Genomic DNA, 57671 nt, shown 5'->3' on the forward strand with positions numbered 1-57671 from the left:
TGGAACCACCTGATCCCATCCCGAACTCAGAAGTGAAACGATGCATCGCCGATGGTAGTGTGGGGTTTCCCCATGTGAGAGTAGGTCATCGTCAAGATTAAATTCCGAAACCCCAATTGCGAAAGCAGTTGGGGTTTTGTTTTAGTAGAAGTTCCCATTTTTGCTGGTACGTTACCGTGTTGACGGGCCAGATACAGAATTTCTTGACGACCATAGAGCGTTGGAACCACCTGATCCCATCCCGAACTCAGCAGTGAAACGATGCATCGCCGATGGTAGTGTGGGGTTTCCCCATGTGAGAGTAGGTCATCGTCAAGATTAAATTCCAGAACCCCTGTCTGCTGACGCAGACAGGGGTTTTGTCGTTTCAGGGACTGGCAGAAATCCGGACGTCAGGCTGTTTTGCGAGCCTTGCTGATGCGCCGGGCCTGCCACTTGCGCCACCAGATGTAGACGCCCGTCGCTGACAGACCCGCAATCAGAACACCCAATACCGCGATGATCACCTGCCCCGTAAAACCAATGATCCGCCCGCCATGTATCGGTAACTGCAATCGATAAAACCGTTCCCCCAACGTCCCTTGTCCAGCGATCTCCTGCCCTAGTAATCGTCCGTCCGTGCCGTGAAAGAACAACCAGGATTTACCATGGGCCTCAGTGTCGTGCTGTCCAAACCCGGCACCGTAGAAGTTGTACTCAAAGCTGTAATACAACTCCCCGATCGCTGCCGTCAGCCCTAACCTTTTGCCCTCCTGTAATGCCCTCTCGTATGCCTGTTGATAACTCAACTGCGTCACGCCCAACTCGGAAGGAGGCATTCGCCCGCGGGCCTCATACAAGCTCGGCTCAATGGGCGAAAACAACGACACTGCCGGTTTGAATACCTGGCTCGGCAGATTCATCGCGACGCTGCTGACCGCAATCGGCAGGAGCAACAACCATAGCCATAATCCCCCCGCACGATGCAGATCGAAGTTGAGCCGGTAAGCATGCCCGCCCTTGATCTTCCAGGCCGTCGACCACTTCTTCCAGAACGGCTTGCCCCGCGGAAGCGTGAGCCACAGCGCAATAAAGCAATCGATCACCCAGGCGATGGCGACCAGGCCCATCAGCCACAAACCCCAGTTACCGGGGAGCGTCAGGTTGTAATGAAACTCGAGAATGAACGGAACAAAGTTTTCCCGCGCAAAGCAACACTCGCCCCAGTAACGCTGGCCTTTCTGCTTGGCACTCACTGGGTCCAGATAGAACACCTGATTGCGCTCATCAAACGGTTTGCCTGTCGCCGGATCATTGCGCGGGACAGCCGCCAATAACGCGGTATGCCCCAATTCGTCCGGATACTCCATGTACCAGACCTGCAACTTCGGATGCGTGTTTTGCACAGCATCTACCAACGTTCCGGGAGGCAAACGCTGCCCCTCGGCGGAGGCTGCATAAAACTGCGGATTCAGCCATTCATCCAGCTCGTGATTGAACGCCAGAATGCTGCCGGTGATGCCGGCCAGCAGCAAAAACACCGCCGTGGCCAAGCCGATATAACGATGTAACAACACTAACAATGCGCGCATGAAAGATTCCTCACAGAGACGACAAAGCCAGCCCCTGAACAATCAGGGACTGGCTTTTTTATGCACAAGGCAAAGCCTTAGAACTGGTAGCTGACCGTGGCGGCGACGTTGCGCTCTTCGCCCATGTAGCAAAAGTTCAGGCTCGCGCAGGAGGCCACGTAGGATTCGTTGGTCAGGTTGTTCGCGTTCAGGCGCACGTCGACACCCTTCAAGCCGACCTTGCCCAGGTCGTAGCCGATCGATGCGTCGAACAAGGTGTAGGAAGGCACCTTCATGGTGTTTTCTGCATCCGCCCAGCTGTAGCCGACATAGCGCACACCACCGCCCAGACGCAGGCCATCGAGTGCTGCGCTGTCGAACTTGTAGTCCGCCCACAACGAGGCCATGTGCCGCGGTGCCTGAGTCGGCGAATTGCCTTTGTTCTCGATCACGTCGGTCGGCGTGCTCAGGGTGCTGACCATCGACTTCGAGTACTCGATATCGGTGAAGGTGTAGCTGCCGAGGACTTTCAGGTTGTCGGTCATCTGCATGTGCGCTTCCAGCTCCAGACCTTGCGAACGCACGGCACCGACAGCGCGGTAGAAGTTTTCCTGCGGCAGCTTGGTTGCCAGGTTCTCTTGATCGATCCGGAACAGCGAGGCGGTGAACAGGTTGTCGGTGCCCGGCGGCTGGTACTTCAGGCCGACTTCCCACTGCGTCCCGTCGGTCGGTGGCAGCGGATTGCCGGCGCTGTCGGCATACGAGTTCGGGTTAAACGACTCGGAATAACTGATGTATGGCGCCAGGTCGTTATCGAACAGATACAGCACGCCCGCGCGGCCGGTCAGTTTGGTGCGACGGTCATTGATTTCGGTGCCCACCGGGCGTTCTGCTTCGGCGATGCGGTTTTCATCGGAGGTCTCGACCCAGTCCTGGCGCAGACCCAGCGAGAAGCGCCATTGGTCCAGCTCGATCAGGTCCTGCAGGTACACCCCGGTCTGCTCCAGGCGCCGTAGGTAACTGGTCTGACCGTACAGGTCGATCGCCGCGTTGCCGTAGACCGGGTTGAACGCATTGATCGGCGTCAGACCGCCGCTGGTCCAGTCGACCACCGTCTTGCGTCGCTGATAGTCGGCGCCCATCAACACGGTGTGCTTGGTGGCACCGGTGAAGAATTCGGCCTGCAGCATGTTGTCGACGATGAACGCATGCAGGCGCTCATCGCCGCCGGTGTAGTAACGGTTCAGTTCGTTGCTGGTCGGCGTCGTCCAGCCGTAGGCGTAGACCTGATCCATGTTCACTTTGGAGTCGAGGTAACGGAAGTTCTGCCGCGCCGTGAAGACATCGTTGAAGCGATGTTCGAACTGATAGCCGAACGACTGCTGATCCCGCGAATACCCGTCAACCCCCGGCTCACCTTCGAAGAAATGCGACGAGATACGCTTGCCGTTGCGCTGATGAATCGTGCCATCCGCCGGCACGCCACCGTGGTAGCCGCCATCCGGATCGTGTTGCAGATACGCTTGCAGCGTCAGCGAGGTGTCTTCAGTGAAATCGATGCTCAGGGTCGGGGCGAGGGCGAAGCGTTTTTCCTTGTTGTGGTCGAATTGCGTGTCGGACTGATCCGTCAAACCGGTCAGACGATAGGCAATGCGCTTGTCGTCATCGACCGGACCGCTGAAGTCAAAACCGATCCCGCGCTGACCCTGGGTACCGACCGTGGCCTGCACCTGATGATAGGCCTCGTACAACGGCTGCTTGCTGGTCAGTGCCACGAGGCCACCGGGCGAACTGCGGCCGTACAACACCGACGATGGGCCTTTGAGAATATCCACGCGCTCGAGGAAATACGGATCGACCTGCATGGTGCTGTAGGTCCCGCTGTCGCCCATCGACTTGAGGCCGTCGAGGTAGATGTTGTCCACCGAGCCGTCGTTGAAACCGCGCATCGCTACATAGTCGTAGCGATGGGTCGCGCCGTACGGGTTGGTCAGCACGCCGGGGGTATAGCGCATTGCCTGGGAGACGGTCTGCGAGCCCTGGTCGTCCATTTGTTCGCGAGTGACCACGGACACGCTTTGCGAGGTTTCCAGCAACGCGGTACTGGTCTTGGTGGCGATCTGGCTGTGGGTGGCGTTGTAGCCCTCCATGTTGCCCAGTGCGTTACCGAGGGCGAAGCCTTTGATATCGGTGGTCGGCAGCGCCAGGGCGGCGCTGTCGCTGACTGAATGCAGAATGTAGCTGTTACCGTCCCGGCTGACCGCCTCCAGACCCGAGCCACTGAGCAAATGGCTCAACGCCTGATCCGTTGAGTATTCGCCCTGCACGCCGGGAGACTGCCGCCCCTGCGTTTGCTGCGGGGTCATCGACAAGGTGATGCCGGCCTGGCGCGCAAACTGGTTCAGCGCTTCGCCCAGCGGGCCGGCGACGATGTTGTAGCGCTGACTGCTGGTCTCACTGGCATTGGCGGCGAAGCTCAGGCCGGGCAGCACACTTGCACCCAAAACAGTGGAGAACAGGGCGGCGCGAATGGCGTGGCGCAACAGGCCCGATTCGGCAGTGAAATGCAGCGGTTTCTTACAGGTGATGCGGACCGTCATTGTAGGTTTCCGTGGCAAGTCGCAAAGGCTGAGTTGAAGTACTTACTGACCAAGCCGGACTTGCCGCGAAAACCCGCCAAAATAATTTCAGGCCACTGGCTCCAGCGTGACCCACCAACGGGTGCGATAACGCAATTGCACCGGCAGGGTCTGCGGCAGGATGGCCAGCAGCTTGTCGGTGTCCTCCAGGCGGAACACCCCGGACAGGCGCAGATCAGCCACGGCCGACGCACACGTCACGAAACCCTGCCGATAACGTCCGACCTCGTTGAGAAAATCGCCCAGGCGTATGTTGCGAGTCACGATCAAACCGTCGACCCATGCGCCCGCGTCCATATCCAGTGGCGGCGCCGGGCGTACCTGGTGGTGGTCGATCAGGTAGGTCTGCCCGGCGAGCGCCTCAAACGAGGCTCCGCCGCTGTGGATGGCGACGCTCCCGGTGGTGACGCTCAGCCGCGTGCAATCGCTGTCCTGACGCAGAATGAAGCGGGCATTGGTCGGTTCATAAATGCCGTGACGGCTTTGCACGCGAAGCGCTCGGTTGAACGCCGCGCCTTCATCGTTACCGCCGCACGTGACGATGATTTCGCCGCGGGTGAGTTTGATCAGCCGCTGTTGCGCGGTGTAATCCAGATCCACTGCGCTGGCGGTGTTGAGTTCGATCCGCGTGCCGTCGGGCAACTGGAAGCCGCGACGCTCGCCGGTCGCCGTGGCGTAGTCGGCGCGCCACTGCTGCCAGGCAGAGGTGTCCTTGGCCAGCCACGCGGCGGAGCCCATCAGCAAGGCACCGGACAACAGCTTCAAGGCCTGGCGCCGTCCGAGTCCCTGCGCACTGTTTTCCAGAGTATTGAGCGCCACCTGTGCACTGGGTACTGCGCGCAGGTTATGGCTCAGTTCAGCCTGCAGCGACTGCACGCGCTGCCAGGCCAGTTCATGCTCATGATGTTCGGCGCGCCAGGCTTCGCACTGGCGACTCAGGCGCGCATTGCCGTGGTTGTTGCGCAGCCGCAGCAGCCAATGAATGGCTTGTTTGACCACCTGTTGCGGCGGTTCGGCGCGGCGTCCGGCCGAGACGTTATCCACAGGCATCAGCTTGCGTACCGCAACACGTAGCAGTGATACAGCGCATCGGCGACGTAACGCTCCACCGAGCGCAGCGACAAACCCATCTGCTCGGCGATCTGCTTGTGGGTCAAACCTTCGCACTGCGCCAGCAGAAACGCCTGACGCACTTTCGGCCGCAGGCCTTCGAGCATGCGCGCGACGCTTTCGAGCAATTCGATTACCAGGGCGCGGGCCTCGGCACTCGGGGTTTCGGCTTCGGGCAAGTGGGCGATGGCTTCGAGATAGGCGCGTTCGATTTCTTCACGGCGCCAATGGTCGATCACCAGACCGCGGGCGATGGTACGCAAAAAAGCGCGCGGCGCCTTGAGCTCCAGGCGTTCGGTGCGTTGCAACAGGCGCACGAACGTGTCCTGCGCCAGATCCGCCGCGTCCGCGGCATTGCCCAGCCGCGCCCGCAGCCAGGCGTTGAGCCAGCCGTGATGACTACTGTAAAGCGGCTGCACTGCAAACTCAGGTGAGGACATGAACGCGACAGCCCGGACGTCACAAATGATAATTAGTCGCATTTTTATCAAGGGCTGGAAATTTTGCAACCTCCACTCGAATAACGTTCTTGAAAAACTCAAGGCGAACGCTCTGGCGCGCCGTTCGGCGGGAATCTGACAGAAATGCCGTGCATTTCCCACACAGCCCTAAGATTTCTGCGAACGGTGCCGACAGACTGGTGAGACATGCGTGCACCAAAGTAGAGCGGCCATCAGAACGCTGCCTGCCAACTATTGGATATTTGGAGCTACATGGAATGTTGCATCCCGGAACGCATCCCCACTTTTGCATAAGAAGTCCCATGAAATGAATCTCAAGTTCAGCCATAAAATCCTGTTGGCCGCCTCGGGCGTCGTGGTCCTGGCTTTCGCTTTGTTCACCCTCTACAACGACTATCTGCAGCGAAACACCATTCGCCAGAACCTCCAGTCCTCCGTGCAGCAGGCCGGCGATCTGACCGCCAGCAGCGTGCAGAACTGGATGAGCGGGCGGATTCTGGTGCTGGAAAACCTCGCGCAGAACGTTGCCCATCAGGGCAAGAACGCCGACTTCCCGGGGCTGGTCGATCAACCGGCCTTCACCTCGAACTTCCAGTTCACCTACGTCGGCCAGGCCAACGGTGTATTCACCCAGCGCCCGGACGCGAAAATGCCAGACGGCTACGACCCGCGTCAGCGCCCCTGGTACAAGCAAGCCGTCGCCGCCGACAAGACCATGCTGACCCCGCCTTACATGGCCGCCGTCGGTGGTCTGGTGGTGACCATCGCCATGCCGGTGAAGAAGGACGGCGAACTGCTCGGTGTGGTCGGTGGTGACCTGAGCCTGGAAACCCTGGTGAAGATCATCAACTCGGTGGACTTCGGTGGCTTGGGTCATGCGTTCCTGGTCAGCGCCGACGGTCAGGTGATCGTCAGCCCGGACAAGGATCAGGTGATGAAGAACCTGAAGGACATCTACCCGAACGCCAGCGTGCGCATCGAGAAGGGCAACCAGAACGTGGTGCTCAATGGTCAGGAACGCATCCTGTCGTTCACCCCGGTCAGCGATTTGCCGAATGCCCAGTGGTACATCGGTCTGTCGATCGATCGCGACAAGGCCTACGCCGCTCTCAGCCAATTCCGTACTTCGGCGCTGATCGCCATGTTCGTTGCGGTCGCCGCGATTGCGCTGCTGCTGAGCCTGCTGATCAATGTGTTGATGCGTCCGCTGACCACCATGGGTCGTGCGATGCAGGACATCGCCCAGGGCGAAGGCGACCTGACCCGTCGTCTGGTCGTGGAAGGCAAGGATGAGTTCGCGGAACTGGGCAGCTCGTTCAACCAGTTCGTCGAACGGATTCACGCGTCGATTTCCGAAGTGTCGTCAGCCACCCGTCACGTGCACGACCTGTCGCAACGGGTGATGGCGTCGTCCAACGCCTCGATCATCGGTTCCGACGAACAAAGCGCACGCACCAACAGCGTGGCTGCCGCGATCAACCAGTTGGGCGCCGCCACTCAGGAAATCGCCCGCAACGCCGCCGATGCTTCGCAACACGCCAGCGGCGCGAGCGAGCAGGCCGATGACGGCCGTCAGGTGGTTGAGCAAACCATCCAGGCCATGACCGAGCTGTCGCAGAAGATCAGCCTGTCGTGCACCCAGATCGAAACCCTGAATGCCAGCACCGACAACATCGGCCACATTCTCGATGTGATCAAAGGCATCTCGCAGCAGACCAACCTGCTGGCACTCAACGCGGCGATCGAAGCGGCGCGTGCCGGCGAAGCCGGACGTGGTTTTGCGGTGGTGGCGGACGAAGTGCGCAACCTCGCCCATCGCACCCAGGAGTCGGCGGAAGAGATCCACAAGATGATCACTTCGTTGCAGGTCGGCTCGCGTGAAGCGGTGACCACCATGAACGCCAGTCAGGCGTCCAGCGAAGAAAGCGTGGAAGTGGCGAACCAGGCCGGTCTGCGACTGGTCAGCGTGACCCAGCGCATCGGCGAGATCGACGGCATGAACCAGTCGGTGGCTGCCGCGACCGAAGAGCAGACCGCCGTGGTGGAAACCCTCAACGTCGACGTCAACCAGATCAACCTGTTGAACCAGCAGAGCGTCGCCAACCTCAACGAGACGTTGAAGGATTGTGATGCCTTGTCGCAGCAGGCCAACCGGTTGAAGCAGTTGGTTGATAGTTTCAAAATCTGATCTTCAGATTGAAGACCGCGTTATCGTTCATCGCGAGCAGGCTCACTCTTACAGGGGAACGCATTCCAACTGTAGGAGTGAGCCTGCTCGCGATAGCGGTGGATCAGTCACCGCCGAACTGAAGCCTTAAACAAACAGCTTCAAAACATTTCCCATCGCATCATCAGCAAACCCCTGCACAAAATCCTTGAACCCCGGCAGCGCTTCTTCCCCCCCTGAAGCCGGTTCGGCAATGATCGTCCAGGTCGCCCGCGACTTCCCCGCCCCCAGCGATTCCACATTCATCGCCGCCCACAGATTGGCCACCCCCAGGGTGTTGTAGATCGTGGTCCAGGTCATGGCCCGCGCCTGCTCATCGCGGGAGTTGAGTTGCTCGACCACCACGTTGCCGTCCTTGAAAAATTTCTTGCGCAGCGAAGACACACCTTCGCCGGTCATTTCGATGTGCGACAGCGCCGGAATAAAGCGGTCGAAGCCGCCAAAATTGCCGACCACCGCCCAGACCTGCGCCGCGTCCGCCGGCACTTCCACCGAAGACACAACGTGGCAGCCGTGCGGGTTTTTGATCAGGGTGTCGGGTTGCAGATTGCTCATGGTGTTGCTCCTTTGGGTTGAACTAGATGAAGTTGATCTGTTTCAGGTAATCGCAGCCGCGACGCAGCAGCGCCGGGGATTTTTCCGGGTAGTGCGCGCCCATTTGTTGCACGCCGGCCTCCGCGTTGGCGTGACCGATCAGGGAGATGTCGCCGATGTCTTCCTCGAAGCCGTTGAGGTAGAAACCGAGCACGCCGAACAGCGCGTTGTCGGCATCGACCCGGCCCAGTTGCTGCTGCCAGTCGGCCACGCTGACCAGCGAGAACTCGCTGCCGGTTTCGCGGAACGAGGCGACGTAGGCATCCCAACTCAGCGGCTCGGGGTTGTGCAGGTTGAACACCGCGCGCTCGGTCGAATAACGGCTGGCGTGGAAGGCGATGAAACGGGCGAGAAAGTCCACCGGCATCAGGTCAAAATTCAGCGCGAAGGCCGGCACCTGACCGAGCTGGATCGAACCCTTGAGCATCAGCATCAAACGGTTTTTGTGCGGCTGGCAGACGCCGCTCAAGCTGTTGAAACTGATGTTGCCGGGGCGGTACAGGTTGACCCACACCCCACGCTCGCGGGCCCGTTCGAGGATGCGTTCGCCGACCCATTTCGACAGGTTGTAGCCGTTGCGGATGTAGATCGGCGGGGTCTCTGCGGCGGGCAACTCGAGCACTCGGCCTTCGCCATCGACCGTGCTTGAAGCCGACAGCGTCGAGACGAAGTTGAAGACCTTCTTGCTGCGCCCTTCGCACAGGCGCAACAGCTCGAAGATCGGCTCGACGTTATCCGCTGCCAGTGACTCGTAATCGAGCACGTGATTGACGTTGGCGGCGTTGTGCACCAGCGCGCCGAACTCGCGATCGAGGCGCTGATAATCGTCGTCGGCCAGCCCCAGTTGCGGGCGGGTGATGTCTGCCGAATAGATCTGCACCCGACTCAAGTCCAGATGCTCCAGACGGTTCTCGCGCAACGCCTGGGCGAAGCGCTGCGCCGCCGTTTGCCCGCCACCGTCACGCACCAGACACGCCACTTCGCTGGCGCCCCAACCGAGCAGCGCTTCGACGATGTGCACGCCGACAAAGCTGTTGGCGCCAGTGACGATCACCTTGTGCACATCGCCCAGACGACTGATCGGCAGCGGCTCGATGTGCAGTGGGCGCTCGGCGTCGGCCATGGCCTGGGCGCTGAGCACCGCGTTGTCATCGGTACCGCGCACCAGCGTCGCGAGCTTGATGATGGTCGGCAGTTCGATGAAGCGGTTGATCGAGATGCTGCGCCCGAATTCCTCACGCAAACGCAGCAACATGCGTGACAGCAGAATCGAGTGACCACCGAGGTTGAAGAAACTCTCGTCGGTGGAAATATCGCTGCCGGGCAGTTCCAGCAGTTCCGCCCAGATCTCCAGCAACAGGGCTTCGTCGGCATTCGCCGGCAGGCATTTCGGTCCGCTGTCCTGCAAGCTCACCGGCAGCTCCAGCAAGGCTTTGCGGTCGACCTTACCGTTGCTGGCGAACGGCATGTGCGGCAGTTCAGTCCACGCCACCGGTTGCATGTAGTCCGGCAGAAACTGCTGGGCATGGGCCTTCAATGCATCGCGGGCGGCGTCTGATTGTGGCTGGGCGAGGAACGCCAGAATTCGCCGCTGACTGTCGATCACCACCGCCAGCTGACGGTACAACTGGCTCTCACGCAGGCAGCGTTCGATCTCTTCCGGCTCGACCCGGAAACCACGGATCTTCACCTGATTGTCGCGTCGCCCGCACAGCTCGATCCCGTGTGCGCCCCACTTGGCCATGTCGCCGCTGCGGTAGGCGCGCATTGTCTGGCCGTGCGGCAGTTGCAGGGTCAGATAGCGCTCGGCGGTCTGCTGCGGATTGTTCAAATAGCCGAGGCAGACGCCGGGGCCGACGATGAACAACTCGCCGACGGTGTGCTCCGGTACCGGTTGCAGGCCATCGTCGAGAATCAACACCTGACTGTTGGCAATCGGTGCGCCGAGGGTGCGGTTGCTGTCACCCGGCTTGAGTTGTCGGGCGGTGATCAACACCGTGGCCTCGGTGGGGCCGTAGAGATTGTGCAGCTTGCCCTGCCGGGTCAGTTGCTCGATGACGAAGGGCTCGCAGACGTCGCCACCGGTCATCACCTCCACACCTTGCAGCTGCTCCAGCGGCAGGATGCTCAGCAGCGCCGGCGGCAGGAACGCATGGGTCAGTTGCCGGCGACGGATCAACGCCACCAGTTGCAGCGGATCGCGGCGTTGAGTGTCATCGGGCACCACCAGTTCGGCGCCTTCGAGCAGCGTCGGAAAGATATCGATCAGCGAAGAATCGAAACTCAACGAAGAAAACTGCAAGACCCGACTTTCAGCGTGCAACTGCACGTAATCGGCGTACCACGCGGTGAAGTGCGCAAGGTTCGCCTGGCTCAGCAGCACGCCCTTTGGATGGCCGGTGGTGCCCGAGGTGTAGAGCGCCATGCACGGTGCTTCGAGCTCGGGACGCTGACGCATCAGCGGTTGGCTGAGATCGGCGTCCGCGCTGTCGATACGACTGACATCCAGCCCGGGCATCGACTCACTGAGCGGATGCTCGCCGTCGTGCAGCAACAACACCGCACCGGCGTTTTGCAGGATGTATTGCTGGCGTTGCAACGGATGGCTCGGCTCCAGCGGCAGATACACCGCGCCACTGCCGAGCAGCGCCAGAATCGAGGCGAACAGCGCAGGGCTTTTCGGCTGGCAAATGCCGACGACCCACGGCTGCGGATGCTGCTCGAGCAGTGGCAGCAGACGCTGCTGGATCGCACGACTGTGAGCGTGCAACTGGTGATAGCTGAGCGACTGCTCGGCCAGGTGCAGCGCCGGTCGCTCGGCGTGTTCGATCAGGCTGTGTTGCAGACGCTCGATCAGCGGCGTCTGCGCCTGTTGCAACAACGCCGGATGCGCCGTGGCGTTGAGGCGATGGACGTAGGCCAGACTGTCGAGAAACAGCAGGTCCTCCACCTGTTCGAAGTCCGGCGCCGTGGCGGGCGTTGCCTGCTGGAAATACTCGGCGTCGCGGGAGAAACGGCTGACCAGCAACGCGACTTCGTCCACCACATGGGTCAGCACTCGCTGGCGCAGTGCCTGACCGTTGCCGGACGGCTCATCGCCAATCGGCACGCGGCTGATCAGTGACGAGCCGAGGAAACACAGCAGGTCGAGTGTCGGCAAACCGCCAATGCTCGGTGCACCGATACCCAGGCGCAGATGCAGGTGCGCGATTGCACAGAAATCGCCGGCGCCGATGAAGCCATCGTCGATGATCAGATCCACCGGCGATTGCGCCGCGCCGCTGCGCAGCAAGGCGTGACCGTGTTGTTCGAGTTCCTGCGCCAGGTCGGTCATGGCCTGGCTGGCGCCAATCAGCAAAATGTCGAGACGTCTCATGTCGGCCTCCTCATCAAACCAGATAGTCACGCAGGGCTTGCTGCACGCAGGGCGTGTCGAGTAGCGAGCTGCTGTGGAAAAAACGCACGATGTTGCCCACCAGCGGATGGTGGCGATTGATCGGGAACGCCAGTCCGGCCATCTCGTCCTTGAGCGAACGGCGGATCGCATCGCTGACCGGCAACGCGTCGATCAGGCGCAGATCGAAGGACTTCTGAATGTCGTTGGTCAGGTAATGGCCGATGAACACTGGCAGGATCTGCGCAATGGTTTCCCGATCCGCCTCACTGGCGGTGTGCCAATAGATGCGCACCATCCGCGCCCAGAAGCTGGAGTGCCGGCCCTCGTCGAGCAGATGATCGGCCATCAGCCCTTTGATCGACGGCTTGACTGTGTCGTCCCGGGCGAACGCTGCGACGTCGCCGGTCACGGTGTTCTCGGCGATGGCCACGCAGATCAGCTCCACGGCACTGCGCAGGTGCTCTGGCGCCAGGCCGACAGCGGCAGGAATCGCCCGGTTCAGTTCGATTTCCGCGGGCAGTTCGATCGGCTCGATACCGGTCATGGCCACGGTCTGTTGCATGAAATCCATCGCCACCAGCGCGTGGTAATCCTCGTCCACCACCACGGTCATGGCGTCGTAGCGACAGGCGAACGGGAAGGCCACGGCGAAGCGATTCTTGGCGATGCTGCGCGCGGTCTTGTCGACGATCTCGGTTTCGAAAATCACCACGTCGTTGATGAATTTGTACAACGTCTGCACCAGGGCGAAATCCCGTTGTTGCGGGCACTCGCGCAGAAAGGTTTCGCTCAGCACCAGGGGCTGGCGGCTCAGTGGGTAGATCAGACGTTCATCGTCTTCCAGCACGCGCCGTGGCCGGGTGCGGATGGTGGCGCGGTTTTCCCAGGCGTCGGCGAAGGATTGGTAATCGGCGGCGTTCATTGGGCCACCTCCGCCAAGGGTTCACGCATGCTCAGGCGCAGGCCGTCCCACAGGGCGATGCGGCTTTCCACCGCCGCGATGGCGCTGGCGTAGACCTCGGCTTCACGCTGCGGGTCGCCATCGACCAGGCGCTCCAGCAGTTGCTCCGCCGCCGGGCCGTGATCCTCGGAGTCGACTTCGATGTGGCGCTCCAGGTAATAGCGAAAGGTCGGAGCCTGCTCGATGCCGATCCCCCAGTCGTCGAGAATGCGCTGGAACATTGGCGGGATCACGCTCTCGCGGCCATGCAGGAACGCGGCGGCAACGCTGTGGCCCGGTGCGTGCAGCGCGGTGTTCAGCGTCTCGCGAACAAATTTCGCCGCTGCCGGATCCACCTCGACGCTCTGCAGGGCCACGTCGTAACTCACGCCCTCCTGTTGCAGCGCGACAAACCGCTCGACCGCCGTGGTGCTCGCACCGACTTCACGCATGGCGTCCAGGTACAGCTCGAAATGGCTGTAGTGGCCATGCGCGGGACGGTCGTCGGACTCTTCGCCGAGCACGATTTCGTTGATCAGGCGTGCGGCGTGCGGGTCACGCGGTGGTAACCATGGCAGGCGCGTGCAGGTCAGTTCCTGTTGCAGGCGCTTGGTCAGCGACATGAAATCCCACACGGCGAAGACATGGGATTCCATGAACCGGCGCAGTACCGATAGCGAATCGATCTCAGTGAAGATCGGGTGAACGCTCAATTGAGCTTTTTTCAGGGCGAGTTGTTCTTTAGTTGGCATCATGGCGAACCTCGGTGTTATTGGAATAGAGGGAGTTGCTCGTTCAGTGCATCAACGCGGACTCAATAAGTCTGAAACGTTTTCTATTGGCGAACGCTAGCCTCATTTGGATTAATGAAAGTTTGCAAAGTGCATGAAAGGCTCTGGGCTACAGCCTGGCGCTTATCTGCCTGGGTTATAGCCTGACTGCGGAGCTGCGCCGTGTTTGCAGGGTAAAACCTGCTCGGCGAGGAAAAGCTAATACATCGTCAAATAACTTAACAAGTTTATTTTGAATTATTTTTAGTTGTCTGTTTTTTGAATATGAGTCGGCTCGGTAAAACTTTTGATTTAAGTTTTACTTGGGCGTAGTTGCTCCTTTCAGCAAATGAAGGCCAAAATTGAGTACAAGAGTGAATGCCTCACTCAAAGCAACTTTTCGATACAGAGATTGAAGTGATGTATAGGAATGAAAGTTGGCCGGGAACGGCGCCGTAACTTCCTTTTATCCCGTGGCAAGGCTCCTTCCGTAGGTTCCTGGTGCGGAGACTGCGCCGGCGGTGCGGCGTGTCGCCCGTTCTTCATGGGGTGGCCGTTAAAGAGTGCGGGTAAATTGGCGGGACGGCTATGACCGATTCGTCCGCAGCGAGGTGCAATGCCGGGCGAACCGGCGCAGGGAGGTTAGAGCGAACAGGCCGATCCGCCAGGCGGTTTGCCGCGCAGCGTCGAGAGGATTTGTAAGCGGGTTATTCGCCGGTCAGGCGCGAAGGCCAGAGACCGGCGTGGAGGGGGTCAGCGTACGGCCTTGCGGTTTTGTCCGGCAGGGCTGGCAAGGAAACGGGTGATCACGTCGACGCCACGGTTGAGGTGCTGCGTGAGCAGCTTCACCGACAGTTCGACATCGCGCTCGATCACGGCCTGGAGCATGGCGCGGTGATCCTCCTGGGACAATTTGCCCAGGCCCATGGCTTCGAGGTTGAAACGCAGGAAGCGCTCCTCCTCGTTCAGGCCGTCTTCGACGAGCCGCAGCAGTCGCCGATTCGGCGCCTTGCTGTACAAGGCCATGTGGAACAGGCGATTGAGCCGCCCGATTTCGGTGTAGTCGTGCTGGGTTTCGAGTTCTTCGATATAGCTGGCGGCGTGCGCGTGATCGGCGCTGGTCAGCAACGGGATCGATTGGCGCATGGCTTCGGATTCGAGCAGGATCCGCAACTCGTAGGTTTCCGTGGCGTCGCCCTGAATCAGCGGCGCAACCACGGCGCCCTTGTGGGTGGTGACGCTCAGCAGTTCCTGCGCTTCGAGCTGGCGCAGAGCCTCGCGCACCGGCATGCGGCTGACCCCGAACAGGTCGGCCAGGTCCTGCTGGCGCAGGGCGGTGCCGCACGGCAAGCGACCGTCGAGGATCGCCGAGCGCAAGGTCTCTTCGATGGTCGAACGGGCGAGGTGTGCAGGAATCGGCCCATCGACTTTGATGCTGTGCAGCGGTTTGGGCTTCTGTGTCACAACTACTCACCCTGAATGACGACGGAATTTGGATCCAAAGACACTAGTGATTGCCCTACAACTTGTCAAACCGTGTAAAGGATTGCTGTTCTGTGTGAAGTTTAGCGCGATGGCGATGATCTCATGGTGCCATTGTTTTTTGTCGGGCTAAGCTTCACCATCAAACGCTTTCCTTCCTGCCCCCTGGAAACCTGCTGTGGCGGTACGTTTCGCGATCCCCCGGACTCTGCGCTGGCTAGGCTGCGCACTGCTGCTGGCCGGCGTCATGCTGGGCGGTCTGCATGCCGATTGGGATTTTTCCGCGATCAGCCGCAAAGCTACAGCACTTTACGGGCCGCTGGGTGCCGGGCAGCAGCGGATCGATGCATGGCAAAACCTGCTGGCCACGCAGAAACAGGTCAGCGAGTTGGAAAAGCTCAAGGTGGTGAACCTGTTTTTCAACAAACAGATGCGCTATGTAGAGGATATCGATCTGTGGGGTCAGGTCGATTATTGGGAGACACCCATCGAAGCGTTGTGGAAAGGCGCCGGCGATTGCGAAGACTACGCAATCGCCAAGTATTTCAGCCTGCGCCATCTCGGGGTCTCCAGTGACAAGCTGCGCATCACCTACGTCAAGGCACTGCGCCAGAATCGCGCGCACATGGTGCTGACTTACTACACCACCCCCGATGCCATGCCGCTGGTGCTCGACAGCCTGATCGATCCGATCCAGCCGGCGTCCCAGCGAACCGATCTGTTGCCGGTCTACTCTTTCAATGCCGAAGGTCTGTACCTGCCGGGGGCCAAGGGCAACAAAAAGGTCGGTGACACCAAACGCCTGTCGCGCTGGCAGGATGTGCTGAAGAAAATGCAGGCCGAAGGTTTCCCGGTCGAAACGACTAACTAGGAGCACGCGCTCAGATGTCTTTGTTCAAACAGCTGTTGATCGCTATCTGTCTGTTCCTGGTGGTCGCCTTCACCGGCAGCTTCATGGTCAGTCTGGAGAGCTCGCGCACCCAGTACGTCAACCAGCTGCGCTCCCACGCCCAGGACGCCGCCACGGCGCTGGCGTTGTCGCTGACGCCGAATATCGACGACCCGGCGATGGTCGAGCTGCTGGTCAGCTCGATTTTCGACAGCGGCTATTACGCGAGCATCCGCGTGGTCGACCTCAAGACCGACAAGACCATCGTCGAGCGCAGCGGGATTCCGGCAGTCAGCAATGTGCCTGACTGGTTCGTCAAACTGATCGGTCTCGAACCGGCCGGCGGCGACGCGCTGGTCAGCCGTGGCTGGGAGCAGGCAGCGAGGGTCGAGGTGGTCAGCCACCCGATGTTTGCCGTGGCCAAGCTGTGGCAGAGCGCATTGGGCAGCCTCGGCTGGCTGCTGCTGTGTGGCGCGGTCAGTGCGGTGCTCGGCGCGCTGCTGCTGCGCCGGCAATTGCGCCCGCTCGATTACATGGTCAAACAATCCCACGCCATCGCCCGCCGCGAATTCCTCAGCCTGCCGGAGCTGCCGCGCACCCCTGAACTGCGGCGCGTGGTGCAGGCGATGAACCAGATGGTCGAGAAGCTCAAGGCGCTGTTTCAGGAGCAGGCCGAGCGCAGTGAAAAACTGCGTGCCGAGTCCTATCAGGACAACCTCACGGGGCTGGCTAACCGACGCTATTTCGAGATGCAGTTGCACAACCGGGTGAGCAACCCGGAACAGGCCAGCTCCGGTTACCTGCTGTTGTTGCGGGTCAAGGATCTGGCCGGGCTCAACCAGCGTCTGGGCGGGCAGCGCACCGATGAGCTGTTGAAAGCGGTGGGCGAACAGCTGTCCCGCGAATGCGCCAAATACCCGGAAACCCAGAACCTCGTCACCCGTATTCGCGGCGGTGAGTTCGCCGTATTGGCCCCCGGGCTGGTGCGCGAAGAAGCGCTGCAACTGGCACAGAACCTCGACAGCGCGATGAGCAGTCTGCACGCTACCGGCGCCACCGATGTACCAGCCGTGGCCTCCATCGGCCTCGCCCCGTTCGCCCACGGCGATTCACCGCAAGCGGTGCTGACCCTCGGCGATCAGGCGCTGGCGCAGGCCGAGGGGCAGGGCGAGCAGAACTGGGCGTGTATTGATCAGAGTCTGGTGGCGGACGTCGGCGACGATCACCACGCCTGGCATCGATTGCTCGATCAGGCCTTGAATCAGCAGCGTTTCGAGCTGTTTTTCCAGCCGGTGGTGGCCGCTCAGGACACGCAACTGGTGCTGCATTACAAAGTGCTGTCACGGTTGCAGGATGATCAGGGCCAGACCATTGCGGCCGGACGTTTCCTGCCGTGGCTCGAGCGTTTCGGCTGGACGGCGCGGCTGGACCGCTTGATGCTCGAGCGCGTGCTGGAGCAGATGAAAGAGCATGATGACTCGCTGGCGCTGAACCTGTCTTCGGCAACCCTGGCCGATCCGCAGGCGCTGAACAGAGTGTTCGAGATTCTGCGTACCCACTCCAACCTCGGTGAGCGCCTGACCCTGGAAATCGGCGAGGAGCAATTGCCGGAACAAGCGGTGCTCGAGCAACTGACCCGGCGCCTGCGCGAGTTGGGCTTCTCCCTGAGTCTGCAGCGCTTCGGCGGGCGCTTCAGCATGATCGGCAACCTGGCGCGGCTGGGGCTGGCGTACCTGAAGATCGATGGCAGCTACATTCGGGCCATCGATCAGGAGAGCGACAAGCGCCTGTTCATCGAGGCAATCCAGCGGGCGGCGCACAGCATTGATCTGCCGTTGATTGCCGAGCGGGTCGAGACCGAAGGGGAGTTGTCGGTGATTCGCGAGATGGGCTTGTATGGGGTGCAGGGGCAGTTGTTTGGTGAACCCAAGCCCTGGAAGTAAATCTCAAGATTTGAAAGCGAAAAGATCGCAGCCTTCGGCAGCTCCTACATTGGAATGCGTTCCCTGTAGGAGCTGCCGAAGGCTGCGATCTTTTGCTTCTAAATCAAGCCGCCTTCATCTTCATCAATGAGCTGGCTCAACCCGCCCAGCGCCTCCCGCGCCTGGGTCCGATCCATCAACTTGGCCTGTGCCGCCGGCGGCAGGTCGGTGACCCGGATCACGCCTTTCTGGGTCAGCACCTGAATCAGGTCGTCGAGTACCCGAATCATTTCAAAGTCGCTCTGCTTGAGCTGTTTGAGGCTGTTTTCCACGGCCGCGTTGGCGAACCAGGCCTGGATTTCATGGTGGTCGGCCGGCAGCGTTTCCGTGGCCTCGGCGTAGGCCGCAGCTTCCACGCGAATCAACTGACCCTGCGCATCGCGTTGCACGTAAAACATTGAGCATCCCTCAGAAAGATCCAGCGTCATGCTGTCAGCAGCATAGGCCAACTGCACGCGAGTATGCGGTGCGGCGACGAAATCGTCACCGCCGAGATAGGCGCAAACGTGACGGCCGCCCCATGGGGCGGCCGTTTGTTCACGCATCAGCTGTTGTTGTGGTCGACCTTGATGGTCGGGTCACTGCCGGCAATCAGGTTGTGAATGTTGGCGGATGACCAGTTGTTGCCTTCGAGTTTGATCGTCACGTCCGGCGTGGCGGCTGCCGCGTCGCCGGAGTTGAACTTGCCACCGGAGCTGACTTGCAGCGACGACACACCGTCGACCGTGGTGATCTTCAGGAAGTTATCGATGGTGGTACCGGTTTCGCCCTGCAACAGGTCACGCAGATCAATACGGTCGCCTTCGCTGGCGTTGAAGTCCTTGATCACGTCGTTGCCGGTGTCGCCTGCTTTCCAGACGAAGGTGTCGGCACCGGAACCACCGATCAGGATGTCGTTGCCCTGGCCGCCGATCAGCGTGTCGTTGCCGGTGCCGCCGAGCAGGATGTCATTGCCCTTGCCGCCATCGAGCAGGTCGTTGCCGCCCGAGCCGAACAGGATGTCATTGCCCGCGCCGCCCAGCAGCGTGTCGTTGCCGTCGTGCGCACCGGACACATCGAACGCCTGATAGTGCTCGGTGATGTACTGGTGCACGTTGCTGGTGGTGACCTTGCTCACGTCGACGCCGGTCTGTTGCGCCACGAACGCCTGCATCGCCTGGTAACCCTCGCCGGCAATGCCGTTGAAGCTCACCAGATCGCCGAACAGGATGTCGTTGCCGTCGCCACCGCTGACAGTGTCGTTGCCCGGCATCGTCGCTTCGGTGTGGCCGATGATCGAGTTGGCCAGGTCCTTCGGATCGATGTTGGTCTGCGGCAATTGGTCCGAGTCATACGGTTTCAGATCGTTGAGGCTGACACCGCTGTTGAGGCCGATGGCTTCGACGTTCGACAGACCGCTGAGCAAGGCGAAGCTGCTGTTAGAGTTGGTGATGGTTGCCGAATCTGTGTCGCCACCGTTACCCGCCCGGCTCGACAGCTCGTAGGTGCCATCGCCCTGGGCGTGAACGGTGCCCAGGTTGGTCGCGGTCCAGCCGTAACGGCTGGTGTAGACCTGCAATTGCGCACTGCCGTTGGCATTGATGCTCAGGTAATGCGTGTTGTCGATGTACGTGCTGAAGGTCTCGCCCAGCTTGTAATTGCTGGTCGTCACCACGCTATCGAACTTCACGCTGCCGTACAGCGTCGGGTTGGTCGACTCGCCGGTCTGGTAATAGGTCGGCTTGCCGTCGGTGATGAAGTACGTGAGGTTCTTCGCCCCAGTGTTGGCCAGCGCTTCGGTGCTCTGGAAGAAGTTGGCCGTGGTCTTGAACACGTCTTCGTAGTTGGTGCCGCCGCCGGACGTCATTGAGTCCAGCACCGCTTTGAGCTGGGTCAGCGCGTTCGGGTCGTTGAGGTTCACCGACACCGACTTGTTGACCTGGGTATCGAAGTCCACCAGGAAGACGTTCACCGTGCCCGAGTTGCTGCCGCCCAGGCTCTGCTTGAGGGTGTTGAACACCGAGGTCAGCGAGTCCTTGGCAGCGTTGATCGACGAGGTGCTCATGCTGCCCGAGCTGTCGACCATGAACGCGATGTTGTAGTTGGTGCCCGGCACCACGGTCAGACCGCCGATGTCGGCGACCATGATGTCGTTGCCATCGGTGCCGTTGAAGGTGTCATCGCCAGCGGTACCGACCACGGCGTTGTACACCGCCGGCACCACGGTGACCGGAATGGTCGCGGTGCTGCTGGCCGAACCGCCGACCATCTCGGTGGAGGTCGAGGTCACGGTCAGGTTGAACTGGCCGTTGTAGTAGGTCGGCGGGGTCACGGTCAGGCTGCCGAGGTTCCAGCCGGTGACGTTGGCTTCGCCGTTGCTCGCGGTGACGGTGACGCTGTGGCCATGGCCGTCGGAGAGTACCGAGCCGACCGGTGCGCCGCTGATCTTCACGCTCAGGGTTTCCGAGCCGTCAGTGTCGGTCAGCGCGGTGTTGATCGCCGACAGTTTCACCGTGGTGCCTTCGGCGCCGGTGTTGAGCTTGTAGCCGTCGTAATAACCTTCGCCGTTGCTGCCGTGTAGGTCGGAGACGGTCACGCCGGAATTCACCAGATCCTGCACGCCGGTGTAGATCGGCACGCCGGCGCTGCTCAGGTCAATTGGTGTGCTGCCGTTGACCGACAGGTTCACGTCATAACTGCCCAGGCCGCTCTGGTTGTGGTGGTAGATGTCCAGGGTGTAGTAGCCGCTGGTGGTCGGGGTGAACGAACCGCTGATCGCGCCGCCCGCGCCCCAGGTCCCCGACGCCACGCTCTTGCCGCCGATGGTGATCAGCACGCTGTCGTCAGCCACACCGCTGAAGCTGTAGGTCTTGCCGGCTTCCAGATAGATCAGGCCCGAAGTTTTCGACGCAGTGCCCGCCGCGACGTTGCTGTCCGACTGCACGTTGGTCACGGTGCCGCTGGAGTTCGGGGTGCCGGCGCCATCGATCACGTTTTTCAGGGTGGTCGAGTCTGCGCCGTTACCGCTGGTACCCAGGCCCTGCAGGCCGGTCCAGACTTCCTTGATCAGTCCGGTGGAATTCACGCTGTTGTCGGCCACCCCCAGGGTCGGTGCATCCGCCACCGGCGTGATGTCGATCTTCACGGTGCCAGTGTTACCCAGCAGTTGGCCGTCGGTTGGCTGGAACTTGATCTGCGCGTAGTCGGCCTGGTTGTTGCCCACGCCGGTGCCGCCGTAACCGTTGACGCCCGACTCGTTGGCATCCGGCATGAAGCGCAGTTTGCCGGCGTCGATGTCAGCCTTGCTGAAGGTCTGGTTGTTGGCGACGTCTTTCCAGGTCGAACCGTCCAGGTACTGCAATTTGCCTTCGCCCGGCAGCTGGGTGATTTTGATGCCCAGGCTGCTGGCCGGGCTGTCGACGTCGGTCACACCGAAGGTCGACCAGCCAAGGATCAGCGGGGTGTCTTCGGTTCCGGTGACGTTGACCGGTGCTGCGACCGGCGCGTCGTTGACTGCCACCACGTTGACCGTGGTGGTCGCGGTGTTGGAGTAGTTGCCGCCGTCGGTCACGGTCACGGTGATGATCCGTGGCACGGTGCTCGGGTCTTCACTGCTGTTGGTGAAGGTGATGTTCTTGATCGCCTGCATGTAGTCGGCCAGCGTCGCGTTGCCCGACAGGGTCAGGGTCACGGTGCCGTTGGTGCTGTTGGCATTGATGGTGATGCCATTGACGCTGTTGCCCAGGTTCAGCGCATCGCCGTCCTGACGGTTGGTCAGCACGATGGTCGCACCGGTCAGCAGGGTGCTGTCCGGGTCAGTGATCGACAGGTCAGTGTCGGCAATCGACACGCCGGCGCCCGGGGTGTTTTCGGTGAACGTCACCTTGTAGTCGGCACCGGTCGCGCCGCTGGAGTTGTTGGCGTCGAGGTCGATGACCGGTGGCGCATCGTTGTCGATGATCGAGGTGCTGACGCTGCCATTGGTGCTGCTGACGGCCAGGTTCTCGAAGTTGCCACCGGTGGCCGAGTCGATCTTGACCACGAAGTTCTCGGTGCCTTCGGTGATCTTGTCATCGATGGTCGCGACGTTGAACTGCGCGCTGCTGGCGCCTGCCGGGATCTTCACGGTGTACACGCCGGTGAAGTCCGAACCGTCGGCAGCGGTGCCGCTGTAGACGATTTTCAGGGTCACGTCGGTTTGCGCCGGGTGCGTCAGGCTGACGGTGTAGCTGGCGGTCTGGCCTTCGGTCACCGAGGTGCTGCCGGTGATGCTGACGGTGGTGGTGTCGATGGTGTCGGTGACGCTGGTTACGGCTGGCGTGGTGTTGGTCACCAGGTTTTCGAAGCTGCCGCCGCTGGCGTTGGTGATGGTGGCCTGCACGGTGCTGGCGTCTTTGTAGACGTCGTCGGCGGGCGCAGGAACAGTCACGGTGCCAGTGGTTTTGCCCGCGTCGATGGTGATCACCGAACCGTTGCTCAGGGTCACGGTCACCGGCGAGCCGGCGGCGTTGCTCAGGGTTGCGGTGTAGGTGATCTGGCCACCTTCGGCCACGGTGCCGGTCGCGCTCAGGGACAGGTTGGTGGTGTCGACAGTGTCGGTCACGGTGGTGCTGACTGGGGTCTTGTCGGCGACCAGATTCTCGTAGTTGCCACCGGTCACGTTGGTGATCGAGTTGGTCAACGGAGCATGACCGGTCAGCGCATCGTTCGGTGCGGTGGTGGTCACGGTGCCGGTAGTTTTACCGATGTCGATGGTGATGGTCTGGCCGTTGGACAGAGTCACGGTCACTGGCGAACCGGTTACCGGCGCACCGACAGTGGCGGTGTAGGTGACGGTGCCACCTTCGGCTACGGTGCCAGTGGCGGTGAGTTTCACGCCGGTAGTGTCGATGGTGTCGGTGACGCTGGTCACGGCCGGTGCGGTGCTCGGCACCAGGTTTTCGAAGTTGCCGCCGCTGGCGTTGGTGATGGAGGCCTGCACGGTGCCGGCGTCCTTGTAGACGTCGTCGGCCGGTGCCGGCACGGTCACGGTGCCAGTGGTTTTGCCGGCGTCGATGGTGATCACCGCGCCATTGCTCAACGTCACGGTGACTGGCGAGCCAGCGGCGTTGGTCAGGGTCGCGGTGTAGATGATCGAACCGCCCTCGGCAACCGTGTTGGTGGCGCTCAGGGACAGATTGGTGGTGTCGACGGTGTCGGTGACGGTGGTCGAAACCGGGGTTTTATCCGCCACGAGGTTTTCGTAGTTACCGCCGCTCACGTCGGTGATCGCGTTGGTCAACGACGCGTGGCCGGTCAGAGCATCGTTCGGTGCGGTGGTGGTCACGGTGCCGGTGGTCTTGCCGATGTCGATGGTGATGGTCTGGCCGTTGGACAGGGTCACTACGACCGGCGAGCCGGTGACTGGCGCGCCGACGGTGGCGGTGTAGGTGACGGTGCCTCCCTCGGCCACAGTACCCGTGGCGGTGAGTTTCACGCCCGTGGTGTCGATGGTGTCGGTGACGCTGGTCACGGCCGGTGTGGTGCTCGGCACCAGGTTTTCGAAGTTGCCACCGCTGGCGTTGGTGATGGTGGCCTGCACGGTGCCGGCGTCTTTGTAGACGTCGTCGGCCGGAGCAGGGACGGTGACGGTGCCGGTGGTTTTGCCCGCGTCGATGGTGATTACTGCGCCGTTGCTCAGGGTCACGGTCACTGGCGAACCAGCGGCGTTAGTCAGGGTTGCGGTGTAGATGATCGAACCGCCCTCGGCAACCGTGTTGGTGGCGCTCAGGGACAGGTTGGTCGTATCGACGGTGTCAGTCACGGTGGTGCTGACCGGCGTTTTGTCAGCCACGAGGTTCTCGTAGTTGCCGCCGCTCACGTTGGTGATCGCGTTGGTCAGCGGCGCGTGACCGGTCAACACGTCGTTCGGCGCGGTGGTGGTCACGGTGCCGGTGGTTTTGCCCACCTCGATGGTGATGTTCTGACCGTTGGCCAGAGTGACGGTCACTGGCGAACCGGTTACCGGCGCACCGACAGTCGCGGTGTAAGTCACGGTGCCGCCTTCAGCCGCCGACTCGGTCGCGGTCAGTTTCACCGTGGTGGTGTCGATGGTGTCGGTGACGGTGGTCACGGCTGGCGCGGTGCTTGGCACCAGGTTTTCGAAGTTGCCACCTGTCGCCGACTTGATTGTTGCCTGCACGGTGCCGGCGTCTTTGTAAACGTCGTCAGCCGGAGCCGGAACGGTCACTGTGCCCGTGGTTTTACCAGCGTCGATGGTGATCACGGCGCCGTTGCTCAGGGTCACGGTGACTGGCGAGCCAGCGGCGTTGGTCAAGGTCGCGGTGTAGATGATCGAGCCACCTTCGGCCACGGTGCCGGTCGCGCTCAGGGACAGATTGGTGGTGTCGACAGTGTCGGTCACGGTGGTGCTGACCGGGGTCTTGTCGGCGACCAGATTCTCGTAGTTGCCACCGGTCACGTTGGTGATCGAGTTGGTCAGCGGCGCGTGACCGGTCAACACATCGTTCGGTGCAGTGGTGGTCACGGTGCCGGTGGTCTTGCCGACTTCGATGGTGATGTTCTGGCCGTTGGCCAAAGTCACCACGACCGACGAACCGGTCACTGGTGCGCCGACGGTTGCGGTGTAGGTGACAGTGCCACCTTCTGCAGCGGACTCGGTGGCAGTCAGTTTCACCGTGGTGGTGTCGATGGTGTCGGTGACGTTGGTGACCGCAGGAACGGTGCTTGGCACCAGGTTCTCGAAGTTGCCACCGGTAGCAGTGGAAATGGTCGCTTCGACTTTGCCCGCGTCTTTGTACACGTCGTCTGCCGGAGCAGGAACGGTCACGGTGCCAGTGGTTTTACCGGCGTCGATGGTGATCACTGCGCCGTTGCTCAACGTCACGGTGACTGGCGAGCCAGCAGCGTTGGTCAATGTTGCGGTGTAAACGATCGAGCCACCTTCGGCCACGGTACCGGTCGCGGACAGCGACAGGTTGGTGGTGTCGACGGTGTCGGTGACGTTGGTGGAAACCGGAGTTTTATCCGCCACGAGGTTTTCGTAGTTGCCGCCGCTGACGTTGGTGATGGCGTTGGTCAGCGGAGCGTGGCCGGTCAGCGCGTCGTTTGGTGCCGTGGTGGTCACGGTGCCGGTGGTTTTACCCACTTCGATGGTGATGTTCTGACCATTGGCCAGCGTCACGACCACAGGTGAACCGGTCACTGGCGCACCGACAGTGGCGGTGTAGGTGACGGTGCCACCTTCAGCAGCGGACTCGGTCGCGGTCAGTTTGACCGTGGTGGTATCAATGGTGTCGGTGACCTGAGTCACGGCCGGTACGGTGCTCGGTACCAGGTTCTCGAAGTTGCCACCGCTGGCATTGGTGATCGTTGCCTGAACAGTGCCGGCGTCTTTGTAGACGTCGTCCGCTGGCGCAGCCACGGTCACGGTGCCAGTGGTTTTACCGGCGTCGATGGTGATCACGGCGCCGTTGCTCAACGTCACGGTGACTGGCGAGCCAGCGGCGTTGGTCAGGGTCGCGGTGTAGACGATCGAGCCACCTTCAGCGACGGTGCCAGTGGCACTCAGCGACAGGTTGGTGGTGTCGACGGTATCAGTAACCGTGGTCGAAACCGGCGTCTTGTCAGCCACCAGATTCTCGTAGTTGCCGCCGCTGACGTCGGTGATCGAGTTGGTCAACGGCGCATGACCGGTCAACGCATCGTTCGGTGCGGTGGTGGTGACGGTACCGGTGGTTTTACCCACTTCGATGGTGATGTTCTGACCGTTGGCCAGGGTCACCACAACCGGCGAACCGGTGACCGGCGCGCCGACGGTAGCGGTGTAAGTCACGGTACCGCCTTCGGCCACCGAGGTATCGGCGGTCAGTTTGACGGTCGAGGTGTCGATGGTGTCGGTGACTTCGGTCACTGCCGGGATGGTGCTCGGCACCAGATTCTCGAAGTTGCCACCGGTAGCGGTGGAAATGGTCGCTTCGACTTTACCGGCATCTTTGTAAACGTCGTCCGCCGGAGCTGGAACAGTCACGGTGCCGGTGGTTTTACCGGCCTCGATAGTGATGACAGCGCCGTTGCTCAACGTCACGGTAACCGGCGAACCGGCAGCGTTGGTCAGCGTCGCGGTGTAAACGATCGAGCCACCTTCGGCCACGGTGCCGGTCGCGGTCAGCGACAGGTTAGTGGTGTCGACGGTGTCGGTGACATTGGTCGAAACCGGCGTCTTGTCAGCCACCAGATTTTCGTAGTTACCGCCGCTCACGTCGGTGATCGCGTTGGTCAGCGGCTCATGACCGTTCAACGCGTCGTTCGGCGCGGTGGTGGTCACGGTGCCAGTAGTTTTGCCGACTTCGATGGTGATGTTCTGACCGTTGGCCAGGGTCACCACGACCGGCGAACCGGTGACCGGCGCACCGACAGTCGCGGTGTAGGTGACGGTGCCACCTTCAGCAGCGGACTCGGTCGCGGTCAGTTTCACCGTGGTGGTGTCGATGGTGTCGGTGACGTTGGTGACCGCAGGAACGGTGCTCGGCACCAGATTCTCGAAGTTGCCACCGGTGGCAGTCGAAATGGTCGCTTCGACTTTGCCCGCGTCTTTGTACACGTCGTCTGCCGGAGCCGGAACGGTCACGGTGCCAGAAGTTTTACCGGCCTCGATAGTGATCACGGCGCCGTTGGACAAGGTCACAGTGACTGGCGTGCCGGCCGGGTTGGTCAAGGTTGCGGTATAAACGATCGAGCCACCTTCGGCCACGGTACCGGTCGCGGACAGCGACAGATTGGTGGTGTCGACGGTGTCGGTGATGTTGGTCGAAACCGGCGTCTTGTCAGCCACCAGATTTTCGTAGTTGCCGCCGCTGACGTCGGTGATGGCGTTGGTCAACGGCGCGTGACCGGTCAACGCATCGTTCGGTGCAGTGGTGGTCACGGTGCCGGTGGTCTTGCCGACTTCGATGGTGATGTTCTGGCCGTTGGCCAAAGTAACCACGACCGGCGAACCGGTCACTGGTGCGCCGACGGTTGCGGTGTAGGTGACAGTGCCACCTTCTGCAGCGGACTCGGTCGCGGTCAGTTTGACCGTGGTGGTGTCGATGGTATCGGTCACGTTGGTGACGGCTGGAACGGTGCTCGGCACCAGGTTCTCGAAGTTGCCACCGGTGGCAGTCGAAATGGTCGCTTCGACTTTGCCCGCGTCTTTGTACACGTCGTCTGCCGGAGCAGGAACGGTCACGGTGCCCGTAGTTTTACCGGCCTCGATGGTGATGACAGCACCGTTGGACAGGGTCACGGTCACCGGAGTGCCAGCCGGGTTGGTCAGGGTTGCGGTGTAAACAATCGAACCACCTTCGGCCACCGAGTCGCTGGCGGTCAGGTTCAGGTTGGTGGTGTCGACGGTGTCCGAAACCGAGGTGTTTGCCGGTGTCTTGTCGGCCACCAGGTTCTCATAGTTGCCGCCGGCAACCTTGTCGATGGCGACGCTCAGCGAGCTGCCGCCCGCCAGCGGGCTGTTCGGCGCAACGAAATTCACGCTGCCGGTGGTTTCACCGACGGCGATGGTGATGGTCTGGCCGTTGGACAGGGTGACCACGACTGGCGCACCGGTTACCGGCGCGGTGACGGTCGCGGTGTAGACCACGGTTTCGCCTTCGGCGACGTTGGCGGTGGCGGTCAGCGACACGGTGGAGGTGTCGATGGTGTCGTTGACGGTGGTCACGGCCGGGGTGTTGCTGGTCACCAGGTTTTCGAAGTCGCCACCGGTCGCGCCCTTGATGGTCGCTTCAACGGTGCCGGCGTCCTTGTAGACGTCATCTTTCGGTGCATCGACGGTCACAGTGCCGGTGGTCTTGCCAGCGTCGATGGTGATCACGGCGCCGTTGCTCAACGTCACGGTCACCGGAGTGCCGGCGGCGTTGGTCAGGGTGGCGGTGTAGGTGATCTGGCCGCCTTCGTTCACCGCCGGGGTCGCGCTCAGCGACAGGTTGGTGGTGTCGACGGTGTCGGTCACGGTGGTGCTGACCGGGGTTTTGTCGGCAACGAGGTTTTCGTAGTTGCCGCCGCTGACGTTGGTGATCGAGTTGTTCAGCGGTTCGTGACCGGTCAGCGCATCGTTAGGTGCAGTGGTGGTCACGGTGCCGGTGGTCTTGCCGATGTCGATGGTGATGGTCTGACCGTTGGCCAGGGTCACGACCACAGGCGAGCCGGTGACTGGCGCGCCGACGGTGGCTGTGTAGGTGACGGTGCCACCCTCTGCGACCGACGTATCGGCCGTCAGTTTGACGGTGGAAGTATCGATGGTGTCGGTGACTTCGGTCACTGCCGGAACAGGGCTCGGAACGAGGTTTTCGAAGTTGCCGCCGGACGCATCCTTGATGGTCACTTCGACTTTGCCAGCGTCTTTGTAGACGTCATCGGCAGGCGCCGGAACGGTCACGGTGCCAGTGGTTTTACCAGCCTCGATGGTGATCACCGAGCCATTGCTCAGGGTCACGGTCACCGGGGTGCCGGCCGGGTTGGTCAGTGTCGCGGTGTAGACGATCGAGCCGCCTTCCGCCACGGTGCCGGTCGCAGTCAGCGACAGGTTGGTGGTGTCGACGGTGTCAGTGACCGTGGTCGAAACCGGGGTTTTATCGGCGACCAGATTCTCGTAATTGCCACCGGTCACGCCGGTGATCGAGTTGGTCAGCGGCTCGTGACCGTTCAACGCGTCGTTTGGCGCGATGGTGGTCACGGTGCCGGTGGTTTTACCCACTTCGATGGTGATGTTCTGACCATTGGCCAGGGTCACCACGACTGGCGAGCCGGTGACTGGCGCGCCGACGGTGGCGGTGTAGGTGACAGTGCCACCTTCAGCAGCCGACTCGGTGGCGGTCAGTTTGACCGTCGAGGTATCGATGGTATCGGTGACTTCAGTCACTGCCGGAACAGTGCTCGGAACGAGGTTTTCGAAGTTGCCACCGGACGCGTCCTTGATGCTCACTTCGACCTTGCCGGCGTCTTTGTAGACGTCATCGGCTGGCGCAGGAACGGTCACGGTACCGGTGGTTTTGCCGGCTTCGATGGTGATGACCGAACCGTTGGACAGGGTCACGGTGACTGGCGAGCCGGCCGCATTGGTCAGGGTCGCGGTGTAGGTGATCGAGCCGCCCTCAGCGACCGAGTTAGTGGCGCTGAGCGACAGATTTGTCGTGTCCACAGTGTCGGTGACGGTGGTGTTGACCGGGGTTTTGTCGGCCACGAGGTTTTCGTAGTTGCCGCCCGTTACGCCGGTGATCGAGTTGGTCAGTGGTTCGTGACCCGTCAGCGCATCGTTCGGTGCGGTGGTGGTCACGGTACCGGTGGTCTTGCCCACTTCGATGGTGATGCTCTGACCGTTGGCCAGGGTAACCACAACTGGCGAACCGGTGACTGGTGCGCCGACGGTGGCGGTGTAGGTGACGGTGCCACCTTCAGCTGCGGTTTCGGTCGCGGTCAGTTTCACCGTGGTGGTGTCGATGGTGTCAGTCACTTCGGTAACGGCAGGAACCGTGCTTGGCACCAGGTTCTCGAAGTTGCCGCCTGCAGCATCTTTGATCGTGACTTCAACCTTGCCGGCGTCTTTGTAGACGTCATCAGCAGGCGCCGGAACGGTCACGGTGCCGGTGGTTTTGCCGGCTTCGATGGTGATGACGGAGCCGTTGCTCAACGTCACGGTCACCGGGGTGCCGGCCGGGTTGGTCAGGGTTGCGGTGTAAACGATCGAGCCGCCTTCCGCCACGGTACCGGTGGCACTCAGCGACAGGTTGGTGGTGTCGACGGTGTCGGTGACAGTGGTGGCGACCGGCGTCTTGTCGGCGACAAGGTTTTCGTAGTTGCCGCCCGTTACGTCGGTGATCGAATTGCTCAACGGCTCATGACCGTTCAACGCATCGTTCGGCGCGGTGGTGGTCACGGTGCCGGTGGTTTTACCCACTTCGATGGTGATGGTCTGGCCGTTCGCCAGGGTCACGGTCACAGGCGAGCCAGTCACGGGCGCGCCAACGGTGGCGGTGTAGGTGACAGTGCCGCCTTCAGCCACCGAAGTATCGGCGCTGAGCTTCACGGTCGACGTATCGATGGTGTCGGTGACCTCGGTCACTGCCGGAACAGTGCTTGGCACCAGATTCTCGAAGTTGCCGCCAGAAGCGTCCTTGATGCTGACTTCAACCTTGCCGGCGTCCTTGTAAACGTCATCGGCAGGCGCCGGAACGGTCACGGTGCCAGTGGTCTTGCCGGCTTCGATGGTGATCACCGAGCCGTTGCTCAGGGTCACGGTCACCGGGGTGCCGGCCGGATTGGTCAGGGTCGCGGTGTAGACGATCGAACCACCTTCAGCCACGGAGCCAGTGGCGCTCAACGTCAGGTTGGTGGTGTCGACGGTGTCAGTGACAGTGGTGCTGACCGGGGTTTTATCGGCAACCAGATTCTCGTAATTGCCACCTGTCACGCCGGTGATCGAGTTGCTCAGCGGCTCGTGACCGGTCAGCGCATCGTTTGGCGCGGTGGTGGTCACGGTGCCGGTGGTTTTGCCGACTTCGATGGTGATGGTCTGACCGTTCGCCAGAGTCACGGTGACTGGCGAACCGGTCACAGGCGCGCCAACGGTGGCGGTGTAGGTGACGGTGCCGCCCTCGGCCACCGAGGTATCGGCGGTCAGTTTGACGGTCGAGGTGTCGATGGTGTCAGTCACTTCAGTGACCGCAGGGACAGCGCTCGGAACGAGGTTTTCGAAGTTGCCGCCAGAAGCGTCCTTGATGCTGACTTCAACCTTGCCGGCGTCTTTGTAGACGTCGTCGGCAGGCGCCGGAACGGTCACGGTACCGGTGGTTTTACCCGCTTCGATGGTGATGACGGAGCCATTGCTCAGGGTTACGGTCACCGGGGTGCCGGCCGGATTGGTCAAGGTCGCGGTGTAGACGATCGAACCGCCCTCAGCCACGGTACCGGTCGCGGTCAGCGTCAGGTTGGTGGTATCGACAGTGTCGGTGACGGTGGTCGAAACCGGGGTTTTATCGGCAACCAGATTCTCGTAGTTGCCGCCGCTCACCTCAGTGATCGCGTTGGTCAGTGGCTCGTGACCGTTCAGCGCATCGTTCGGTGCAGCAGTGGTGACAGTGCCGGTGGTCTTGCCCACTTCGATGGTGATGGTCTGGCCGTTGGCCAGGGTCACAGTCACAGGCGAACCCGTCACAGGTGCGCCCACCGTGGCGGTGTAGGTGACGGTGCCACCTTCAGCCACCGAGGTATCGGCAGTCAGTTTGACGGTCGAGGTGTCGATGGTATCGGTGATGTCGGTAACAGCCGGAACGGTGCTCGGCACCAGATTCTCGAAATTGCCGCCCGCGGTATTGGTGATACTGACTTCAACTTTGCCGGCATCTTTATAGACGTCGTCGGCAGGGGCCGGAACAGTCACGGTACCGGTGGTTTTGCCGGCTTCGATGGTGATGACAGAGCCGTTGCTCAGCGTCACGGTCACCGGGGTGCCGGCCGGGTTGGTCAAGGTCGCGGTGTAAACGATCGAACCGCCTTCAGCGACGGAGCCAGTGGCGCTCAACGTCAGGTTGGTGGTGTCGACGGTGTCGGTGACGGTGGTGCTGACCGGGGTTTTGTCGGACACGAGGTTTTCGTAGTTGCCACCAGTCACGCCAGTGATTGAGTTGCTCAGCGGCACCTGGCCGTTCAGCACGTCGTTTGGCGCGGTGGTGGTGACGGTGCCGGTGGTCTTGCCCACTTCGATGGTGATGGTCTGGCCGTTGGCCAGACTCACGGTGACTGGCGAACCGGTCACGGGTGCACCGACAGTCGCGGTGTAAGTGACGGTGCCGCCCTCGGCGACCGAGGTGTCAGCGGACAGTTTGACTGTGGTGGTGTCGATGGTGTCGGTGACTTCGGTGACGGCTGGAACAGTACTTGGCACCAGATTCTCGAAATTGCCACCGGTCGCACCGTTGATGCTCACTTCGACTTTGCCGGCGTCTTTGTAGACGTCATCGGCAGGCGCCGGAACAGTCACGGTGCCAGTGGTTTTACCCGCTTCAATGGTGATCACCGCGCCATTGCTCAGGGTTACGGTGACTGGCGAGCCAGCCGCGTTGGTCAGGGTCGCGGTGTAAATGATCGAGCCGCCCTCGGCCACGGTACCGGTCGCGCTCAGCGACAGGTCAGTGGTGTCGACGGTATCGGTGACAGTGGTCGAAACCGGGGTTTTGTCGGCGACGAGGTTCTCGTAATTGCCGCCACTGACGTTGGTGATGGCGTTGGTCAGCGGTGGATTGCCGGTCAATGCATCGTTCGGCGCGGTGGTGGTCACGGTGCCGGTAGTTTTGCCGACTTCGATGGTGATGGTCTGGCCGTTGGTCAGCGTGACGGTGACTGGCGAGCCCGTTACAGGTGCACCGACGGTGGCGGTGTAGGTGACGGTGCCGCCTTCAGCGACCGAGGTATCGGCAGTCAGTTTGACGGTCGAGGTGTCGATGGTATCGGTGACGTCGGTAACAGCCGGAACGGTGCTTGGCACCAGGTTCTCGAAATTGCCGCCGGTGGTGCCGGTGATGCTGACTTCGACTTTGCCGGCGTCTTTATAGACGTCATCGGCAGGCGCCGGAACGGTCACGGTACCGGTGGTTTTACCGGCTTCGATGGTGATGACAGACCCGTTGCTCAACGTCACGGTCACCGGGGTGCCGGCCGGGTTGGTCAAGGTTGCGGTGTAAACGATCGAACCGCCTTCAGCCACGGTACCGGTGGCACTCAGCGACAGGTTGGTGGTGTCGATGGAGTCGGTCACGGTGGTAGTCGCTGGCGTCGTGTTCGGCACCAGGTTCTCGAAGTTGCCGCCAGTCGCGCCGGTAATCGTGGTGCTGACGGTACCGCCATTGTTGTAGACGTCGTTCGGTGCGGTCGGCACGTTGACGGTGCCCGTGGTCTGGCCGGCTTCGATGGTGATGGTCGAGCCGTTGGACAGGGTGACGGTGACCGGTGTCTGCGCCGGGTTGGTCAGGGTCGCGGTGTAGGTGATCTGACCCCCTTCAACCACAGTGCCGGTGGCGGTCAGGGTCAGGTTGGTGGTGTCGATCGAATCGGTGATGGTGGTCACTGCCGGTGTCGTGTTCGGCACCAGGTTTTCGAAGTTACCGCCGGTGGCACCGGTGATGGTGGTGCTGACCGTGCTGCCGTTGTTGTAGACGTCATTCGGCGGGGTCGGCACGTTGACGGTGCCCGTGGTCTGGCCGGCTTCGATGGTGATGGTCGAGCCATTGGACAGGGTGACGGTCACCGGTGTCTGCGCCGGGTTCGTCAGCGTCGCGGTGTAAGTGATCTGGCCGCCTTCGGTAACGCTGTTGCCAGCGGTCAGAGTGACGGTGGTGGTGTCGATGGTGTCGGTGACTTGAGTTGTAGCCGGGGTGGTCGGCGGGGTCACGGTGATGCCGTTGCCGCCAGTGGTGCCGGTGACGGTCACGTCGATCTGGGTCGGGTCGTTATAAACGGTATCGTTCGGTGCCAGCGGCACGTTGACGGTGCCGGTGGTGGAGCCGGCCGGAATTACGATCACCGAGCCGTTGGACAGGGTGATCGTCAGGTCAGTCAGCGGCGCCTGGGTCAGGGTCGCGGTGTACACCAGCACGCCGCCGGCTTCGGTGATGGTCGGCGTGGCGCTGAGGCTCAGGGTCGACTCACGCAGGGCGTTGCTGGTGGTGTCGGTGGTCTGGCCGCCGGTGATGTTCTGTGCCGCTTGTGCGCCGGAGTTGATGCCAGCAGTCGGGAAGCCGATGGTCGGGTCGACGCGGCCAGCGGTGGCGTCGAGCATCACGAAACTGTGGCCGCCGCCCGCCGCGCCGCCAGTCCCTGCGGCGGTGGCGCCGGCTGCGGTGGCTTCAAGGGCGGTGGTCGGGTCGACACCGGCGGCGATGGCCTGCTGCAGTTCGGCTACAGAAGGCGCGGCCTGCGCGGTGGCTTCGGCCAGGTCAGTGCTGGAGTCTGGCGCGTTGGCGCTCCACTGGGTTTCGCGGCCCAGGTCCAGGGTGCGGCCATCCGCCAGCTCCAGCGACACGGCGCCGGAGAGGCCGGTGTCGATCTGGTCGCCGACGAACAGGCGATCGCCTTCAACGAGCACCCGGCGTACACCCTCGGGGGATACCACGAATACCTGACCGACAATGCTTTTGACGATGGCAACAACACTGCTCATTGAAGACTCTCCGGGTGTCACGTTCAGTTGACTTCCATAGCCTGATGGCTCGGCGCCGATTCAGTCTGGACGTACTTTAAAAATTTGCGAATCAAGTTTGACGCTGCTTTTCGTCAAAAATTTGGCTAGATTCTTTCGCTATTAACTTTATGCCAAACTATTGACCTTCTGGGTGCCATCCTAAACAATCGTCCCAGTAATGTCACATTGATATTTATGCGGCGACCTGTACTTCAGCGTGTGATCCAGTTCCTATTTTGAACTTTCCGACATACGGTCATTCCGGTTGCCATCATCCGACGCAGCGCCACGTTTTGCTGTGATTCAAGACAAGAAGCTCTGGGAAATTCCTATCATGCGTTCGCCCCTGTTCCTGGCTGTACCCTTCGCTCTCGCCGCCTCTTTCGTCCAAGCACAATCCTTACCAGAAGCCATGCAACAGGCATTGGATGTCCATCCGGAAATCCAGGCAGGGGTCAACAGTCGTCTGGCGGCGGATTATCAGTTAAAGGCTGCAAAAGGGGGATACCTGCCCAAGGTCGATCTGCTGGGCGGCTATGGCCGTGAAGGCACCGACAGCGTGACCACCCGCGCCAATGGTGGCAGCAATCACTACGAAACCTTGACCCGCGGCGAGTCAAGTTTACGTCTCTCGCAAATGGTTTTTGACGGTTTTGCCACCTCCAGCGAGGTCGGGCGTCAACAAGCCACCGTCAACTCCCGCGCCTACTCGTTGCTGGGGACTTCCGAGCGCACCGCGCTGACCGTGGCTCAGGTGTATCTGGACGTGCTGACCCGCCGCGAATTCGTGCGTCTGGCCGAAGAAAACCTCAAGAGCCACCAGCGCATCTACGACCAGATCCAGTTGCGCACCCAGCGTGGCGTCGGCAGCGGTGCCGACCTTGATCAAGCCGAAGCGCGGATGGCCCAGGCCCGTAACAACCTGATCACCGAACAAACCAACCTCGCCGACTCCGAGACCAACTTCCTCAGCGCCGTCGGCCAGATGCCTGACCAGCTGGAGCGTCCGGCGCCGTTCATGGCGATGATGCCGGCCAACCTCAATGAAGCCCGTACGCAGATGCTGGAAAACAGCCCGATCCTGCGCTCGGCCGAGTCCGACATCGCTGCGGCAGAGAAGCAGTACGAAACCGCCAAGTCGACCTTCTACCCACGTTTCGACGCCGAGTTGGGCCGCACCGCCGACAACGATCTGGACGGCCAGAACGGTCACAACAACGAGTGGCAGGCCATGCTGCGCATGCGCTTCAACCTCTATTCGGGTGGCAGCAACAAGGCCGACCTGGAATCCAAGTCGTACCTGTCGAACCAGGCGCTGGATATCCGCAACAACGCCCTGCGTCAGTTGAACGAAGAACTGGGCCTGGCCTGGAACGCCCTGAACAACGCCAACGCTCAGGTGCCGATCGCACAGCAATATGTTGATCACAGCACCGCCGTGCGCACCGCTTACCAGCGTCAGTTCAGCCTTGGCGAGCGGACCTTGCTCGATTTGCTCGACAGTGAAAACGAGTTGTTCACCGCTTCGCGCCGTTTGGCCGAGATCAAGAACATTCAGTTATTTACTCAGTATCGAATCAAGGCGACCATGGGCGAGTTGCTCAAGAGCCAGGGAGTGGTCGCACCATTGGCATCCGTCGTGCAGAACGATGTGAAGCCGAAGGTCCAACTGCCCGGTATGAATTGAGCAGAACCTTCATTGTTCAATTGTTAGCCAAGAGTGCCGAGCGTGGAATCAGAAGTCAGTCGAGTTCAACTCATTCATGATCCGCGCGCGATGCACGACGATCCGTTGCTGGATGGTCTGCTCGCTCTGTGCATGTTGCACCAGAAACCTGCCAGTGCGGCGATGCTGACCACCGGTCTGCCATTGCCCAAGCAACGCCTGAGTGTCGAGCTGCTGCCCCGCGCGGCGGCTCGCGCCGGCCTGCAGGGTCGGGTGCTGCAACGCAAGCTGGAAGAAATTCCAGCGATTGCCATGCCGGCGCTGTTGCTGCTCAAGGATGGCCGCAGTGCCGTCCTGCTCGGCTGGCAAGGCGAGAACGAAGCCCGGGTGCTGCTCAGCGAAAGCGACGGCGGCGAATCGGTGGTCAGCCGTGAACTGCTGGCCGACGACTACACCGGCAAAGTGTTCTTCGCCCAGCCGCAGCACAAATTCGACGTCAACCACGGCACGCTGATCCCGCGTGCGCGCTCATGGTTTCGCGACACCCTCAAGCGTTCGCGCTGGCTGTATGCCGATGCGATCGCCGCCAGTTTCCTGATCAACATCATCGCCATGGCCGCGCCGCTGTTCGTGATGAACGTCTACGACCGCGTAGTGCCGAACCAGGCCGAAGCGACCCTGTGGGTGCTGGCGCTGGGCATCACCGGCGCCTACATCTTCGACCTGATCCTCAAGAGCCTGCGCAGTCTGTGCCTGGATCTGGCCGGCAAGAAAACCGACCTGATCATCTCCGCCACGCTGTTCGAGCGCATTGTCGGCATGGCGATGAAATATCGCCCGGCACGGGTCGGCAGCTTTGCGCAGAACATCCATGAGTTTCAGAGCCTGCGCGACTTCCTCGCCTCGCTGACCCTGACCAGCCTGATCGATCTGCCGTTCACCATCCTCATCTTTATCGTCATCGCCATTCTCGGCGGGCATCTGGTGTGGATTCCGGTGTTGGCCTTCCCGATTGCCTTGCTGATCGGCTACGCGTTGCAGAAACCGCTGGTGGCGACCATGGAGCGCACCATGGCCCTCGGTGCCGAGGGCCAGTCGAGCCTGATCGAAACCCTCGCCGGCCTCGACGCGGTGAAGGTCAACAACGCCGAAAGCGAACGCCAGTATCAGTGGGAACAGACCATCGGCACCCTCAGCCGCCTCGAGCTGCGAGTGAAAATGCTCTCCGGTCTGGCGATGAACATCACCCTGCTGATCCAGCAACTGGCCGGGGTGATCATGATCGTCTTCGGTGTTTACCAGATCATCGCCGGCAACCTGAGCATGGGCGGTCTGATTGCCTGTTACATGCTCAGTGGCCGTGCACTCAGCCCGCTGGCGTCGCTGTCCGGTCTGTTGACCCGCTACCAGCAGGCGCGAGTGACCATGACCTCGGTCGACCAGATGATGGAGCTGCCGCAGGAGCGCAATTTCGAAGAACGTCCGCTGAGCCGCAAGGTGCTGCAGGGCGCGATCGAATGCCGTCAGTTGAATTTCACCTACCCGGAACAACAGAACCCGGCGCTGAAGAACATCAACCTGGTGATCCGTCCCGGCGAGAAGATCGGCATCATCGGTCGCAGCGGTTCGGGCAAGAGTTCGCTGGCGAAACTGCTGGTGGGCCTGTATCAGCCGGACGACGGTGCGTTGCTGGTGGACGGTGTGGATATCCGCCAGATCGACGTCAGTGAGCTGCGCTACAACATCGGCTACGTGCCGCAGGACATCCAGCTACTGGCCGGCACCCTGCGTGACAACCTGGTCTCCGGCGCACGGTACGTCGAAGACGAGCTGGTGCTGCAAGCCGCCGAACTGGCCGGCGTCCACGAATTCGCCCGCCTGCACCCGCAAGGCTACGAGCTGCAAGTCGGTGAGCGTGGACAGAACCTCTCCGGCGGGCAACGGCAGAACGTCGCGCTGGCCCGGGCGCTGCTGCTCAATCCGCCGATCCTGCTGCTCGACGAGCCGACCAGCGCCATGGACAACACCGGCGAAGAACGCCTCAAGCAACGTCTGGCCGCTGTCGTTGAAAACAAGACCGTGGTGCTGGTGACGCACCGGGCCTCGCTGCTGTCGCTGGTCGACCGCCTGCTGGTGGTCGACCGTGGACAGATTCTCGCCGATGGCCCGAAAGCCGCCGTGATGGAAGCGTTGAAGAAGGGGCAGATCAGTGTTGCTTAAGTCGGGTGTCAAAGAGTCGATCCGTCGCTACTTCAAAGGTTCTGCCTCGCTGCAGGGCCAGCCGCTGCCGGAGGTCAACAAGGCGCTGATCGAGGACGCCCCGCGCGTCGTGCGCCTGACCATCTGGGCGATCATCGGCTTCTTCGTGTTCCTGATGCTGTGGGCGCACTTCGCCGTGATCGACGAAGTGACCAAGGGCGACGGCAAGGCGATTCCTTCGTCGAAGATCCAGAAGATCCAGAACCTCGAGGGCGGGATCGTCTCCGAACTGTTCGTCAAGGAAGGTCAGATCGTCGAAGCCGGCGCACCGCTGATTCGCCTGGACGACACGCGCTTTGCCTCCAACGTCGGCGAAACCGAGGCCGATCGGCTGTCGATGCTGCTACGCGTCGAGCGCCTGAGCGCCGAGGTCGATGACCGTCCGCTGAATTTCCCTGAAGACGTGCTCAAAGCCGTGCCGGGCCAGGCGAAAAGCGAAGAATCGCTGTACATCAGCCGTCGTCAGCAGTTGCACGACGAGATTGGCGGTTTGCAGGAGCAGTTGATTCAGCGGCAGCAGGAGCTGCGCGAATTCACCTCCAAGCAGGCGCAATATCGCCAGCAACTGGGCTTGCAACGCCAGGAAATCAACATGTCCGAGCCGCTGGTGGCGCAGGGCGCGGTGTCGCCGGTGGAAGTGCTGCGACTCAAGCGTGCCGAAGTCGAAACCCGTGGTCAGCTCGACGCTACCACGCTGGCGATCCCGCGCGCTGAATCGGCGATCAAGGAAGTGCAACGCAAGATCGACGAGACGCGCGGCAAATTCCGCAGCGAAGCGCTGACCCAGCTCAACGAAGCGCGTACCGACCTGAACAAGGCCCAGGCCACCGGCAAGGCGCTGGAAGACCGGGTCAGCCGGACGCTGGTCACCTCGCCAGTGCGCGGTATCGTCAACAAGTTGCTGGTCAACACCATCGGTGGCGTGATCCAGCCGGGCAGCGACATGGTGGAAATCGTGCCGCTGGATGACACTTTGCTGGTCGAAGCCAAGATCCGTCCGCAGGACATTGCCTTCCTGCATCCGGGGCAGGAAGCGATCGTCAAATTCACCGCGTATGACTACACCATCTATGGCGGGCTCAAAGCCCAGCTGGAGCAGATTGGTGCGGACACCATTACCGATGAAGACAAGAAAACCACCTACTACATGATCAAGGTGCGCACCGAGCGCAGCCACCTGGGCACCGATGAAAAGCCGCTGCTGATCATTCCGGGGATGGTCGCGTCGGTGGACATCATCACTGGCAAGAAGTCGGTGTTGAGTTATCTGCTCAAGCCGATCATCCGGGCGCGCGCCGAGGCGTTGCACGAGCGTTGATGCTCTAGCGGCCTTACCGGCCTCATCGCGAGCAGGCTCACTCCTACAGTTGATCGCATTCAAATGCGTTTACTGTAGGAGTGAGCCTGCTCGCGATGGCGTCAGCCGAAACACCTCCTCACTGTCAGTAAGTGACACAAACCGTCACTCACCAAACCGTCCATTCCTCACCATCCGCCATATCGTTATTCATTAACGGTATTTAATCTCCAGTTCTTATAGCTTTAAAGTCATTCACCTGCGTACCTGCCGACCAATCGGCGCGCCGCACGACCTGAACCAACACGCAATCCAGCGTGAGTTTCTGATCGACGTGCGCGCCCGTGAGCGCGCCGTGCGTGGGAGATTGAAAGATGTCCGCAGCTACTGCCGCCCCAAGCGCCGCGACCGCCGCGCCGCAAGCCTTTGCAATCCGTCCGTTCAGCGGTGCCGTCGGTGCCGAAATCATCGGCCTGGACCTGACCCGTCCGGTCAATGACCAGGACTTCGCCCGCATTCACCGAGCGCATCTGGATCACCATGTCGTGGTCTTCCGCGACCAGCGCATCACTCCGCAACAGCAGATCGACTTCAGCCGCCGCTTCGGCGTGTTGCAGATCCACGTGCTCAAGCAGTTCCTGCTGGCCAACCACCCGGAAATCCTCATCGTTTCCAACATCGTCGAGAACGGCCAAAACATCGGCCTCGGCGATGCCGGCAAGTTCTGGCACTCCGACCTTTCCTATAAAGAGCTGCCGAGCCTCGGCTCGATGCTGCATGCCCAAGAGTTGCCGTCCGAAGGTGGCGACACACTGTTTGCCGACATGCACAAAGCCTGGGACAACCTGCCCGAAGCGCTGCGCAAAGCCGTCGAAGGCCGCTCGGCCGCGCATTCCTACACGGCGCGCTATAGCGAGAGCAAATTCGAGGGCAACTGGCGCCCGACACTGACCCCCGAGCAACTGGCGCAGGTTGCCGAAGTGGTGCACCCGATCGTGCGCACTCACCCGGAAAACGGCCGTAAAGGGTTGTTCGTCAGCGAAGGCTTCACCACGCGCATCGTCGGTTTGCCGGAAGACGAGAGCAAACAGCTGCTCGCCGAGCTCTACGCCCACAGCGTGCTGCCGCAAAACATCTACCGCCACCAGTGGCAGCCCCACGACATGGTGTTCTGGGACAACCGTTCGCTGATCCACCTTGCCGCCGGCTGTCCTGCGCTCCTGCGCCGCAAGCTGTATCGCACGACCATTCAGGGCGACGCGCCTTTCTGATTTGCCGGAGATTCGATCATGTCCAAACGTCTTTCATTCGCACCGCTGGCCGCTGCCATCGGTCTGGGTTTCAGCCTGATAGCCGGCAGCCTGGTGGCGCCGACCGTGGCCCACGCCGAAGGTGAAATCCGCATCGCCGAACAGTTCGGCATTGTCTATTTATTGCTCAACGTGGTGCGCGATCAGGGCCTGATCGAGAAGTACGGCAAGCAGGAAGGTATCGACATCAAGGTCGACTGGACGCAGCTCTCGGGCGGTGCGGCAGTCAACGATGCGCTGCTGTCCGGTTCTATCGACATTGCCGGTGCCGGGGTCGGCCCGTTGCTGACCATCTGGGACCGCACCCACGGCAAGCAGAACGTCAAAGCCGTGGCCTCGCTGGGCAACTTCCCGTATTACCTGGTGAGCAACAATCCCAAGGTCAAAACCATCGCCGACTTCACCGAGAAGGACCGCATCGCGGTGCCGGCGGTGGGCGTTTCGGTGCAGTCACGCTTCCTGCAATACGCGGCGGCCAAGCAGTGGGGGGACAAGGAATTCAATCGCCTCGACAAGTACACCATCGCCGTACCGCACCCGGACGCGACCGCCGCATTGATCGCCGGTGGCACCGAGCTGACCGGGCACTTCTCCAACCCGCCGTTTCAGGACCAGGCGCTGCAGAATCCGAACGTGCACGTGGTGCTTAACTCCTACGACATCCTCGGGCCGAACTCGCCGACGGTGCTGTTCGCCACCGAGAAATTCCGCAACGACAATCCGAAGACCTACAAGGCCTTCGTCGAAGCGTTGACCGAAGCGGCGCAATTCGCGCAGAACGATAAAGGCGCGGCAGCGGACACCTACATTCGCGTAACCAAGGCCAGGATCGACCGCGCCGAGCTGCTGAAAATCATCGACAACCCGCAATTCGAATTCAGCGTCACGCCCAAAAATACGTATCCACTGGCTGAGTTCCTCTACCGCGTCGGCGCGATCAAGAACAAACCGCAATCGTGGAAGGACTACTTCTTCCAGGACGCCAAACCGCTGCAAGGGAGCTGATCGAGATGAACGCCCCCTTGCAAGGCCACGCGGCCAGCAACCCGATCGCCAGTACGCAAGCGCTGCTGGCGGTGGATAACGTCAGCCTCGAATACCGCACCCCACAACGGGTGGTGCGGGCCACGCATCAGGTCAGTTTCGAAATCGATCCGGCGGACCGCTTCGTGCTGCTCGGCCCGTCCGGCTGCGGCAAGTCCACCTTGCTCAAGGCGGCCGCCGGCTTCATTGCACCGAGTGAGGGCGAGATCCGCCTGCAAGGTCAGCGGGTCGACGGACCGGGGCCGGACCGGATCGTGGTGTTTCAGGAGTTCGATCAACTGCCGCCGTGGAAAACCGTGAAACAGAATGTGATGTTTCCGCTGCTCGCCTCGCGAACCCTGAAGAAAAAAGACGCCGAAGAACGTGCGCTGCACTATCTGGAAAAGGTCGGGCTGGCGGCGTTCGCCGATGCTTATCCACACACCTTGTCCGGCGGCATGAAGGCGCGGGTGGCGATTGCCCGAGCGCTGGCGATGCAGCCGAAAATCCTCCTGATGGACGAGCCGTTCGCCGCACTCGATGCGCTGACCCGACGCAAGATGCAGGAAGAATTGCTGCTGCTCTGGGAAGAGGTGCGCTTCACCCTGCTGTTCGTCACCCACTCGATCGAAGAGGCGCTGGTGGTCGGCAATCGCATCCTGCTGTTGTCGCCACACCCGGGGCGGGTGCGCGCTGAAGTGCACAGCCATCAATACGATCTGCAAAGCCTCGGCGGTGTGGCGTTTCAGGAATCGGCGCGACGGATTCATCGGTTGCTGTTCGATGAAGGCCAGTCGCCGGAAACCGAGCGTGACCACCACTTCAACGACATTCGCATCGCTTATTGAGCGCTCTGGAGGATTGCCCGATGAGCCAGCCATCATCTGTACGACACGAGTTTGAAACCGTCCTTGAACTGTTGACCAGCGTGCCGCTCGAGCGCGAACTGCCGCTGGGCCAACGCTTGTGGCAACAGGGCTGGCTGCGCAAAAGCCTGATCCTGATCTTGCTGGCGATCCTCTGGGAGGCGATCGCCCGGGTGCAGAACAACGACTTGTTGCTGCCGAGTTTTCTGCAGACCAGTCATGCGTTGTACGACGGTCTGCTCAGCGGTGAATTGCTGGGCAAGGTGTGGATATCTCTGGTGGTGCTGATCAAGGGCTATCTGATCGGCATCGTCCTGGCGTTTGCCCTGACGACGCTGGCGGTGTCGACCCAGTTTGGTCGCGATCTGCTGAGCACCCTGACTTCGATGTTCAACCCGTTGCCGGCGATCGCCTTGCTGCCACTGGCCTTGCTCTGGTTCGGGCTGGGGCAGAACAGCCTGATCTTCGTGCTGGTGCACTCGGTGCTGTGGGCGCTGGCGTTGAATACCTATGCCGGGTTCCTTGGCGTCTCGGAAATCCTGCGCATGGCCGGGCGCAACTATGGACTGAAAGGCATGCGTTTCGTGCTGTTCATCCTGATCCCGGCGGCGCTGCCGTCGATCCTTGCCGGACTGAAAATCGGCTGGGCGTTTGCCTGGCGCACGCTGATCGCCGCCGAGCTGGTGTTCGGTGCGACCAGTGGCAAGGGCGGGTTGGGTTGGTACATTTTCCAGAACCGCAACGAGCTGTACACCGACAAGGTGTTTGCCGGGTTGGCGGTGGTGATCCTGATCGGGTTGCTGGTGGAGAATCTGGTGTTCGATACGCTGGAGCGGGTGACCGTCAAGCGCTGGGGCATGCAGCGGTAATTTGTGGTGTTCTCACTGGCGCCATCGCGAGCAGGCTCACTCCTACAAGAGATCTGCGTCGAACACAAAATTTTCGATCACTGAAGATCAAATGTAGGAGTGAGCCTGCTCGCGATAGCGTCTCTTTTGGCGCCGCCAAATTTGAAGGATATTTGCTAGCATTGCACCCAGATCAATCAAGATCAGCCACGAGTGCTCTGCATGCAACTCCCGGACATGAACCTCTTGGTCGCCCTCGACGCCTTGCTCGATGAAGGCAGCGTGGTCGGCGCCGCGCGGCGGATGAACCTCAGCCCCGCCGCCATGAGCCGCACCCTGACGCGGATTCGCGAAGCCATCGGCGACCCGATCCTGGTGCGCGCCGGCCGTGGCCTGGTGCCAACCCCCAAAGCGCTGGAGCTGCGCGAGCAAGTGCGCGATGTGGTCGAGCAGGCGGCGCTGTTGTTCCGCTCCGCCGACACCGTGGAACTTGGCACCCTGCGCCGACGCTTCAGCATTCGCGCCAACGACTTTTTCGTTGGTGTGTACGGCGGCAAACTGTTCGATACCCTTGACCAGGTGGCGCCGCACTGCGAATTGCGTTTTGTTCCGGAAGGCGATGGTGACGATGAGGCGCTGCGCGAAGGGCGCATCGACCTGAGCGTCAGCAACACCCGTCCGGTGACCCCGGAAGTCAAAGTGCAAAACCTGTTCTCCACGCATTTTGTCGGCCTGGTGCGTGAGGACCATCCGTTGCTCGATGGCGAAATCACTGCCGAGCGTTATGCCGGTTTCTCCCATATCAGCATGTCGCGTCGCGGCATTGCTCGTGGCCCGATCGATACCGCGCTGAACGCCTTGGGCCTGGAGCGGCGGGTAGCGGTGATCGCGCCGAGTTTCCACGCGGCGATGTTCGCCTTGCCCGATTCTGACCTGATTCTGCCGGTGCCCAAGGAAGCGCTGCTCAGCGTGCGCCGTCTGGGCCTGAAGTTGCGCTCGTTCAACTTGCCGATCCCGTTGCCGACGCTGATGCTGACCCAGGCTTGGCACCCGCGCTTCGACAAGGACCCGGCGCACCGCTGGCTGCGGGAAACGCTCAAGGCCTGTTGCGATGAGACGTGGCTGGCCGCGCAACCCTGATTCCGCAAACCACACAAACCTCTGTAGGAGTGAGCCTGCTCGCGATGGCGGTGTGTCAGTCGCCGAAAATATCGACTGAAAAGGCGCCATCGCGAGCAGGCTCACTCCTACAAGAGAAATAGTTGTGTCTGGCGCACTTATAACCTGCCAATAAGTCAATTTTCGTCACTGCTAAGCCCGACTAAGATGCTCCGGTATTTTTCCCTCCGGAGTGTGCATTCATGACATCCCTGACGGTCCCGGCGCCTATCGCTGCGGCCAGTCCGGCGACGGCGGCCACGCCACCGGTGTTCGGGGCGCGGATCATCACCGGCCTGGTCGGCGTACTGCTGGCGGTGCTGGTCTCGGGTCTCAACGAAATGGTGACCAAAGTCGCGCTCGCCGACATCCGGGGCGCGCTGAACATCGGTTACGACGAAGGCACCTGGCTGGTCGCCTGCTACGCCGCGACCTCGGTGGCGGCCATGGCGTTCGCGCCGTGGTGCTCGGTGACTTTTTCGCTGCGCCGCTTCACCCTCTGCGCGATCAGCCTGTTCACGCTGCTCGGCGTGCTGTGCCCGTTCGCCCCGAACTACGAAAGCCTGTTGCTGATGCGCACTCTGCAAGGGCTGGCCGGCGGCGCATTGCCGCCGATGCTGATGACCGTGGCCCTGCGCTTTCTGCCGGCCAATTTCAAACTCTATGGCCTGGCCGGATACGCGCTGACGGCGACCTTCGGCCCCGGCCTCGGCACGCCACTGGCCGGTTTGTGGAGTGAATACGTCGGCTGGCAATGGGCGTTCTGGCAAATCATCGTGCCGTGCCTGATTGCCATGGCAATGGTCGCCTGGGGCATTCCCCAGGATCCGCTGCGCCTGGAACGCCTCAAGACGTTCAACTGGAAGGGCCTGCTGCTGGGCTTTCCGGCGATCTGCATGTTGGTGATCGGCTTGCTGCAGGGCAACCGGCTGGACTGGTTCGAATCGGATCTGATCTGCGCGCTGCTCGGCGCCGGCTCGCTGTTGCTGTTGGCGTTTCTGATCAACGAATGGTCGCAACCGATTCCGTTTTTCAAGTTGCAGATGCTCGGCATCCGCAACCTGTCGTTCGCGCTGATGACCCTCGCCGGGGTGCTGGTGGTGTTGCAGGCGGTGGTGCTGATTCCGTCGAGTTATCTGGCGCAGGTGCAGGGTTATCGCCCGGTGCAGACCGCACCGATCATGTTGATCGCCGCATTGCCGCAGCTGATTGCGCTGCCGTTGGTGGCGGCGCTGTGCAACCTGCGTTGGGTCGATTGCCGCTGGGTGCTGGGCATCGGCTTGAGCATGTTGACGCTGTCCTGCCTGGGCGGCTCGCTGCTGACCTCGGAATGGATTCGCGACAATTTTTACGTCCTGCAATGGCTGCAGATCTTCGGTCAGCCGATGTCGGTGCTGCCGCTGTTGATGCTGTCCACCGGCAGCATCCAGCCGCAGGACGGACCGTTTGCCTCCGCGTGGTTCAACACGGTGAAGGGCCTGGCGGCCGTGGTCGCCACTGGCGTGATCGAAGCGCTGACCACCGCGCGCCTGCATTTCCACTCGACCATGTTGATCGACAACCTCGGCAACTCACCGTTGGCCGATCGCAGCGATCCGGGTCTTGCCCATCGCCTGCACGAACAGGCCGTGGTGCTGACGTCTTCCGATCTCTATGTGTGCATGGCCGGCGTCGCGGTGGCGCTGATCCTGCTGATTTTCTGGCTGCCGACGCGGATCTTTCCGCCGCGCGCGCCGACCTGATGGCTGTACTGGAACAGAAGGTTTTCATGACGACTCAAGCAAAGCAGAAACTCGCGGTGGCCGTGGCCGCCGCACTGGCGGTCGGTGTGCTGGTGTACCTGGCGATGCCCGGCCTGTTCGGCAAACGAACTCAGCAAAATACCAACGATGCGTTTGTCTCTGCTGACTACACCCTGGTGGTGCCGCGCGTGGCCGGGTTCATCAAGCAAGTGCTGGTGGAAGACAACCAGCAGGTGAAGGCCGGGCAATTGCTGGCGTTGATCGATGACCGCGATTTGCGCGCCGCTGCGGAGGCCGCTGATGCGCAAACCCTGGTCGCCCGCGCCCAGTTGCAAAACGCCAAGGCGACGCTGGAACGGCAAACGTCGGTGATCGCCCAGGCCCAGGCTTCGGTGGTCTCGGCCAAGGCGCAAATGGCTTTCGCCCAGCAGGAACTCAATCGCTACAACCACCTGGCCGGCGTCGGCGCCGGCACGGTGCAGAACGCGCAACAGGCGCGGACGCGCATCGATCAGGCGAGCGCACGGCTGGATACCGCCAGCGCGAAACTGGCGGCCGAGCGCAAACAGGTGGAGATTCTGACGGCGCAGCGCGATGCCGCCGAAGGCAGTTTGAAACACGCCCAGGCAGCGCTGGAAATCGCCAGTTTCGAACTGTCCTACACGCGCATCACGGCGCCGCAGGACGGCATGGTCGGCGAGCGAGCGGTGCGCGTCGGTGCCTATGTCACGCCGGGCAGCAAACTGCTGGCGGTGGTGCCGTTGCGCCAGGCCTATGTGGTCGCCAACTTTCAGGAAACTCAACTGACGGACGTGCAGCCGGGTCAGGCCGTCGAAGTGCGGGTCGACAGCCTCGGCGGCGAGGCCTTGAGCGGTCGTGTCGAAAGCATCGCGCCGGCAACCGGCGTGACCTTTGCCGCAGTTAAACCGGACAACGCCACCGGCAACTTCACCAAGGTCGTGCAGCGGATTCCGGTGAAGATCCTGCTTGAGCCGGGTCAGCCATTGGCCGAGCGGCTGCGGGTGGGGATGTCGGTCGAGGCGAGTATTGATACTCGCCGTTCGGCGCCTGCGGTGCGTGAGGTGACTCAGCGATGATTCTGCGTAAAAACCTGTGGCGAGGGAGCATGCTCCCGCTGGGTTGCGAAGCGACCCTGAAAATCGCGAGTGCTACGCACTCGAGCGGGAGCAAGCTCCCTCGCCACAAAAGTCTGTTTCAGTCACTTGTTGTGGTGAGCTTATTTGGCCTCAGCGCCTGCACCGTCGGCCCAAACTTCCACAAGCCCGAAGCCACACAAATCGCAGACTGGGCCAAACCCGCCAAATCCGCCCCCAGCCAGGCAGTCAGTGAACCGCTGAACGAACGCTGGTGGGACGTTTTCCAGGATGCGCAGCTCTCGGCCCTCACCCAACGAGCAATGAAGAGCAACCTCGACCTGCAACGGGCCAGCAGCCGCTTGCAACAAAGCCGCGCTGCACGCCAGGTGATCACCGCGGATCGCTATCCAAACACCGCAGCGACCGGTAGCTACGCGCGTAAACGCAACAGCGGCGAAGGCCTGAATGACCCGTCCGGGCACAACGGCGATTCCGCGTTCAACCTGTGGGACGCCGGTTTCTCCGCTTCTTGGGAGCTGGATTTCTGGGGCCGCGTGCGCCGGGAAACCGAGGCCGCCGATGCCAATCTCGAAGTCGCCGAAAACGATCGTCGCGGCGTGTTGCTGGCGGTCCTTGCCGACACCGCGCAGAACTACATTCAACTGCGCGGCGTGCAAAACACCCGCGCCGTCACCGAGCAGAACCTCGACGTCGCCCGGCACAGCCTCAAGCTGTCGCAGCTGCGCCTCAACGATGGTGTGGCGACCGATCTGGACGTCGCCGAAGCCGCCGCGCAGGTCGCGGCCATCGAATCGCGGCTGCCCGCCCTTGAGCAGCGTCAGTCGCAACTGATCAACGCGATCAGCCTGTTGATGGGCGAACCGCCACAAGCCTTGGTCAAGGAGTTATCCACAGACGCCGCGGTGCCGCAGTCACCGCTGCAAGTCGCCATTGGCCTGCCGTCGCAACTGGCCGAACGCCGCCCGGACATTCGTCAGGCCGAGGCGCATCTGCATGCCGCCACCGCCAACATCGGTGTGGCCAAGGGCGATTTCTATCCGCGCATCACCCTGTCCGGCAACCTCGGCTCGCAAGCGATGCAACTGAGCGATTTTGGCTCCTGGGGTTCACGTGCGTTCGGCATCGGCCCGCAATTCAGCCTGCCGCTGTTCGACGGCGGTCGCCTGCGCGGCATGTTGCAACTGCGCGAAGCCCAGCAACAGGAAGCGGCCATCGCCTACCAGCAAACCGTGCTGCGCGCTTGGCATGAAATCGACGATCAACTGACGGCCTATAACGCCAGCCAACGCCGCCGCGACAGCCTCGCCGAAGCCGTACGCCAGAACCAGATCGCCCTGCGCACCGCGCAACGGCAATACGTCGAGGGCGTGGTCGATTTCGTGAATGTCCTCACCGTGCAGAGCGCGTTGCTGGCGACGCAGGAGCAGTGGGTGGAGAGTTCGACCGGCGTTTCGCTGGCGATGGTCGGGTTGTACAAGGCGCTGGGTGGTGGATGGCAGTCGGTGTATCCGGTGGACGAGATGGCACAGGAATCAACTCGGTGAGTTCGATTTGATCTGAGGTGCCGAGGATTCCAGTGTTTCGCCCCTTCGGTTGCACTAGATGATCGAGTCGATATCAAGCGTATGCGGCGCGCCGATCGTATGCCCGTAAAGTGAGGTCAGCAGCGCATCGTTGCTGGCGTTGTCCGGCGCCTGCGCCAGTTGTTCTTCCTTGAGATTTTCCGGGTGCGCGCGCCAGCGTTGCAGGCTTTCGGCGAGCAGCTCCGGCTGTTCGGCGAGCAGGCCGTAGACGTCCGTGGCCCTGACCCGCTTATGCCGCAGAGCGCTCAGGCGTGCATGGGTGGTCTCGATGCGGCTGACTTCGTGGCTGATCGCCTCGATCGTGCGCTCCTGGGTACGCACATACGCCGCTGGCCGGGCCAGCAGGTCCTGGCGGGCGGCGCGCAATTGCCGGGTAATGCGCACCAGCGCTTGCTCCACCCAGTCAAACTCGCTGTCAGTGACCCGCGTGCGATTCGCCTCATGGGCCTGTTGCCAGCGGCGCAAGGCTGCCCAGCACGCCGGGACATAGCCGCCGACCATCGAGTGATGCCCGGCGTTGAAGATCTGCCGCAACAAGCCCGGACGATCCGGCAGGCCGTTTTTCTGCTGCAGCGCGAGGGTGCACGCGGCGTGCTGAGTGATGGTGTCGCAGCCCGGCTCCCACAGGATCGAAGATGCCTGCTGACGCCCGAACTCTACCGGCATGGCGTGATGCAGGGTGCCATGGTGGTCGTAGGCCTCCCCCGTCCAGTTGGTAATGCCCGCGACGAACACCGACAGCCCGACCGGCACATTGGTAAACATCAGCGCCGCGCCAGTCCCGTAGACCCCGGCCTTGGTGTTCATCCAACTGCCCGGCACGCTGGGCACCGGGTCGTTGTGGTTGACCATGCGGTAATGCACCAGCGGGGCGGCGGCTTTGGTGAAGACGGTGTCGCCGGCGCGGGGGGCGCCGTAGGTGTAGAGCTGGATGTTGTAAGTGAAATTCGATCTGCGGCGCAGCATTTCCGCGAGCAGCAGGGTGATTGCACCGCCGAGGCTGTGGCCGCAGATCAGTAGTTTTTGGCCAGCGTAGAATCTGTCGAGGTATTTCACCGCGAAGTCGTATGCAGTTTTTGCTGCCGTATAAAACCCTCGATGTACTTGGCCGACGCCCTCAACGAATGGGATCTGCTGTGCATCGGCATCGCGCAAACCATCGGCGATGATCTCAAAAGTGCCACGCACCGCGATCAGGATCAGTTCGTCATTGTGAGTAATGAACGCCTGGGTGTCGGTCGCTTCTTTCCCGAGGTGCCTGTCGTCGAGAAAGTGAACCTTCTCGGGATGCTCCTGATCCTCTCCAAGGGCCGGATTGTTGACCTCATACAGCACCGGATCGAACGGCACGATTTCCAGCCTTCTGGAATATGCCACGTCTTCATACAAGGGGTAATAGGCTTTGCTTTGCGCGGCGTCGACGCGCCACAACTCGTCGGATTTGGCCAAGGCATCGGCGAACCAGTTGCCCACGCTGGGTTGTTCGGGGAAGGTCACCCGGGTTTCCCTGATCGGCGCGGTGGCGGGTTTCTGGCCAAAAGGGCAATAACTCAGGGTGGCCATCAATGCCAGTTGGTAGAGGTTGAGCGCGCAGAACTCCGGCGCCGTCGACAGCATCGGGCGCAGGGCTCGTAATGCGCGCACCTCCAGCACCGTGTGTTTACGCGAGGCCAGGGCGACGCCGGCCTGTGCATGCTTGCCCATAATCGCTGCCAGGCCGCTGTTGGCGGGGTAGTGGCGATAGACCTCGGGTGGCAGATGAGCGACATGCCTAACCAGATGGCGCACTTCCACCTGTATGTATTCGTCGCCGTCCGGTACGGGTTGTTCGCGGTTACGGGTGGCGTCCGGATTGCGGTATCGGGTTTGTTCGGCGCGAACCTGGAGCTCGGTGATTTTCAGGGGGTAGTGGGGACGTTCCATTACGCGCAGATAGACTTTTTCCTGCCCCTCGTAAGCCTGCTCGAAACGCAGTGCAATCGGGCCTGCGCAATAGTTGTCGACGTTGCCAATCCCGTTGATATCCAGATATCCATTGAATAGTTGCCCCTCTGAATCGGCCGCAGTATAGGCCAGTCCCCCATAAGCCTCCCCCGAGCCAAACTCATCGACCAGTTGAAAACTACTCCAGTTGCCTTGTGCCGGGCAGCTCAACAGGCGGCTGTTGAGCGGTGATTGCAGGGCCTTTTCAAGTGACGCCATGTGGAACACTCCTTATTCCGTGCAGCCGGGATAGATGGTGCAGATGCGGCCATCGACCATCTGGAAGGTGCTGAAATCGGTGTGGTTGCCGAAGCAGAAGGCATCCTGATCTTCGAAGTGGTCGCCCATGCAGCGTTTCCAGCCGTTAGGAACTTTGACCCAGGTCTTGCCGATGGCAGGCCTTTCTTCCGCCGCCAAATCGATCTTCATCCGCACGGTTTTACCCGGCAGTTGATCGAGGGTGTAGGCGGCAAAAGGGCGACCTCGTGTGATCGCGCCTAGCTCATCGGTTTTTTTGCAGTCGAGGAGTTTTACGATGCGGCGGTAGGGTCCCATCGTGCGGAACAGCCACTGACACTGGCCGTAAAAGCGGCTTTCATCGGTTTCGTCGAAAGTGCCTTTGTACTTTTCCTCCAGCTCACCGCGTATGGCGACGGCGGCGTAGTCTGAGGCGAAGTCGCCCCGGTCTTTCCCGTAGGCAAAGTAGATTTCCAGATCGATTTTGCGGATCACCAACGGGCAGCCGCGAACGGTTCTACGAATAGCTATTTCTGATACGGCCACGTAGTTCTCACGCCATTGCAGGTTGTACCCCACGGCAGTATTCCGGCCGTCCGGAACGCTGCAGGTTTCACCTATGTCGGGTTCGTATTTGGCGATAGCCTGATAAACAAACCCCGGCGGTAGATCAGCCGTGAAGGTGAAACTGTTGGGCGGACTCGCCACACAGCCCAACAACATCCCCATGCAGCCCACCAACCCGGCACCTCGAAAAAACCGTTTCACTCCGTTGCCTCTCCACCCATCGTTTTCACCCAATGGCTCACCCGTTCGAAGTGCTCCAGCGACGTTTCCCCCGGGCGCACTTGCCATTGCGCATCGATACCGTGAGCGGGCATGCGCAAGCTGTGGATCAGCAGAAACTCCAGCTGCTGCGGTGTCTGCCAACCCCACTCATCCGCCTGCTCGAGACGTTCACGCAGCCAGGCTTCCGGTGGCTGTGTTCGCGCGAGGTCGGCGTAGGCTTGTTCGTGTTCGGCCAGCAGGTAGCGGTGAGCGTTGAGCTGGCGAATCTCGCGGGTCTGCTCCGCAGGCGCGGGTGTTTGCAGCCATAGGGGCGACGCCGGCAACGGGTAGCGGCCGGGTGTCGGGTTGTCGCTGCTCTCCCATCGCGCGCCCTGCCAGTAACACACGCTGAGGGTCGGGCCGAGGTAGGCCGGCAGGTCTTCGGTGGGCAGATACGCCAGTGTCCGGCTCAGCACACGGTTGTCGTGAAAGCGGTACAGCGCCTGATGCGGGCGGGTGCCGATGATCAGCCGTTGCTGCCAGTGTTCGACCCACACAGGCAGGGATGCTTGGGGCAGGCTGAACAGCCAGCCCCAGTTGTCCTCCGGACGGGCGAGCAGCGGCGCGATGCGTTTGTCGTCATACCGCTCAAGGGCGAAAACAAACGGCCCGTTGTCTGCCAGTTCGGCGGCGGGAGTGTCTTTGTAAAGGATGCAGTAATGCTCGAAGTCGCTGGTTTGCAGCAAGAGCCGACGAATTTCCTGTTGTCGCGAGTCGAGCAGCAGATACAGGCCATGCCCTGATGCGAATTGGCGGGTCATCCAGCGGCGCGGAAAGGCTTCGCTCATGCGGCGTTCTCCTGTGGCAGGCAGACGCCATCGCGACAGGCCTCACACAGCGGGCAGAAGGTCGCTCCCATGGCGCTGCTGGTGGTCATCAGCGCGAGTTGCGTGGAGGCCAGCACGGCGGGCAGTGGCACTGGCGCCGCCAGGTCGTCGACGCCATCGGGCATCGCGGCCCGCGCCGGCGTAACCGCCTTGGGACTGCCGCCGACCTGGATGGCACTGCTGCTGAAAATGCCGCCGTGACCGATCACCAGGTGCTCGCCGCCGACCGTGAGGCTGATGCTGTTGCCGGCGTTGAGTACCAGGTGATCGCCGGCATTGAGGTGGATCTGCCGACCGGCCTCGATCGCCTGCAACTGATCGACGCGGCTATGGCTGTCGCCGCTGACGTGCAAGTGGTCGCTGGCGTGGAGCCGGGTTTTGCGGTCGCCGTGCACGGTGCGGTGGTCTTCGGCCTGTAGCACGCTGATGCTGTGGCCTTTGATGGTCTCGTGGCGCTGGTTGCCGACGTCCAGGCGGCTGTCGTTTTCCACCTTGTGTTCGAGGTCGCGCTGGGCGCGCAGGTAAATCAGCTCGCGACCGGCGCGATCTTCCACGTGCAATTCGTTGAAACCGCCGTTGTCCGGTGAACTGCGCGAGCGAAACACGCTGCGGGTCTTGTGTTCCGGCAGTTCGTAGGGGGCCGGGTTGGCGCTGTTGATCAGGCAGCCGCTGACGACCGGATGGTCCGGGTCGCCGTCGAGAAAGCTGACCAGCACTTCCATGCCGACCCGGGGCAGTGTCACGCTGCCATGGGCGCTGCCGGCCCAGTTCGAGGCCAGCCGCAGCCAGCAACTGCTGTGGTCGTCGTGGTTGCCTTCACGATCCCAGTAGAACTGGACCTTGACCCGACCGAACGCGTCGCAATGGATCTCTTCGTTGACGGGACCGGTAACCACGGCGGTCTGGCTACCGAAGATTCGCGGCTTCGCGAATGATTGCGGCGGGCGGTAGATCACCTCCCATGGGGTGGCGACGAAGTCGTTCCGGTAGCCTTGAATGAAGCCGCCGTCAGCGGCGGTGGTCGCCTCGCCCAGCGTTTCTTCCAGGACCGCAGGCTGTTTGCCGCGGTGGTTGACTTCGGTCAGCAGCCACAGCCCATTGTTTTCCTCGCAGGGATGCTCGCTGATCGACAGGAAATGACCAGCCACCAGGCTTGGCTGATCGCTGTGGCCGCGGGCCTGCAAGTAGTCGGCGCGATGACTTTCGAGGGTGCGGTGGGTCAGTTGCTTGCCCCGCGCGCCGTCGGTGAAGCGTCCCGGATAGCGATAATCCTCAAGCGCCGGACGGGCCGCGTCGTTGTCGGGCCGATGGGTCGCCTCCAGCAGAAAGCGGGTCTTGCGAAAATCATGATCGCGACGCACGGCCGCCGTAGGGCGGGTTTCCACCCGTACCTGCCATTGTTGGATCGCGGGCGTTTCGGCAACCGTGCCGCTGTCCTGGCGGTAGGGTGTGGGGTGCTCCAGACGAGGGAAAACCGTCTGATTGTCGCCCAGCACCAGCAGGTGTTTTTCCCGGCTGTGCTGGAAGTGGTAGTGAATGCCTTCTTCCTGACACAGGCGCTGGATGAAGTGCAGATCCGACTCCGCCTGGACGCAGTATTCGCGCGGCGGATAGTCGGCACCCAGATGAAACCGGTGCAGGTCACGTTGAATGCCGTTGTCCGCGAGAATCCGGGTGATGATCTGTGGCACGCTCATCTGCTGGAAGATTCGCTGATTGAAACGATGCTGCAGATACGAAAGGCGCGGAACCAGTGTCAGGCTGTAGCGAGTCAGGCGTTTGCCGCTATCGCCACGGGCGACGCGATAGACCACGCCGTGGATGCCATGGCCTTCGAGGTCGAATGCCAGGAACGCCTGCTGGTGCATGAGGCTTTCAAGGCGCAGGTTCGCTCGTTCGCTGACCAGCTCGACCTCGAAGCTGTAGGGCTGGCTGATGGATTCGTGGCCGGTGAAGGAGAGGACTTGCAGGTCGTGTTTAATGTCGTTGAGCGAGAGGCTGAAGCAGGCATGGGCGGTCGACATCCTTTATTCCTTGTCCTGTGACGGGGCACAGGCTCTCGGACGTCGATACAACGCTTGCGCGCAGACCTTCCCTGGTCTTGCGCGCAACAAACGTCTCGGAGCCAGTTTCGCGCAACGCTAACAAGGCCGCCGAAGAATTGATGTCAGACGCTTCCCAAATTGCAGTTACACATTAAGCGGCGCGTAGAACGTGGTCAGCAGATGTTGGCAGAACCTGGGCCGTGCCGAGCGGATTGCCGGATGTCGTGAAACAGCACGGCGACATCGACGGCTCTACGGTGGCTGACCTAAAGTGGCGGGCAGGTTCGGGGCCTTCCGTTCGAGAAATTCCGCAGCAAGAGGACGCAATGGCGGCACACAGAGAAACGCCGGTTGGCGACACGCAGGATCCACGCGCGGTCCCGGGGGCATGGCTGGTTGCCCTGCGCCTGATTCGCTGGGCCAGAGAACACTGGCTGTTACCGATCATGCTGCTGGCGGCGGTGGTGCGTTTTTACGACCTGACGGCGGCGTCGATCTGGTTCGATGAAGGTTCCAGTGTCCTGCTGAGTCGGTTTGCGCTGACCGAGATCTGGGGGCATGCGGCCCATGACGTGCATCCGCCGCTGTATTTCATGTTGCTGCACGGCTGGATCAGCCTGTTCGGTGACGGCATCCTGTCCATTCGTCTGATGAGCGCGTTGCCGGGGATCATCACCGTCGGGCTCGGGGTGTGGCTGGTGGATCTGCTCGCTACCCGTCGCGCCGCGCTGCTGGCCGGGCTGATGCTGGCGCTGTTGCCCACGGCGGTGCGTTACAGCCAGGAAGTGCGTATGTATTCGCTGCTGGGCATGTGGTTGATCGGGGCGACGATTGCGCTGGTCTACTGGGTGCGTCAGCCGCGACAGCATCGCTATCTGGTGGTCTATGCGCTGCTGATGACGGCAGCGTTCTACACCCATTACTTCACCGTTCTGTGCGTGATCAGCCACTGGCTGTACCTGGCTGCAGTGCGCGTGCAGCCGGGGTATCGGCTGCGGCATATCCAGCGCCCCGGCTGGTGGCTGGCGAACCTGATGATCGCGCTGCTGTACCTGCCGTGGGTGCCCAATCTGCTTGATCTGCTGCAGCACGTCCCGGAGCTCAAGGCCAGTAACGACATCGGTTGGGAAGACCCGGTGACCCTCGTTTCGTTGCCATCGATGGTCTGGTCGTTGCTGATTCAGGACGACGGTTTGACCTTGCCGGCGTGGCTGTTCTGGCTCTTGCCACTGGCATTGGTGGCAGTGATCGGCGTGGCGTTGCGACGTGATCGCAGTGTGTTTCGCGGCAGCCTGTTGCTGCTGGCTTACAGCGTGGTGCCGATTCTGCTGGTGTTTGCCGTGTCGTTCGTCTCGCCGGTGTTCATCGAGCGTTACGTGACGGTCTACGCGCTGGGGTTGCCGATGCTGGTGGCGCTGGCGGTCGATCGCTTGTACACAGGCTTTCGCGTGCTGGCGCTGGCGATTCTGGTGCTGTTCGTGGGTGTCGAGCTGGTGGGCGTGAAGAACAACGCCACGGTCGACAGCAATGATCAGTTCAGCGTGGTGGTCGACTACGTCAACCGGCACTTCACCGAAGGTGACCGGATCGTCACCAGCGACATGATGTGGTACCTCAGTTACATCTACTACAACCGCACCGACGCGCAGGTCCGCCTGTACACGCCACCTGCGGCGGACGGGCGTTCCACGCGTCCCAACGCTTACGGGTTCGGCACTTTGGTCGGCGAGGGGGTTTACCTCGATCGGCTTGGTGATTTGTCCAAGGGCAGCACGCGGGTGTGGCTGATCGGCACGCTCGATGAACCCAATGAGTTTGCGGCATTGCCCGAGGGCTGGCAGCGGCAGAGCGATGTCCATGCAGGAGGCGCTTTTGCACGCCTGTATGTGAGGGTGCCAAGCGTCGATAAGCCGGGCGGATGATCGCTGGCTTGCACAGGGCTCAAGACTTGCCCGACAAGTCCGCCATCCCTTTAAGCAACTCGATCGGCAACGGAAAGACAATCGTCGAGCTCTTGTCGCCGGCAATCGAACTCAAGGTCTGCATATAGCGCAGCTGCATGGCGCCGGGCTGGCGGCCGAGCATTTCGGCGGCCTGCATGAGCTTTTCCGAGGCCTGCAGTTCGCCTTCGGCGTGGATCACCTTGGCCCGGCGTTCCCGTTCGGCTTCGGCCTGTTTGGCGATGGCGCGCACCATCGATTCGTTGAGGTCGACGTGCTTGATCTCGACGTTGGCAACCTTGATGCCCCAGGCGTCGGTCTGGGCGTCGAGCACCTGCTGGATGTCGATGTTCAACTGCTCGCGCTCGGCCAGCAGCTCATCCAGTTCATGTTTGCCGAGGACCGCGCGCAGGGTGGTCTGCGCCAGTTGGCTGGTGGCGGAAAGGAAATCCTCGACCTGAATGATCGCCTTCTGCGGGTCGAGTACACGGAAGTACAGCACCGCGTTGACCTTCACCGAGACGTTGTCGCGGGTGATCACATCCTGCGGCGGCACATCGAGGACGATGGTGCGCAGGTCGACCCGGACCATTTGCTGGACCACAGGAATCAGCAGGATCAGCCCCGGGCCCTTGACCTGCCAGAAGCGTCCGAGCTGGAACACCACACCGCGCTCATACTCGCGCAGGATGCGGA

The 57671-nt window shown here is 61.6% G+C and carries 31 protein-coding genes and 2 rRNA genes (1 of these 33 running past the window's edge); 17 read left to right on the top strand and 16 right to left on the bottom strand.

Annotated elements, in window-relative coordinates:
• Positions 1 to 97: ribosomal RNA gene (gene rrf, locus KKQ10_RS10990) — 5S ribosomal RNA — on the top strand; the annotation flags it as partial.
• Positions 98 to 202: 105 nt separating this feature from the next.
• Positions 203 to 318: ribosomal RNA gene (gene rrf, locus KKQ10_RS10995) — 5S ribosomal RNA — on the top strand.
• A gap of 74 nt (positions 319 to 392) precedes the next feature.
• Here the strand turns inward: rrf (KKQ10_RS10995) and KKQ10_RS11000 are convergent.
• The 4 genes from KKQ10_RS11000 to KKQ10_RS11015 form a co-directional block, all read right to left on the bottom strand.
• Positions 393 to 1571, bottom strand: coding sequence for a PepSY-associated TM helix domain-containing protein (locus KKQ10_RS11000; protein WP_215501103.1), 1179 nt, complete (start codon positions 1569 to 1571; stop codon positions 393 to 395).
• Between the two features lie 77 nt (positions 1572 to 1648).
• Positions 1649 to 4150: a TonB-dependent siderophore receptor gene (locus tag KKQ10_RS11005; RefSeq protein ID WP_215501104.1), complete on the bottom strand. Its 2502-nt coding sequence runs from the start codon at positions 4148 to 4150 to the stop codon at positions 1649 to 1651.
• Positions 4151 to 4237: 87 nt separating this feature from the next.
• The gene (locus KKQ10_RS11010; RefSeq protein WP_215501105.1) at positions 4238 to 5239 is read right to left on the bottom strand and encodes a FecR domain-containing protein; all 1002 of its coding nucleotides are present in this window, start codon (positions 5237 to 5239) and stop codon (positions 4238 to 4240) included.
• Positions 5239 to 5739: a sigma-70 family RNA polymerase sigma factor gene (locus KKQ10_RS11015; RefSeq protein WP_215501106.1), complete on the bottom strand. Its 501-nt coding sequence runs from the start codon at positions 5737 to 5739 to the stop codon at positions 5239 to 5241. The genes KKQ10_RS11010 and KKQ10_RS11015 overlap by 1 nt, the downstream gene beginning before the upstream one ends.
• A 328-nt stretch (positions 5740 to 6067) precedes the next feature.
• Between KKQ10_RS11015 and KKQ10_RS11020 the strand changes: the two genes are divergently transcribed.
• Positions 6068 to 7948: a methyl-accepting chemotaxis protein gene (locus KKQ10_RS11020; protein ID WP_127652633.1), complete on the top strand. Its 1881-nt coding sequence runs from the start codon at positions 6068 to 6070 to the stop codon at positions 7946 to 7948.
• 126 nt (positions 7949 to 8074) lie between these two features.
• On the opposite strand, the gene KKQ10_RS11025 is transcribed toward KKQ10_RS11020, so the two are convergent.
• The 5 genes from KKQ10_RS11025 to KKQ10_RS11045 form a co-directional block, all read right to left on the bottom strand.
• Positions 8075 to 8542 carry an SRPBCC family protein gene (locus KKQ10_RS11025; protein WP_127652634.1) on the bottom strand — a complete coding sequence of 156 codons (468 nt, stop codon included), beginning with the start codon at positions 8540 to 8542 and terminating at the stop codon, positions 8075 to 8077.
• 22 nt (positions 8543 to 8564) lie between these two features.
• Complete coding sequence (locus KKQ10_RS11030) at positions 8565 to 11957, bottom strand: amino acid adenylation domain-containing protein (protein ID WP_215501107.1); 3393 nt, start codon at positions 11955 to 11957, stop codon at positions 8565 to 8567.
• 13 nt (positions 11958 to 11970) lie between these two features.
• The gene (locus tag KKQ10_RS11035) at positions 11971 to 12900 is read right to left on the bottom strand and encodes a diiron oxygenase (RefSeq protein ID WP_215501108.1); all 930 of its coding nucleotides are present in this window, start codon (positions 12898 to 12900) and stop codon (positions 11971 to 11973) included.
• Positions 12897 to 13673 carry a DUF3050 domain-containing protein gene (locus KKQ10_RS11040; RefSeq protein ID WP_003220443.1) on the bottom strand — a complete coding sequence of 259 codons (777 nt, stop codon included), beginning with the start codon at positions 13671 to 13673 and terminating at the stop codon, positions 12897 to 12899. Before KKQ10_RS11040 ends, KKQ10_RS11035 begins: the two co-directional genes overlap by 4 nt.
• Positions 13674 to 14441: 768 nt before the next feature.
• A complete protein-coding gene (locus KKQ10_RS11045; RefSeq protein ID WP_127652637.1) occupies positions 14442 to 15152 on the bottom strand; it encodes a GntR family transcriptional regulator in 711 nt (236 codons plus the stop codon).
• 196 nt (positions 15153 to 15348) lie between these two features.
• Between KKQ10_RS11045 and lapG the strand changes: the two genes are divergently transcribed.
• Both lapG and lapD read left to right on the top strand, forming a co-directional pair.
• Complete coding sequence (gene lapG / locus KKQ10_RS11050; protein ID WP_127652638.1) at positions 15349 to 16041, top strand: cysteine protease LapG; 693 nt, start codon at positions 15349 to 15351, stop codon at positions 16039 to 16041.
• Between the two features lie 14 nt (positions 16042 to 16055).
• Positions 16056 to 18002 (top strand): cyclic di-GMP receptor LapD, encoded by a 1947-nt coding sequence (gene lapD / locus KKQ10_RS11055; RefSeq protein ID WP_215501109.1) that lies wholly within the window; start codon positions 16056 to 16058, stop codon positions 18000 to 18002.
• A 98-nt stretch (positions 18003 to 18100) separates the two neighbouring features.
• Here the strand turns inward: lapD and KKQ10_RS11060 are convergent, their stop codons facing one another.
• Positions 18101 to 18439, bottom strand: coding sequence for a tryptophan synthase subunit beta (locus KKQ10_RS11060; protein ID WP_127652684.1), 339 nt, complete (start codon positions 18437 to 18439; stop codon positions 18101 to 18103).
• Between the two features lie 146 nt (positions 18440 to 18585).
• Positions 18586 to 34224 carry a LapA family giant adhesin gene (locus KKQ10_RS11065; protein ID WP_215501110.1) on the bottom strand — a complete coding sequence of 5213 codons (15639 nt, stop codon included), beginning with the start codon at positions 34222 to 34224 and terminating at the stop codon, positions 18586 to 18588.
• 355 nt (positions 34225 to 34579) lie between these two features.
• Here KKQ10_RS11065 and KKQ10_RS11070 point away from each other — a divergent pair, with 355 nt between their 5' ends.
• The 11 genes from KKQ10_RS11070 (at position 34580) to KKQ10_RS11120 (ending at position 49076) form a co-directional block, all read left to right on the top strand.
• A complete protein-coding gene (locus tag KKQ10_RS11070) occupies positions 34580 to 35932 on the top strand; it encodes a TolC family outer membrane protein (RefSeq protein ID WP_127648424.1) in 1353 nt (450 codons plus the stop codon).
• A gap of 42 nt (positions 35933 to 35974) precedes the next feature.
• On the top strand, positions 35975 to 38131 hold the full coding sequence (locus tag KKQ10_RS11075) for a type I secretion system permease/ATPase (protein ID WP_215501111.1): 2157 nt from the start codon (positions 35975 to 35977) through the stop codon (positions 38129 to 38131).
• Positions 38121 to 39488, top strand: a complete 1368-nt coding sequence (locus KKQ10_RS11080; protein WP_127648425.1) for an HlyD family type I secretion periplasmic adaptor subunit — start codon at positions 38121 to 38123, stop codon at positions 39486 to 39488. Before KKQ10_RS11075 ends, KKQ10_RS11080 begins: the two co-directional genes overlap by 11 nt.
• Positions 39489 to 39841: 353 nt before the next feature.
• Positions 39842 to 40738 (top strand): TauD/TfdA dioxygenase family protein, encoded by an 897-nt coding sequence (locus tag KKQ10_RS11085; protein WP_215501112.1) that lies wholly within the window; start codon positions 39842 to 39844, stop codon positions 40736 to 40738.
• Between the two features lie 18 nt (positions 40739 to 40756).
• On the top strand, positions 40757 to 41782 hold the full coding sequence (locus tag KKQ10_RS11090) for an ABC transporter substrate-binding protein (protein ID WP_215501113.1): 1026 nt from the start codon (positions 40757 to 40759) through the stop codon (positions 41780 to 41782).
• A gap of 5 nt (positions 41783 to 41787) precedes the next feature.
• Complete coding sequence (locus tag KKQ10_RS11095; protein ID WP_127648428.1) at positions 41788 to 42648, top strand: ABC transporter ATP-binding protein; 861 nt, start codon at positions 41788 to 41790, stop codon at positions 42646 to 42648.
• A gap of 20 nt (positions 42649 to 42668) precedes the next feature.
• The gene (locus KKQ10_RS11100) at positions 42669 to 43535 is read left to right on the top strand and encodes an ABC transporter permease (protein WP_215501114.1); all 867 of its coding nucleotides are present in this window, start codon (positions 42669 to 42671) and stop codon (positions 43533 to 43535) included.
• Positions 43536 to 43736: 201 nt separating this feature from the next.
• On the top strand, positions 43737 to 44654 hold the full coding sequence (locus KKQ10_RS11105) for a LysR family transcriptional regulator (RefSeq protein WP_127648430.1): 918 nt from the start codon (positions 43737 to 43739) through the stop codon (positions 44652 to 44654).
• 221 nt (positions 44655 to 44875) lie between these two features.
• Positions 44876 to 46414 (top strand): MFS transporter, encoded by a 1539-nt coding sequence (locus tag KKQ10_RS11110; protein ID WP_215501115.1) that lies wholly within the window; start codon positions 44876 to 44878, stop codon positions 46412 to 46414.
• Positions 46415 to 46440: 26 nt separating this feature from the next.
• Positions 46441 to 47511 carry an HlyD family secretion protein gene (locus KKQ10_RS11115; RefSeq protein ID WP_215501116.1) on the top strand — a complete coding sequence of 357 codons (1071 nt, stop codon included), beginning with the start codon at positions 46441 to 46443 and terminating at the stop codon, positions 47509 to 47511.
• Positions 47508 to 49076 carry an efflux transporter outer membrane subunit gene (locus tag KKQ10_RS11120; RefSeq protein ID WP_215501117.1) on the top strand — a complete coding sequence of 523 codons (1569 nt, stop codon included), beginning with the start codon at positions 47508 to 47510 and terminating at the stop codon, positions 49074 to 49076. Before KKQ10_RS11115 ends, KKQ10_RS11120 begins: the two co-directional genes overlap by 4 nt.
• A gap of 54 nt (positions 49077 to 49130) precedes the next feature.
• Here KKQ10_RS11120 and KKQ10_RS11125 read toward each other — a convergent pair whose 3' ends face one another.
• From KKQ10_RS11125 to KKQ10_RS11140, 4 genes are read right to left on the bottom strand one after another with little or no spacing between them, the layout of a single operon-like run.
• Complete coding sequence (locus tag KKQ10_RS11125) at positions 49131 to 51317, bottom strand: lipase family protein (RefSeq protein WP_215501118.1); 2187 nt, start codon at positions 51315 to 51317, stop codon at positions 49131 to 49133.
• A 12-nt stretch (positions 51318 to 51329) separates the two neighbouring features.
• Positions 51330 to 52064: a hypothetical protein gene (locus KKQ10_RS11130; protein ID WP_215501119.1), complete on the bottom strand. Its 735-nt coding sequence runs from the start codon at positions 52062 to 52064 to the stop codon at positions 51330 to 51332.
• Between the two features lie 35 nt (positions 52065 to 52099).
• Positions 52100 to 52951 (bottom strand): DUF4123 domain-containing protein, encoded by an 852-nt coding sequence (locus tag KKQ10_RS11135; protein WP_215501120.1) that lies wholly within the window; start codon positions 52949 to 52951, stop codon positions 52100 to 52102.
• The gene (locus KKQ10_RS11140; protein ID WP_215501121.1) at positions 52948 to 55014 is read right to left on the bottom strand and encodes a type VI secretion system Vgr family protein; all 2067 of its coding nucleotides are present in this window, start codon (positions 55012 to 55014) and stop codon (positions 52948 to 52950) included. Before KKQ10_RS11140 ends, KKQ10_RS11135 begins: the two co-directional genes overlap by 4 nt.
• Positions 55015 to 55361: 347 nt before the next feature.
• Here KKQ10_RS11140 and KKQ10_RS11145 point away from each other — a divergent pair, with 347 nt between their 5' ends.
• Positions 55362 to 56957, top strand: coding sequence for a glycosyltransferase family 39 protein (locus KKQ10_RS11145; protein WP_215501122.1), 1596 nt, complete (start codon positions 55362 to 55364; stop codon positions 56955 to 56957).
• Positions 56958 to 56976: 19 nt separating this feature from the next.
• Here KKQ10_RS11145 and KKQ10_RS11150 read toward each other — a convergent pair whose 3' ends face one another.
• Positions 56977 to 57671 carry the 3' portion of a slipin family protein gene (locus KKQ10_RS11150; protein WP_127648438.1) on the bottom strand. Its footprint extends 64 nt past the window's final position, so 695 of the gene's 759 nt are visible here — the last part of the coding sequence; its start codon lies off the right edge, out of view; it ends in the stop codon at positions 56977 to 56979.

Source organism: Pseudomonas sp. MG-9, from assembly GCF_018729515.1.
Classification (GTDB): Bacteria; Pseudomonadota; Gammaproteobacteria; order Pseudomonadales; family Pseudomonadaceae; genus Aquipseudomonas; species Aquipseudomonas serboccidentalis.

Coding starts and splice junctions, on each gene's coding strand:
- KKQ10_RS11000 (WP_215501103.1), bottom strand. CDS start 1,571: ATGCGCGCATTGTTAGTGTTGTTACATCGTTATATCGGCTTGGCCACG.
- KKQ10_RS11005 (WP_215501104.1), bottom strand. CDS start 4,150: ATGACGGTCCGCATCACCTGTAAGAAACCGCTGCATTTCACTGCCGAA.
- KKQ10_RS11010 (WP_215501105.1), bottom strand. CDS start 5,239: ATGCCTGTGGATAACGTCTCGGCCGGACGCCGCGCCGAACCGCCGCAA.
- KKQ10_RS11015 (WP_215501106.1), bottom strand. CDS start 5,739: ATGTCCTCACCTGAGTTTGCAGTGCAGCCGCTTTACAGTAGTCATCAC.
- KKQ10_RS11020 (WP_127652633.1), top strand. CDS start 6,068: ATGAATCTCAAGTTCAGCCATAAAATCCTGTTGGCCGCCTCGGGCGTC.
- KKQ10_RS11025 (WP_127652634.1), bottom strand. CDS start 8,542: ATGAGCAATCTGCAACCCGACACCCTGATCAAAAACCCGCACGGCTGC.
- KKQ10_RS11030 (WP_215501107.1), bottom strand. CDS start 11,957: ATGAGACGTCTCGACATTTTGCTGATTGGCGCCAGCCAGGCCATGACC.
- KKQ10_RS11035 (WP_215501108.1), bottom strand. CDS start 12,900: ATGAACGCCGCCGATTACCAATCCTTCGCCGACGCCTGGGAAAACCGC.
- KKQ10_RS11040 (WP_003220443.1), bottom strand. CDS start 13,673: ATGATGCCAACTAAAGAACAACTCGCCCTGAAAAAAGCTCAATTGAGC.
- lapD (WP_215501109.1), top strand. CDS start 16,056: ATGTCTTTGTTCAAACAGCTGTTGATCGCTATCTGTCTGTTCCTGGTG.
- KKQ10_RS11060 (WP_127652684.1), bottom strand. CDS start 18,439: ATGTTTTACGTGCAACGCGATGCGCAGGGTCAGTTGATTCGCGTGGAA.
- KKQ10_RS11065 (WP_215501110.1), bottom strand. CDS start 34,224: ATGAGCAGTGTTGTTGCCATCGTCAAAAGCATTGTCGGTCAGGTATTC.
- KKQ10_RS11070 (WP_127648424.1), top strand. CDS start 34,580: ATGCGTTCGCCCCTGTTCCTGGCTGTACCCTTCGCTCTCGCCGCCTCT.
- KKQ10_RS11085 (WP_215501112.1), top strand. CDS start 39,842: ATGTCCGCAGCTACTGCCGCCCCAAGCGCCGCGACCGCCGCGCCGCAA.
- KKQ10_RS11090 (WP_215501113.1), top strand. CDS start 40,757: ATGTCCAAACGTCTTTCATTCGCACCGCTGGCCGCTGCCATCGGTCTG.
- KKQ10_RS11095 (WP_127648428.1), top strand. CDS start 41,788: ATGAACGCCCCCTTGCAAGGCCACGCGGCCAGCAACCCGATCGCCAGT.
- KKQ10_RS11100 (WP_215501114.1), top strand. CDS start 42,669: ATGAGCCAGCCATCATCTGTACGACACGAGTTTGAAACCGTCCTTGAA.
- KKQ10_RS11105 (WP_127648430.1), top strand. CDS start 43,737: ATGCAACTCCCGGACATGAACCTCTTGGTCGCCCTCGACGCCTTGCTC.
- KKQ10_RS11110 (WP_215501115.1), top strand. CDS start 44,876: ATGACATCCCTGACGGTCCCGGCGCCTATCGCTGCGGCCAGTCCGGCG.
- KKQ10_RS11115 (WP_215501116.1), top strand. CDS start 46,441: ATGACGACTCAAGCAAAGCAGAAACTCGCGGTGGCCGTGGCCGCCGCA.
- KKQ10_RS11120 (WP_215501117.1), top strand. CDS start 47,508: ATGATTCTGCGTAAAAACCTGTGGCGAGGGAGCATGCTCCCGCTGGGT.
- KKQ10_RS11125 (WP_215501118.1), bottom strand. CDS start 51,317: ATGGCGTCACTTGAAAAGGCCCTGCAATCACCGCTCAACAGCCGCCTG.
- KKQ10_RS11130 (WP_215501119.1), bottom strand. CDS start 52,064: ATGGGGATGTTGTTGGGCTGTGTGGCGAGTCCGCCCAACAGTTTCACC.
- KKQ10_RS11135 (WP_215501120.1), bottom strand. CDS start 52,951: ATGAGCGAAGCCTTTCCGCGCCGCTGGATGACCCGCCAATTCGCATCA.
- KKQ10_RS11140 (WP_215501121.1), bottom strand. CDS start 55,014: ATGTCGACCGCCCATGCCTGCTTCAGCCTCTCGCTCAACGACATTAAA.
- KKQ10_RS11145 (WP_215501122.1), top strand. CDS start 55,362: ATGGCGGCACACAGAGAAACGCCGGTTGGCGACACGCAGGATCCACGC.